This is a genomic window from Flectobacillus roseus, from assembly GCF_030056595.1.
Classification (GTDB): Bacteria; Bacteroidota; Bacteroidia; order Cytophagales; family Spirosomataceae; genus Flectobacillus; species Flectobacillus roseus.
The window spans coordinates 1-40,990 of the sequence record NZ_JASHIF010000031.1; the positions used below are offsets into that span (position 1 = coordinate 1).

Here is a 40,990-nt window from a genome sequence, read left to right on the forward strand (position 1 = left end):
TCTATTATATCTTTGCTGAGTACGTAGTACATAAAAGGTTGCTTGGTATGGTTCGCAAAACAAATATCAGCAACCTTTTTTATTTTTAAGCAATTCTACCAAAAGTCAAGATGACTTCATTATGAGTTTTGAGTGATGAATTGTGAAACTATTGTAGATTTGGGATTTCTGATTTCGGACATAAAGTGAAATAGACTGTGCTGGTGCTGGATTGAATCCAGCACCTTTTTTTTCTCTGGATTCTATCCAGAAGCTTTCTTTCCTAAACTTTATAAGGGAGTTGACTTTTATAATAGGATTAGAATCCTTAGATTGAATTAGTACTGGCTAGGAAGCCAGTACTAGCAGGGGGGCATCACTTTTTGAATACTTTTTTAGTTAACATCTTTCCATTATCCCATTTTTCTTGTTCCGTTAATACACCATTATCATCGTAATAAAACCAATCACCTATTTTTTTGTTATCAAAATATATCCCCTTGATGGTTTGAACCCCCTTGTCACTATAACACTCAAATTTACCCCTAAATTTACCTTGATGAACTTCTGCCTTTTGAACAATTATGCCGTGTTCATTATAAGTTACTGTCTCACCTTGCACTAAACCATCCACGTAAGTCTCAATATTTTGTAAAAAACCTATACTATTGTAATTAATCCATAATCCTTGTTTTAACCCATTTACTTCTATTCCTTGTGGAATGGTATATTTTTTTTCGAACGTTGTGTAATAAACTTTAACTTTTTGTGTTTTTGAGTCCGTACAAGAACCTAATATAAAACATGCTAAGTTAAATATTAGGATTATATTTATTATTACTTTCAAATTAACCATATCTATCACTATTTAAACTAAAAAATAGAACAATTTTTATTGTTGTCCATATATTATCCTGGCATTATCAATTATAGTTTTTTGAGCTTTCATATCTTCACACGCTGGTGCTGGCTTCCTAGCCAGTACCTATTTTTTCTCTGGATTCTATCCAGAAGCTTTATTTTAAAACTTTACTATTGAGTTGACTTTTATAATAGGATTGGAATCCTTAGATTGAGTTAGTACTGGCTTGGAAGCCAGCACTAGCAGGTTTATTCTACCTTTATGTCTTCATCTCGAATGTACTTTTGCCAAAAAGATAAATATTCACTTTTATTCAAATAACAGTAGACTTTACCATTTCTGACATCAATAACTGTATACTTTCTCTTCTCTATTGGGATGTCTTCCAACTTCAAACGACATGAAATTGAGTCAGTTGATACAGCGCAAATAAAATCGTCGTTAAATTTTAGATCCTTTATCGGCTCTATCCAACCACACGAAAGTCCCGGAGTTGCTACTGCTAAACGATTCGAGCAAGAACCTTCTATAATATAAGTACTACCTCCAGGCAAATCAATGACATCATCTGACATATTGCAGCTATTTAAGACAAAAAAGCAGGCAGTAAAAATTAGTTTTTCTCTCATAATAGGTTCACCTCGTGGATTGATAGCAGTGTGATAAATAGGGTTAAAGTTCTTAGAACGTGTTAGTACTGGCTTGGAGCTCGGTAATAGTTGGGGACAATATTGAACCAAAATATCTGGTTTTATAAACAGTCAAAAGCTTTCGAACTTCTACTGACATTTATCGTTGTACTCTATAATAAAACTTAGTGGTTTGACCTTTTTTATAATTGTTGTTTACAAAACTAAGGTTTTGAATGGACGGAACAAAGTTGAGTGAGTCCAGACTAAAAAAAACATTTTCCTTCGAAATGGGTAAGGAGTCTCCTTGAAATGCAATATTTACCTCTATCGTTTCTTTAGGGATAATGGCAGCCATTGCACAATTACCATTAGTATCAGTTTTAGAATGAACGGAAAAAGTCTCTTGAAAATTCAGTAGACCTTTTCGCTTATAACCACTAAAGTAAATCACTACATCTTTAATTGGTCTACCTTTGGTATCTGTAACGTTCAGTTTAACGGTTGTTGGAGTTGTAATTTCTTCTTCACAAGAGGATAGTGATAACAAAAGAAGAATGGCGAGTGATTTAAGAATTGTAGATTTCATGAGAAATATTTAGAATAAGTTTAAAACCCCTTGCTGGTGCTGACTTCCTAGCTAGTACCCATTTTTTCTCTGGATTCTATCCAGAAGCTTTCTTTTAAAAATTTTACTATTGAAATGAATTTCGTAATAGGATTGGAATCCTTAGAACGTGTTTGTACTGGCTTGGTACTCGGCAATAGTTGGAGACAATATTGAACCAAAATATTTGGTTTTATAAACAGTCAAAAGCTTTCGAACTTCTACTGACATTTATCGTTGTACTCTATAATAAAACTTAGTGGTTTGACCTTTTTTATAATTGGTATTTACAAATTGGGGATTATGAAAGTAAGAAACAAAATTGAGGGAGTCCAGACTTATAAATACATCATCATGGTAATTATATAAAGAGTCTCCCCCCACTTGAATACCAATTTCGATCGTTTCTTTTGGGATGATGATAGACATAGTACAATTACCATTTGTATCAGTTTTAGAGTGAATAGAGAAAGTTGGTATAAAATTCAGTAAGCTTACTCGTTTAGAACCCTCAAAGGAAAATCTAAAATCTTTTATAGGTCTACCTTTGGTATCTGTAACATTCAGTTTAACGGTTGTTGGAGTTGTAATTTCTTCTTCACAAGAGGATAGTGATAACAAAAGAAGAATGGCGAGTGATTTAAGAATTGTAGATTTCATTGGAGTTATTTATGGTAAGTTTAAAAATAATGTATAGAAATTTTATTACCCTTGCTGGTGCTGACTTCCTAGCCAGTACCCATTTTTTCTCTGGATTCGATCCAGAGGCAATCGTTTCAAAACTTTACGATTGAAATGACTTGCATTATGATATAAATAGCATACTAAAATCCTTAGACAGAGTCAGTATAGGCTTGGAAGCCATCAATAGCGGAAAAATAAAAACTTCGATATTTTTTTATTTTTTTCGTAGAAATCAAAGGCGGAAATTACTTTTTCTCTCTAATAATTATCTTATCTTCACCATCATGGATAAGATAAGAATAGTTTTTATCTTCATATTCTGCAATTACTTGATTCCTTCCCTCAACATTATGAAACGTCGAAATATCAATTGAGCTAACAAGAACATTTATTTTCTTAAGGTCACCATTTACCATTTCATTTTCTATGGTTGTTAGATATTGATTATCTCCCATTTTAATAAACAATTCTCCTAAGATACCTTCGTATATCGGATATTTTATTTCTTTCGAGAATTTAATATTCATTCGTCTGTATACGAACATTAGCCAAAAAATAAAAGCTGTACCTAAAACCAGTTTCTTAAACATAATTCTATTTGTAGTTTATTATTTTAAACAATTGTATATTAGCTGGTTGGCATTATTTTCTCATGCTCGTACTTGCTTCCTAGCAAGTACCCACTTTTTCTCTGGATTCTATACAGAAGCGTTCTTTTCAAAACCTTACTATTGAGTTGATTTTTATAGTAGGATTAGAATCCTTAGATTGAGTCAGTACTGGCTAGGAAGCCAGCACTAGCAGGTTTTTATTTACTATAATTAGTAAATAATGTGTCTGTCTCCATAAATATCCACTTTTCATTCGTTCTTCTCAGAATGCCTTTTAGAGTCATTTTTCGATTTTCTCCAAATAATGTTAATTCAAATTTTGTTGGTAAATCCTTGTGATAATTAGAGTCGTCAAAAGTATACTTGTAGTCATTAACTTTACCAATTTTACTCTCTATTGAGGAGTCTTCTTTCATTTTTTCAACAGACTCATTCAAGATCTCAGGGGAAAGTCTATTAAAGACTATATTATTCACTGTATCTAAAAATACATTTGCTATAATTAGGGTAATTATGATTTTAACTATTTTATTTTTCATGATTCTCAAGTGACAATTTGAATTTAACTCCCATATAAGTTTTGCACCAACTGAGAACTCTGCCCCTTATTTTTCTCACGCTGGTGATGACTTCCTAGCCAGTACCCATTTTTTCTCTAGATTCTATACAGAAACTATCTTTTAAAAACTTTACTCTTGAATTGATTTTTATAGTAGGATTGGAATCCTTAGATTGAGTTAGTACTGGCTTGAAAGCCAGCACTAGCGGGTGAGTCAGCATAGGCTAAGTAACCAACACTTGCGGGAAATCAAGGGAGCCATATATATTTGAAACATTACTTAATTGTCCTTTGAAAACGTACTATTTTCCAATCATAATCATTACTTTTCCCAGACCTTTTTAATTTTTTAGCAAATCCCTTAAAATAAAGAGTTTTTGAATTACCATCAATCGTACCTTCGAAATGTAATGAATCCGTTTCCTCAAATTCAATTGTATTGTAGTGATATTCAAAAGTACCAAAATCACCACCAATCGAATTCATTAAATCTTTATCTTTCTTCATTTGGTCTACAAGACCTTTAAGAACCTTTGGTGTAGTTGAGTCTATATATGAAGAGATTACCATTGAAAAAATAAATGATATTACAATTAATATAATAATTCCTTTGATAATTTTTCTTTCCATACTAGTTTGAAGAGTTTAATGTTGTTTTCCACACGCTGGTGCTGACTTCCTAGCCAGTACCCATTTTTTCTCTGGATTCGATCCAGAGGCGTTCTTTTCAAAACCTTACAATTGAGTTGATTTTTATTATAGGATTGTAATCCTTAGATTGAGTCAGTACTGGCTAGGAAGCCAGCACTAGCAACGAAATTATCAGCCTTCCAGGTCTACTTTAAGTAAAGAAACAGCCTTACTTACACATATTAACAGATTCTGGCGGTTGAATCCAGTCAATAAATATTTTTTTACCTTTTTCTATTAGCATATTATCCTTAGAGTAAAAAAAACAGCTATCTGCTCTTTCTTCATAAATCTCTCCTATGTTTAAGGTATTCATGCCTGTTGATTTAACTATTGCTCTTTTGTTATCAATTATACACAAGTAATCATCAAGACTATCTGATGGATTAAATCTTTCAATATCAGAACTAATCAAATCTAAGCAAATATATCCAGAGTTATGATCAATCTCTTTTTTTGCAATTATTCTACCTCGAAAATTAAATTTGTAAGTATTCAAATAGTAATCAGTATTTTTTTTCTCAGGAGCAATAATCAGAAGATATACGCAAACATAGAAAAAGCATATGGTAGATATTATCCATGTATATTTTTTTAAAAAAATTATCATGATTGTATTTTTTTATTATACTTTATCAGAGTTTATTATTTATTCTTCTGAAAGTAACTCTAAGATTATGTAATCCAACAGCAATATCCATATTCGATCTAGGATATGACTGGTTCTTAGGCGTATTTTTTCTTTGACGACTCTTAATCTTTTTACTCACGCTGGTGCTGGCTTCCTAGCCAGTACCCATTTTTTCTCTGGATTCTATCCAGAGGCTTTCTTTTAAAAATTTTACTATTGAATTGATTTTTATAGTAGGATTAGAATCCTTAGATTGAGTTAGTACTTGCTAGGAAGCCAGCACTAGCAAGGGCAATTGAAACACCTTGTGGATAATTTTGAGAAATACATAGAGCCCTCACTCAGTGTTTTTTTTTGATAAATCCATAATATATCACAGCACTTAAACCTACTAAACTTAAAGCGATTGTAGCTATTAATTGATCATAACTGTTTTCATGAGGTAATAAAATAATATTTGAACCTTCAAGATATTTAATATCCACGATGTCACCAATCCTATGACTCTCACAATAGTTCCCTCCAATTTGAGTATCGAAAACTTTACCCTGATATTCCACTTTCATGTGCCATTTTACCTTTGTACCAAGACATGAACTAGGCTTTTCAATAATTTTCATTTTGACAATTTCGCCTTTCTCATACACTTCGATTTCTTTGTGTACAGAATTCAAGAAAAAAAGTGGAGCAATGAATATGATGATACCTAAAACAATATTTGTCCTTTTCATTAGTTTGGCTGAATTAAAACGATAGGTCTTTGCACATTAGTTACATCTTTTTTTACAATACATACGCTGGTGCTGGCTTCCTAGCCAGTACCCACTTTTTCTCTGGATTCTATCCAGAGTTCTTCTCTGCAAAACTTCATTATTGAGATGACTTGAACTAGCATTGTAATTATTTAATCCGTTTGAAAAAGCTTGACATAAAGATGGCATTTATATGAACATAGTCTAGCTGCATTGTATCTCTGTAAAATACACATTTATAAGTAGTCCCTTCTGTATTCAGAAACCCATTATTTTCCCAATAATATTTTGTTTTAACTATCTGACCAGTGGAAGATTGATAGTGCAAGCGGAGGCTATCTTCAAAATATTCATAATACCATTTTACACCAGCAGGAGCTTGTATTCTTCCATTACCGATACCAACGAATTCCCATTTTCCTAAAATCGCTTTTTGTGGAGAAACCTCCTCGTCTTTACAGCTTATAGACAGCGTAAATAACAATAGTAAAATAAGTGCAGAGCGTGTTTTCATTTTTATGTAAGTAGAAACGATGAAAATCTAATTCTCGTTAAATTTTAAATATAATGATAAGATTAAACCAAAGATACTTCTTTAACAAAAAAGGTTGTAAGTAGCTTTCACTTTTATAGGGTTTACACACGCAACGCGGGTACTAGAAAAATAATTGTACTTTTTTTAATCCAACACAGCTAATATTTAGTTAATACTTTATGCGTCTGAAATGTTTTTCATTTCTAATAAATCTTTATTGCTTGATAGCAACAATATAATCCTTTGATAAACAATATATTAATCCTTATTCTGTTTATTTTCCCGCTGCTATCATTCTAATAAATAGCATATTTAATCATTAATAAATACATTATTCAAAAACTATTATGAATCACATCCTTACAAGCATTAGTTCAATGCTCTTATTTTTTTGTGCCTTAAATACTTCATTTGCTCAAAAAGATCTTACACACCCCCTACCTTCTAGTATTGTTTATGTGGACGCACTCAGTGACTTGCCCAGCCCTCAAAATGGCGTAATAACCCTCAATTCTGCCAAGGTATATATCATTTCGGGTTCTGTTGACATAGGACAGAATAGTATAAACTTAAATGGTGCAGGCTTGCGAGGCTTAGACCCAGGAAAAGACCGAATTATTTCAGCTACTAAAGGAGCTGTGCTCAGAAGTTTAGATGTCGATGTTTATTTGGAAAAGGTTTGTGTTATCCCATTAAGTGCTGCTACTACAGCATACGATTTTGAGGATAATACAGGTACTAAAGCCCTCAATTTATTAGCAGGGAATTCAGTAGTAGAAGCGCCTAGAGTTGCTAGCGGAGGTGTAGGAAGATTTAGTGGGTTCAACTCAATGTTTATTACGACCAACTTTTGGAGATGTAAAGATGGATTGAAGGTGACAGGAACAACAGGTAAGTTTTGTAGTGCCTACAATTATATTACGGGAATATCTTCAGGGGTTGGCATTGAGTTTTTAGCCGATTTTGAAGCAAACGACATTGATATGTCGAATAACTATTTCGTTTTTTCAGGAAGTACTGCTATTAAATTTCATGAGAAGGCAAAGGTCGATCAGGCAAGGATGAATGGTAATTTATTTAGAGGACCAGCCGTGCTTATTAGTGGATTTGATTCTCATACGCCTGGTTGGGAAATGAGACAAAATGGGGCTGGTTTACCTGATACAAAACCTTACGCCTTTCTGTACATGAATGAAAATACGGCTGTAACGAAACTAATTTCTCCTAATTTATTTACGAAAATAGCAGGCGAGACAACGACCATGAAAGCTGATGGTTTTGTTGCAACAGCAAATCGAGTTACCTATACGGGCAAAAGAACGCTGAATGCTCGTATTTATGCCAATGTAGGAGGAAAAACCCCAGAAGCCAATTCTGATTTATCAATAGCAATTTATAAGAATGGTTTACTCCAAATAGCGCCTAATTCATCTATAGCTGTAGGAGGAAAAGGGGAAGGATTTCAGTTAACCTTAGAAACCATCGCTGAAATTAACCAAGGAGACTATTTAGAAGTATTCATCAAAAACAATATCAATTCAACTCCTATCCTTGTAAAGGACTTGCAATTGAGAATTAGTGAGTAGTTTTTTTTGTTAGTATTAGAGAGCGTTTATCCCAAAAGATAAACGCTCTCTTTAAGTTAGATAATAGACATCATGCACTTCTAAGATAGAAATGATGGGAAAGTTTAAAATAGTAGTAACTGGTGCAGGCTTCCTATCCAGCACCCATTTTTTCTCTGGATTTTATTCAGAAGTAATCTTTCCTAACCTTCACAATTGAGCTGACTTTCACCGTAGACTTACAGCATTATAATAGAAAACCTATTTTTCAACAGGATTGAAATTCTTAGATTGAAGCAGTACTGGCTAGGAAGCCAACACTAGCGGAGATTATTCCTGTTTTTCATTGGTGTTTGGTAGTAAAACTGCATACACTTTCCAGGCTTTTTCCAAATCGTTAAAGAGCACTGCCTCTACAACACCATGATAAAATATATCTTTTCTCGAATCATGAATTGAGAGGTAATCTGTCTTGAAAAATCGTTGGTTAACATTTTTAGAAAACACAGGTCGTATGATTGATTTTGTCTTTTCGGGAGTATTAGGATCAAGCAATAATCCGATTGTATCCTTTTTCTTGAAAAAATATACTGTTGTTGGCATAGATTTTTATTTAAAGTAGTTTTATTCATCTAAAGCATCATGCCATAAAGCTTCTTAAAATTCATTGGGAATATTTTTGCCGAAAGCTCAATGACTGAATGTTATTTTGCCCACTAACTTATGCCATAAACTTTTAATTAACATAATGACAAGGGGTAATGTAAAGTTACAGCTTTGTAATCTTGATATATTACACTTTCTATCAAAATAGCATTATCATTACCCAAAATTCACTTAAACTTCGAAATGTTTAAAGCTCTTAAATTTCATTTTACTGAAGAGAAACCTTTATAACGTTAATTATCATTAGAGGTATATTGTAGAGAACTGTTTAAAATATCCAACTTGAACCAGTCAAGTAAAAAATTCGTAGAAAGGGTTGGATTCCTTAGATTGAGCTAGTACTGGTGTAAACAGCATATTGAAAGCAATTGCCTAGTTTTTAAATATTTTGACAATAAGGATGTCTACTTTATAAATCCTAACAATAAACAAGTGGTATTATTTTGGGGAAAGTTTACAATTTGCATGATTTACTCCTTTCGTTATACTATGGCATTATTAGCAGTACATTCAAAAAAAAATATCGATGTTGATGATTTAATAACATGTGTAATCAATAGCGCTATCAAAAAAAAAATTAACTTTAATATACATTATTATGGAAATACGAATGAAAATGAATTTGAATACGAAGTTTTTTTTCAAAAAGATAGCATCCCATACGAACATGAAATGAACGTGGATGGACATTCCCTTTCTTTTAGCCATGTGCAACTAGCAAAATATAAACTAAACGGGGAGTTATTGGATAGTAATTACAAATATTTTATGATAGATTATTGGAGTAACGGATTAGGGACAGTTGATTTGCTGTTACATGAAATTTTATTAGTGTTGGCCAATACATCTAATGACATGTATTTTGAATTTTATAATTTTTCAGAATCTACGATATATTCCAGTGAAGATTTGAAAAAAAAGCTTAATGAGTTTGTGAATATATTCAGTTTATGAGATTTGGCAAAAAGTGAACGAAATCATCCCCCTGTAAGCTTCCCTACAAAATAAGGTAGGCATAATTCATGTTCAAAGGGAGGTAAAATCATTTCTCAGTCAATAAATGATGTTGTTAAAAAGGTTTTTTCTAATCCCAATAAACTTCATCATCTTATTGAAGCTAGTTCAAACTCAATGCACCAATGGTAATCGATTGTTCTTAATAAGAACTCTGCTAATATACTAGATATAGTAAAATAAGTTCTTGAATATGAGGTAGATGAAATTTATAGAGGCGGAACAAAAATATACAATAAAAGTTGCATGTATTACTGGATATGGAATTACAAAAGTTGTTCAAATTCCTAATTTTAGGATTAACGGAGCCTTGACTCTTCCAAAAGGATGGGGTAATTTTTAGAAATATGAAAAAACTGATTGAAAGTTTGAATCAAATGGATATAAATAGTCTTTGCGATTATTGTTTAATTAATTTTGAAGACAAAGGTTTATTTCTTTTAAACTACCTAATTCAACGATTTGATAGAGAAGGAGATGAAGAAATAGCATCAATAGTTGACGCATTATTGAATACCGTAGCATGTTATTGGGAAGGTGCAGATTTATATAAATTATATTTCTATGAATCTGTATTATCTAAAAATCCTGAATCAAAAAATTACTTGGCAAACATTTTAAATTTTGGACTTCCGCCTTATTATGGAAGTATGAACGACTTATTTGATTTTCAAAAATATAAAGAAACCTTATTTAACCTAGACCCGCAAAATTCAATTTTTAAAGAATTGGAAAAATATAGTTCTTATGATAGAAATGGAAATCCTATCTAAAACAGAGCAGCTATCAACATTATTATGACGAAATGTAACATGTTTGGTAACATACTAGCAGATTGATTTGAGGTATTGAACTATCTCTATTAGAACTGTACGAAAGATTCTAAAACTGTCTATTTCGGATATCGGATGTTGGATTTCGGAAGTGTAAGCTTTTATGTTTTGTGTAAAATAGAGGTATTTTACTCTATTTACGAAATCCCAAATCCGTAATTATTGGAAATCCTTTGTACAACCCTATATCTCCATTAGCGATTTCTGCACAAGGGAATGGAATTCTTATCATCTGCTCAACTAATAAATCCTAACAAACATCAATGGGCTGTCGCTTTTTGATGTAATCTAAAATTTGAGGTAACTTCAGTTTTGTGTTTTGCAGCACTACAAATATAAAATATATCTCATGACTTCATATTGGCAGATAAGTGCTTTAAAAAAAATAGAATTTCCTAAAAATCATTCACTAAAAAGTAGTATCTTCAACCATTAATCCACTATTTATCAGTTTGAGACATTATACTTTTCTACAAAAAGTAAGTACTATTAAAATCATGAGAAATCTTTTGACTTAAGATTCTTAACTCTCAACTCATACTTTATAGTGGCTATTTTAGGTTCGAGATTCATTTAAAGAAAAGTAAAAGCCACAAGGCATAAACTTATCTGACACTATTCATATTTGATTCAGGCATCGAAGTTTTCGATGCCTTTTTTTGTACCTATACTACTCAATAAATTTACTCCGATAACAACAAAGCTGTGAAATAAAAAAGGCGATATCCATTACTGAATATCGCCTATCATTAATAAATCAAGTTTTTATTATAAAGTTTTATACAGAGTTAGACCCAACTTATTGTGAATGTAAAACATTGACAATAAAAATTTTACATTCACAATTCATCATTCACAACTCTGCATTAATCATTAATAACCAGGGTTTTGCATAGCAGTTTTTTGTTCAGATGTCAAAGGTTTTCCTCCGCTGTACACGCCATCCAAGAAAGTCTGAGGAATTGGTCTCAACAAGTGGTAATCTTTGATATTGTTTGCTGCACCAGGGTTGTAGGCTTTTGCTCTTGCCACCAATGTTTTGGTTCTGCTCAAATCTTCCCAACGGTGGAATTCACCACAAAGCTCTCTTGTTCTTTCGTTCAATACCAAGCACAACATTTTATCATAAGTAGACGTATAACCTAGTTTGTTGATTACGGCTACATCTTGTGCTGGCAAGCTGTTGATACTTGAAATTTCAAGAGCAGTTGCTGTAGTCGACACTGGAATGTTATTCGACTCATAGTATGAGTTTTCAGTCATAAATGAGTTGATGTTTACATTTTGTCCAGATTGAGATACAACATAAGCTGCAGCACCGTCTGTATAAGCAGCTCTATCTTCTCCAGCTTTGTAAGCAGCTCTTTTTCTTACAGCATTTATATAAGGAAGTGCTGCGTCATAAGAACCTTGTCCAAGATTTGCCAAGCGAATTTTTGCTTCAGCAGCCATCAAATACGTCTCTGCGGATCTAGCCAATACCATATCTCTATAACCTCTTACTTCGTTGATAGCCAAACGTGCACCGTCAAAATGCTTACTCAATGATGGGAAACGAACGTCTTGCACTAAACTTTTGCCATCCGAAGCATGGGCTACATATACTGTAGGGACTGTTTTGTTAGTTTTTGAGTAAACAATCTCATCCACATATTTCGTTTTTGTAAAACGTGTATCTGATGGACTATTGATAATAAACATCAAACCAAGGTCGCCGTTAACGTATTTACCACTACCGTTATTAAGTCTACTTTTTGTTCTAAAACTTTTCCAGAATCTTGAGTCATTTACTTGATCGAAAGCATCATACGTAAAATAAGTAGGTGCCAAACGGCTAAATGGACGCATACCCGTTAAGTCACGTTGCATATACGGAAGGTCATCATAACGTGCCGTAAAGTACAAGTGCTGGTTATTGAAGTTTGTCGCCAACAAATTGTCACTAAATTGTGCCGAAAGAATCAACTCAGACAATGATTCATTGGTACCATTAGGCTTGTTATAAGCCCAAAGATCGCCAAAATTGTTTGCCAAAGGGTGTCTAGCGATTACTTCGTCCGAAAGAGACACAACTTTTGCTAAATCAGCCGCCTTAGTAGAAGAGTTCCATGCATCATTGATTTCACTAGCTCTTGATAAATAAGCTTTTGCCAAGTAGTGAGCTACTGCATCTTTTGTGATTTTAGCAGGACCTCCTGTATTATCTAATAAATCGTATGCTTTTGACAAATCATCAATGATTTGAGCATATACTTTATCTGGACTTTCACGTGTAAACTCCAACTCTACCGTTGTACTAACACTCAATTTCAATGGTACTGCACCATATTGACGAACCAATCTTAGGTAGTTGAATGCACGCAAGAAATACCCTTCACCTAAAGCAGTCTTTTTGATGGCATTGCTTGTCGACTTACTTTCAGTAGCTGATTTAACAATTTGATTGGCCAAACCAATAGCAACATAATAAGTATCCCAAGCTCTTTCTGCTGCGATTGTATTACTGGTCACTACGGTTACGATAGGCTTAAAACCACCATCATAGTTGTTCCAAGGGCTGTTTGAGCCATCACCTCCTACATGAAACTCATCAGTTCCGTAGTTGGTCGTTGCAAACTGAACCTCCCCACTCAATGGTACATTGAATGTTTGGTTGTAAGCACCCGTTACAGCTGCTTGAATACCTTCGTCGGTTGAGTAATAGGCATTACTTCTTTGAGTTGTTAACTCTTCTTTTAGGAAGTCTGACTGACAAGACATCGTTGCTAAAAGAGCGAATGCACAAATACCTGTTTTTATATATCTAAACTGTACTTTATTCATCGTAAAAATCATTAAAAGTTAAAAATCTACATTAATACCCATCGTAAAGCCTCTGTTCCAAGCCGAGCTCTGTAAGTCCATATCAATCCACTTGATATTATTGTAAACCATTCCTAAGTTTTGAGCTTGGAAATAAACTCTTGCGTGACTTAAGCCTAGACTTTGAGAGAATTTGTCTGGCAAGTTGTAACCTAATGAGACATTTCTAATTTTAATAAATGAGCCATCTTTGTAGCCTAATGCATTGTAGTAAGGGTCACCTGCTGCCGCTGTATAATATGGGTGCTGGTAATCAGCATTCGTATTATTTGGCGTATAGTAGCTTACATCACGTTGGTTTGAACGACCTGTCAATGCTTCACCACCTGTATTATACAAGTAATTCAAACGACCATACAACATTACAGACAATGAGAATCCTTTGTAATCGAATGTGTTTGTCATACCTACAATAAATCTTGGAATAGTACTTCCCAAGACCTTACGATCGTTAGTTGCATCGATTTTGTAATCGCCATTCTGATCTACTGGTCTTACTGAACCAATCGTAAATGACTGTCCGTTAGCATTGAATTTTGCCATTTCAGCAGCATCTGCTTCTTTCCACAAGCCAGCAGATTGGTAATCATAAATTACACCTTGACTTTGACCAATGAACCATTTGTTGTTGATATCGTCCACTTTACCATTTGCCAATGATACAATCTTATTGTCTTGCCATGAACCATTAAATGTAGTACTCCATTCAAAACCACCTCTGTTTAAGTTTACCGTTGTAACAGTCAAATCTATACCTTGGCTTGATGTTTCACCAATGTTTGCATAAGTGTTCACAAAACCTGTAACAGACGGAATCGTTTTCAACATCAACAAATCTGTTGTACGAGAGGTATAATAATCTAAAGTACCAGTAACTTTTCTTTTGAAGAATGAGAAGTCAACACCATAGTTAATTTGTGTTGTTTTTTCCCAAGTTAAATCTTGGTTTGCCAAAGTTGAGTTATTCACTTGACCTGTCGCCAAAGTACCACCATATGGGTAGTAAATTTGAGAAAGACCACCTTGAGTTGCATAAGGATCGATTGCAGAGTTACCTGTAACCCCTACCCCTGCTCTTACTTTCAAGTCATCAATCCAACGTTGATTTGCTAAGAATGGCTCGTTGGTCAATCTCCAACCTAAAGCAGTACTTGGGAAGAATGCCCATTTGTTGCCTTCTGCCAACTGAGATGCTCCATCATAACGACCTGATACAGTAATTAAGAATTTGTTGTTGTAGTCATAGTTGATACGACCTAAATATGAACGAAGTTGTCTTTGAGACAATGAAGAGCCCCATGCAGACAATGGAATATTTAAGGCATTCCATTTTTGACTTGTCATTGGTACGTTATCAGCAGCCATGTTGTTTTTGTCGTAAGTCCATTCAGTTTGTGTCGTAAGTGCCATTACGCTCAACTGATGCTTATCGATTGTCTTGTTATACGTTAGCATGTTATCTAAAGTATAAGACAAGGCTTGATCTTTTGTCAAAGAAGCATAGCTTGAACCTGTTCTGATTACCGAGTTGGCATCAAGGAATACACCATTTCTATTGATTGAAACGTCTGGTCCAAAGTTCATTCTGAATTTCAAACCTTCCAATGCTTTTGAGAAACCTGCAAAGTTTACTTCAGAGTACAAACTACCGAAGATACGTAGGTTAGTACGTTGATCTTGAGAGTAGTTTTCTTCATTTACAACAGTCTTGAATGCATCATCGCCACCAGGGTACAATACTCTAGTGCCAGTAGCATCGTAAGGCACTGCATAAGAGAATAGGTTTCTAGCACTTTCGTATAATCCAGAAGCTCCTACGTTGGTATTTTTACCTGCGCCTGACTGACCATATTCGTTGATCGAGTAAGCTGCATTTAAAACACCACCCATCGAAAACCAAGCACTTGTTTTAACATCAACGCTCAATTTTGCTGAATAACGTTTGTAGCTTTGTCCCTTTACCGTTCCTTGGTTATCGATAAAACCAAAAGAGGCATAAGACTTCATTTTGTCAGTACCACCACTTACACTAATAGTATGTTGTCCTGTCAAAGACGGACGAGTTACCATACCTATCCAGTCTGTATTTTGTACCTTAGAACCATCCCATGTTCCACCTTCCCAACCTTTTAGGATATTATTCCAAGAAGCTAAGTCACCCGAACCTTTAAAAATCAAAAAGTCGTTAGCTTGAGTTGGTTTGTCACCACGTGGATACAAATTCTGATTCAAATAATAATATGACCATCTTCTATAATCGATATATTGCGCAGCATCCATCAAAGGAGAACTGTTTTGCAATGTTTCAGAAGTAAAGTTAGAGTTCAAACTCAAGGTATATTTACCATTTTTACCTCTTTTAGTAGTGATAATCACCACACCATTGGCACCACGTGAACCATAAATGGCTGTTGCAGAGGCATCTTTCAAGATGTCTACCGACTCGATATCATTTGGGTTGATGTTATCGATACCACCCGATGTCAATGGGATGTTATCTACTACATACAAAGGTGAGTTTGAAGCCGTCAATGAACGAACCCCACGAATTGTGATATTTCCTACTTGGCCCGGTCTTTCATTAGAAGTAATGTCAACCCCAGCCGCTTTACCTTGCATACCTTGTAACGCATTGGCAACAGGTCTTTGTGTAAGGTCTTTAGCACTTACGCTTACTACTGCACCTGTAACGTCTGATTTTTTACGCTCGCCATAACCAATTACGACAACCTCCTCTAAGGCCTTCGTATCTGTTTGTAATACTACATTAATTACCGTCTGATTTCCAACTGCTACTTCTTTTGTTTCGTAGCCCGTCGAAGAAATTACTAACACCGCATTGCCATCTGGTACATTGAGTTTGAACGAACCATCTACACCAGTTGTGGTTCCTTGATTTGTACCTTTGATTTTAATACTTGCTCCTGGAAGAATTTCTCCATCGCTTCCAGTAACCTTTCCAGTTACAGGCAAAGCCAAACTTGATTTGTTTGTTACTCTTACCGAATGTAGCAAACTAGCCTCTTTTGCAAGTACCAAATTGCCTTTACCTTCAACTTGAGTATAACTTCCAGCTAAGGCCACAAGCACACCCACATTTAGTAATTTTTTGAGCATTGAGATTAGGTTTTATATGAAATAATTGACAGAAAAAAGACCTTTATACAATATGATTTATTTTATATTATTTTGTCTTTTTTGTCAAAGATATTACCATCCCAGACCCAAACCATCATGCTCCGTCCTGACCGTATAGGCTACATTTAATTAAATTTATTCTTTAATTGATTCAATTTTCATTTTAGCAAAATATGATTTTTTTTATATATACTTTGTTTAGTTCTATTTTATCCTATTTGTCAATAAATGGAGCTAGAAGTATCAAAAACCTATTAAAATACAGTCCGATATCGTTTACGGAAATTCAACTATCCTATATATACGCAGCACAAAAAACAGGTATTCTTCCCTAATTAGTACATTTTCAAATAGTACAATTGCAATAGTTTATAGGCTGATAACATGGTGAATTTTTCATCTTTTGGATAGAAAATTCACCAGTATTTTTTTACTGATTGTATACCTATTTTTAAAGAAACAGCTATAAAAATGATTCCTATCACCTTTTCTATCCTGCTGTTTGGTCAAAAAACAGTACAGATACAGGACAATAAGAATAGTACTATTTCTGAAAATGATTTTATGAAATGGAACAAAAAAGTTGTTATTTTCCATTGTCAATGTAGTAAAAGACAACCTACTAAACACAGCAAAACAATCCATATGAAATATATTTTTGAAGAAAACTCTTTCCACAGTTATTTCTCATTATTAATCGAAGAAAACAAATTTGAACATATTTTTTATGACAATCGAGAAGAACGCTTGTTAACAATCGTATGGAATAGAGGTGAATCTCAACAAATCTCAATCGATGGGAATCCTTACAATTTTCCCGAAAATACGATTCTTCCACTGATGGTCAATCAGTCGTTTTGGTTCGAAAAGCCCCAAAATTTAGTTATCTGGCGTTTCAATAGAGAGTTTTATTGTATTGTCGATCACGATAAGGAGGTGTCTTGTGTGGGCTTTTTGTTTTATGGCATGAGAGAGATTACTTTCTTCCAACTATCAGCAGAAAACCTTCAACGTTTTGAATCTTTGCGTACAGTTTTTATTGATGAATTTAGTACCATTGATACCATCCAAGGCGAAATGCTGAGAATGTTACTCAAGCGTTTGATTATTTTAGTAACCAGAATCGCCAAAGAACAAAGTATTCAACCACCTATGGAGGAGCAAGATTTTGACATCGTCCGCCGATACAATATTGCTGTAGAAAATCATTACAAATCCAAACATCAAGTGCAGGATTATGCCGATATGTTGAGCAAATCACCTAAAACTCTATCTAATTTATTTGCACTGTACAATCACAAATCACCGCTTCAAATCATTCATGAACGTATTACACTAGAAGCCAAGCGTTTATTGATTTTTACCGAAAAACCCACCAAAGAAATTGCCTTTGACCTAGGTTTTGAGGAAGTAGCCCATTTTAGTCGCTTATTTAAGAAAGTGGTTGGCGACTCTCCTACTGATTTTAAAGAAAAACATTTTAAAAATTAAGTTAGTAGGCAAAATAAAATGTAAGATTATGCTTAGGGCTTTCAGGTATCGGCTTTCGGCGGTTGGTTTTGAAAAAAAGCATGGCTGTGGGCAATAAAAAACATTTGAACACTCTTTGCCTAGTGCCTGTTGCCTGACAACTCAAGTACTTACTAAAGCCCAAAGCCGATTACCGATGGCTTAGGAAATATTGGTAACAAGTCGGGAAAAAGTGGTTCGTTGTGAGCGAGTCTATTGTATCAACTTTGCATCAACAAAATGATTCAATAATACTTAAACAAAATCGAACATGAAAACTTTTGAAGTCCCAACTCGCGAACAAGTATCTGAAACAAACCAACATATTTTTGATAACCTCAAAAAAGGAATAGGCATGGTTCCTAACCTATACGCCACTTTCGCTCATTCAGACAATGCCTTGTCAAGCTATGTAACACTACAAAGTATGAAATCTGCTTTGAGCAATAAAGAAAAAGAGGTCGTAAACTTGGTGGTGAGTCAAACCAACGACTGTATTTACTGTCTTTCGGCTCACACAGCTATTGGCAAAATGAACGGTTTCTCAGACGAACAAATCATCAAGATTCGTAAAGTAGCCATTGACTTCGATGCCAAATTACAAGCTTTAGCACAATTTGTAAAAGAAACGACTATCGAACGTGGTCACCCTAGTCAAGCATCTGTAGAAGCATTTTTGGAAGCGGGTTATACCAAAGCTCAATTAGTAGATACCATCGTTTTGATTGGTGACAAAATTATTACTAACTACTTGCATGGCGTAACGCAAGTACCAGTTGACTTTCCTGTTGCAGTAGCTATTTAGTGATTGGTGGTTGAGTGAATGAGTGATTATTTTCAAAAAACTCATTCACTCAACTTAAATTAAAGCCCATGCGGCGATGAAAGCTGCATTTTTACAGGCTCAGCCATTTGAATACTGAGCATTGAAACCAACTGAAATACCGTCGCAAACATCCCAATGATTGCAAAAGCCTGCACCAAATAGCCTATCATAACTAGGAGTTTCTCGACGTATGCTAGTCTGCTAGGAACCTCCTCTTCTTCATCGACAAGACTTCCAAATAAACTTCTACAGTATAGAATAACGTCTTGATGATTTATAATTATTTTCCCCAAAAAGAAAACGCAGATATTAAATGCAAATGCTGGTAAAGTTGTGAGTAAAGAACCGATGATGAGCATGATTAAATAGGTTAAATTGAGTTTATTATAAATAGGTATTTTAAAAGTGTTTAAGTATTCTCTTCTTCTTTTATACTCATTTTGACAATTATTTTTTACAAAGCATTGAAACTTCAGCTTTTGATGAACATCGTTTCACTGGGTATATCCTCAAAAAGACCATCCTTTTCCTCCTCCACAAAATCTCAGTATCCAAAAATGTCTATTCAGATGGATTTTCTGTAGCTTAAGTTAAATTATTAGGTTTATTTCTCAACTTGTACGCAACTTTGTAGACTCATAAATGGCTTTAGGTAGTCTTGAAAAAGCATAAAGTTAGATTAATGAATTAGAAAAAGAATGTCCAAAACTAGAGATACCTTCCTGAGCATCCGCAGAAAACGAATTATCATTATCGTTTTTGCCTTTGTGCTCTACAACTTAGTTTCATATATCATCGACCCGTTTTCGGCTTATTGGAAAATCTATTTCCAACGAGATGCCTTTGATATTTTCTTGGACTTATTTCTCAATTTTAGTTTTTGTTGCTTCATTTCTGAATCAAGTATTTATTTAGGAATGCAACTCAACCACTATATCCCTTGGACCAAAAGCCCCTACCGTAGACTATTGATTGAAACAGGGCTCAATTTCATCTTGGTCATGCTTGCTATTGGCTTTTTTGATTTTTTGTATCGATTCCTCGAAATGTGTGAGGCTTGTCAGAATATGACAAGCTCAATGAGCATCGAAATGCAACGTGGTTATATTCAGTGGATTGTAGTGAGTGTTATTATTTCATTTATGATTATTGGCATCAATACCTGTGTGTATTTGATCGATAATTGGAAAAACTCTGAAATACGTGCCGCAGCACTCGACCAAATGGCTGTAGAAGCTGAATTGTATTCGCTCAAGCTCCAAATAGACCCGCATTTTGTCTTCAACAACCTCAGTGTTTTATCAGAAATGATTCTGAAAGACCAGCAATTGGGCTATGAATATGCCGAAAATTTTTCGAGAATATACCGTTATATGCTTGTCAATACCAAGAAGGATATTATATCGCTCGACGAAGAATTAAGGTTTTTAAAATCGTATATTTTCCTAATTAAACAACGCATTGGTGATGGCGTAACGTTTGAAGTAGATATCGAAAAAGAGTGTTTAGGCGCTTATTTGCCTCCTTTAACCTTACAGTTATTGGTAGAAAACGCACTGAAGCATAATAAAACCTCTCGCAGGAATCCACTCCAAATTTGTATTTACAATACCGATCAAAATGAACTTATTGTAGAGAATAATCTTCTCCCGATTGAAAACCCTATGAGTTCATCAGGTTTAGGACTGCAAAACATTCAAAGACGCTATAAGTTATTATGGCAAAAGGGATTAGAAATTGACAAAAGCACCAATATTTTCAAAGTAATTATACCACTGATAAAAGCATGATCCAGAAAGTACTCATCATAGAAGACGAAAAACCAAATGCCGATAGACTCGAACGTTTGATAAAATCTATTCGACCTAATGCACAGATTGTGGAGGTATTAGACTGTATTTGTGAAAGTGTAGAATGGTTTGAGACTCATGAAATGCCTGATGTTGTCATGATGGATATTCGTTTGTCGGATGGATTGAGCTTTGAGATTTTTGAAAAAACTAGTATTTCTTGCCCTATCATATTCACGACGGCCTATGATGAATATGCCGTTAAGGCTTTCAAATATAATAGCATCGACTACCTCCTCAAACCTGTAGAATTGGATGAGTTGGAGCGTGCTTTTCAGAAATTAGAAAGTACCTCCTCTTTGCCAGAACCAGCTTCCTTGGCGAATTTATTGAATTACTTTCAGCCCAAAAATTTCAGAACTCGGTTTTTATTGCCATACAGAGATGGGTACAAGAGCTTGCAAATCAGCGATATATCCTATTTTTATTCTAAGCTAAAAATCACTCGTGCCAAGCTACACAATGGTACAGAGGAGATTATTCCGTTGACCATGGAAGAGCTAGAAGAGCAACTAAATCCTAAAGATTTCTTCCGTGCCAATCGTCAGTTTATCATCCATGTAGATGCCATCGAACAAATTCACAATTACTTTAATGGAAAACTAAAAATTGACTTGAAAAAAAGTCCAGAAGACATGGAGCTAATCGTAAGTCGTGAAAAAGCCAGTTTACTCAAAGCTTGGTTGGATTTTTAACGTATTGACTCTTCTTTGATTTCTTATTTCGGTCAGACACGTTTTCTTTTCAGAATCCAATTTTGTCGTTTCGGTCAAATTTGACTTACCTTCTCGCTTTTCTCTTTATTTCTTTGTATCAAAAATTTTCTATCTATACGAAATCATGATACAAACCGCATTCAGAACAAGATTGTCTAGTAAGGCACTATTGTTTTTTGCTTTTACACTCTTGTTATTTTCATGTAAAGAACAAGCACAGCAAACCCAGCAACCACCTCTAGTTGTTGATTTTATCCAATTAGGTGCTACCAACGCCGAAGTCGAAAAAAAATATCCAGGCACAATTGAAGGGACAGTCAATGTAGATATCAAAGCTCAAGTAACAGGTTATTTGGAGCAGATTTATGTCAAAGAAGGAGACTACGTCAAAAAAGGTCAACCACTTTTCAAAATCAAAGGTGATGTTTACAACGAACAAGTCAATAATAGTAAAGCACTGTTAGAAGCTGCCTTGGCGGCACAAGCTACTGCCAAATTAGAGGTTGAAAAGTTAAAACCTTTGGTAGAAGGCAAAGTAGTTTCAGAAATGCAACTCAAAACAGCTCAATCCAATTACGAAGCCGCAACAGCCCAAGTCCAACAAGCACGCGCCGCCCTTGGCTCATCAAAAATCAACCTAGATTTTAGTGTTCTCAAAGCTCCAGTAAGTGGATATATCGGTCGTATTCCCAACCGTGTTGGCAACTTGGTGATGCCAAATGATGCAACGCCCTTAACCACTCTTTCAGAAATCGATGAGGTTTTAGTCTATTTCTCCTTAAGTGAAGCCGATTATATCTCGTTTGCCAAAGAAGGAGGATTTCAGAAAAATGCTAATTCGGTCGAACTCATCATGGCTGATGGCTCGGTGTATAACCACAAAGGTCGCCTGACTGTGGCAAGTGGTAACATCGACAAAACGACTGGGAGTATGTCATTCAAAGCAATTTTCCCCAATCCACAAAAGCTTCTTCGATCGGGTGGTACAGCTAGAGTAATTCTTAAGAAAGACTTTGATGGCGTTTTGAAAATTCCAATGGGATGTGTCAAAGATATTCAAGATAAATTTTTCGTCTTTACCCTCGGCGACAGCAGCAAGGTATCTATGAAACCTTTTGAAGTCGCAGGAAAAGTAGACGGTCAATATATCGTAAAATTGGGACTAAAGGCAGGCGAAAAAATCGCCACCAACAACATCGACATGCTCAACGAAGGCGTAGTAGTGAAGGCGGTGATTAAATAATCAAGTGACAAAGGCGCAGAGGCAACAGGCACAAAGTGAATCTTTTTACAACAACACTCTGTGCCTTTGTGTCTTATCCCTTTTGGCTAAATCAAGTGACAAAGGCAAAGAGGCAACGGGCAAAAAGTGAATGTTTTTAAAATAACCCTCAGTGCCTTTGCGCCTTATCCCTTTAGAATAAAATCAAGTGTCAGATGCACAAAGCCAATAGGCACAAAGTGAATCTTTCTAAAATAACACTTTGTGCCTATGTGCCTTATCCCTTTGTGCCTTTACAAAAAAACCAACCATGCTAACAAAAATAATAGACAGACCTGTGCTGGCTACGGTGATTTCGATTGTCATTGTGGTACTAGGATTTGTGGGTCTCGACAGACTATCTGTCACTCGTTTTCCAGATATTTCGCCCCCAACTGTAATGGTATCTGGCTCGTACCCAGGGGGTAATAGCGAAACTGTGATTCGTTCGGTAGTAACACCGCTCGAAGAACAAATCAACGGGGTAGAAAACATGCAATACATCAAGTCTACGGCTAGTAATGATGGTACATTTTCTATTTCGGTTATTTTCAAACAGGGTGTAAATCCTGATCAAGCGGCTGTAAACGTTCAAAACCGTGTACAACAAGCCACGCCTATTTTGCCACAGGAAGTAATCCGTATGGGTCTTACCACTTCCAAGCAACAAAATAGTATGATTCTGATTTTCAACTTGTTTACTGAAGATAATAGCAAATATGACGAAACCTTTTTGCAAAACTATGCTAATATCAACTTGATTCCACAAATCAAGCGTGTACCAGGCGTAGGGCAAGCGATGGTTTTTGGGGTAAAAGATTATTCGATGCGTATTTGGTTGAATCCTCGAAAAATGGCAAGTTATGGTCTTACACCAGCCGAAATTACTGCTGCTATAGCAGACCAAAGCTTGGAGGCATCTCCCGGCCGATTAGGAGAAGAATCGGATGCACCACTCGAATATGTAATACGATATAAAGGAAAGAAAAACTTGCCCGAAGACTACGATAATATTGTCGTAAAAAATCAAGGCAATAATATGATTCGTCTGAAAGATGTGGCACGTGTAGAATTTGGGGCTATTTCTTACAGTGGTTCAAACTCCTCGAATATGCGCAATGCCGTGACCATTGCGATTTTGCAAACCACTGGCTCAAACGCCAATGCCATCGAGATAGGAATCGATAAAGAAATTGAACGATTGTCAAAATCCTTTCCTCCAAGTATCAAATGTTCCAAACTCATCAGCACAAAAGAACGTTTGGACGAAGCAACCAATCAGGTAAAATCTACCCTGTTCGAAGCCTTTATTTTGGTATTTATAGTAGTGTTTGTGTTTTTGCAGGATTTCCGTTCAACGCTTATTCCTGCCATTGCAGTGCCTGTGGCTATTATTGGTACCTTCTTTTTCTTATTAGTTTTAGGTTTTACTATCAATATCCTAACGCTTTTTGCCTTGGTATTGGCAATCGGGATTGTGGTCGATGACGCCATTGTGGTTGTGGAGGCCGTGCATAGTAAAATGGAAGGTAGCGATATGAGTGCCAAAGAAGCGACGCATTCGGCCATGAGCGAAATTACGGGAGCGGTAGTATCCATTACCTTGGTAATGTCGGCGGTATTTATTCCGATTGGTTTTATGACTGGTTCAGCAGGGATTTTCTATAAACAATTTGCTTATACACTTGCCATTTCAATCATTATTTCGGCAGTCAACGCCTTGACTTTGACACCTGCTTTATGTGCACTTTTATTGAAAAATAATCATGCAACTGAGCATCATGGAGAAAAGAAAAAGCTAGGTTTTGGACAAAGATTCTATGTCGCATTCAACTACGGTTTCAATAATTTCACAAATCGCTATGTCAAAATCATTCGCTTTCTGGCAGTGCGCAAGTGGCTGGCTACAGCTTTAGTGGCAATTGTAATAGCAGCCTCGGCTTGGGTCATGAACTCTACGCCAAGAAGTTTTGTGCCAATGGAAGACGACAATATGTTCACTTACGTATTGAGTATGCCTCCAGGGACAGCCCTTACGCCTACGACGCAGGTGGCCAATAAAATCAATAAACTTCTGTCTGAACTCGAAGCCGTTGAAGATAATACTGCAATCACTGGCTTTAACCTTTTGAATAACAGTACCAGCCCTGCCTATGCGGTAGGTTTTGTAAAACTAAAGCCTAAAAAGCTTCGTGGAAAAGTACAGGATATAGACGAGTTGATGGGTGTAGTCAATCAAAAGCTTTCTGTGATTAAAGAAGGTATGGTTATGACAATGCGCCTTCCCCCTGTTGATGGTTATGGTATGACCAATGGCGCTGAGATTGTTTTACAAGATCGTAAAGGTAGAAGTCCAAATGTGCTTAAAGCTAAATCGGACGAGGTTATTGCTGAACTCATGAAAGTCTCTGGCGTAGCATCGGCCTACACGGTATTCCGTACTGATTATCCTCAGTTAGAGCTCGAAGTAGACGAAGACAAAGCCAAACAAATGGGACTTAGTGTTAGTCAGGTTTTGGGTACTGTCCAGAGTTATTTTGCTGGTGACCAAAGTTTGAATTTTTCAAGATTCGGAAAATTCTATCGTGTCAATATCAAAGCTGATGGGGTGTTTAGAATGGACGAACAGGCTTTTGATGAAATTTATGTCAAAAATCTACAAGGACAAATGGTGCCTGTGAAGTCGATTGTGAAACTTAACAAGGTGTACGGACCAGAAGCAGTAAGTCGCTATAATTTGTACAATGCCTTGACGATTTATGTAAATGCAATGCCAGGGACAAGTAACGGTGCATTGATGGATAATTTGGAAAAAGTGCTAGACAAACTTCCAGCCGATTATAGTTATGAATGGACAGGTTTGAGTTTGGAAGAAAAAGCTTCTGGCAACCAAACCTTGGGTATTTTAGGACTCTGCTTACTGTTTGTATATCTCTTGTTATCAGCTCAGTACGAAAGTTACTTATTACCAATGGCAGTACTATTGTCTATCCCTACAGGTTTATTGGGTGCATTTTTAGGTATTAGAAGTATTGGTTTGGATAACAACATTTATGTACAAATCGGGATGATTATGTTGATTGGTTTGCTAGCCAAAAATGCCATTTTGATTGTCGAATTTGCCGTGCAACGCCGTCGTGCAGGACTCAGTATTTTGGAATCTGCAATAGATGCTGCAAGAGCCCGTTTGCGCCCCATTATCATGACTTCTTTTGCCTTTATTGTCGGTATGATTCCATTGATGATTTCCGAAGGAGGAACTGCCACAGGTAACCACTCGATTAGTACTAGTGCAGCGATGGGGATGTTGAGCGGGGTAATCCTTGGGATTGTGATTATTCCAATTCTGTATATGTTTTTCCAGTTTTTACAAGAAAAAGTAACAAGGAAAAAAGCGTAAGAAAATGCTGAAAAAGCACATTTTCTAATTTTAGAAAAGAATATAAACATGAAACTAACAAAATATATCAGTATAGGATTGATCGCCTTGCTTTCGGCCTGTACTGTTGGCAAAAAATACAGTCGCCCCGATGTGAGTATGCCTGAGCATTTCAGAAACTCCATTTCGACTACTGCGGACTCTGTTCAGTTGCCTTGGAGAACTTTTTTTAAAGAACCTCAATTGGTAGGTTTGATAGAAAAAGCCCTTGCCAAAAACAACGATGTATCTGTAGCGGTGTTGACTATACGCCAACTAGATTTGAATTACCAGCAAGCAAAGCTAGGCTTATATCCGAACCTTGATTTTAGTCTGGGAGCCAACAGAACTTGGCTTTCCAAAAACTCCTTAAACGGCTCTTTGAGTGAGCAATTTCTAGGAACGGCATATATGGACGATTACAGCGCTACGGTGCGTTTGTCATGGGAGGCTGATATTTGGGGAAAAGCCAAAAACCATAAGGAGTCGGCATTGGCGGAGTATTTTATGCAAAAAGAAAATCTTTCAGCGCTCAAAACTCGCCTGATTGCCCAAGTAGCACAAGCTTATTTCAACCTTTTGACACTGGACGAACAACTTTTGGTTGCCCAAAAGAATATTGCATTCGCCGACACAGCCTTGACAATGATTCGTTTGCAATACAAATCTGGACAAACCTCCTCATTGGCGGTAGAACAAGCAGAGGCACAGAAAAAGACCGCAGAATCATTGATTCCTGTAGCAAAACAAGCGATTGCAGCACAAGAAAATGCCCTTAGCATTTTATGTGGAGAATATCCCAATAGCATCGAACGAACTAAAAGTATGCAAGAAGCTTTGCCAACTACCCTATTCAGTGAGGGAGTTCCAGCCAATTTGCTCAGTCGTAGACCCGATGTAAAAGCCAGCGAATACGCAGTAGTATCTGCCAACGCAAAAATGAATTTGGCAAATATCGCGATGTACCCAAGCATTAGTCTGACACCTTCCATTGGAGCAAACTCCTTCAAACTAAATACATGGTTTGATTTGCCAGGTTCTTTAATCAAAACTGTGGGGGTAAATCTCACACAACCGATTTTTAATAAAAAAGCCTTAAAAACAGCTTATGAAGTTTCTGTAATAGAAAGAGAAAAATGGGTCTTAAATTTCAAACAGAGCCTACTCAATGCCGTTGGAGAAGTTTCAACGGCGTTGAGTAGAGGAACAGCGGCAAAGGAACGTTTGGAACTGATTCAGTCAAAAAATAACTCTCTTTCCAAAGCAACCAAAGATGCCTTATTGCTTTATAGAAACGGTATGGCAAGCTATCTGGAAGTAATTACAACGCTCAACAATTCACTACAAAATGAATTAGATGCCATCAGTGTTCGCAAAGAGCAGTTCGATGCCACTACAGAATTATACCGTTCATTAGGTGGAGGCGTAGAATAGCTTTTCGTTGAGTGAACAGGTGCAAAGTGGCAAAGGCACAAAGTGATTTTCTAAAATACCTAACCCTATTGTAGAGACGTTGCATGCAACGTCTACAAATTAGTGTTTTGTGGTGTAGCCGCAATTCTTGCGGTTGCCATTTTGGATGTGACAACCGCAAGAATTGCAGCTACGCAAAGAATCAATCTTCTCACTGCACTCATTAGCAAGCAATTATCAAAAGAGGAAATAATCCCTTAAAATACTACTTCTTACCACAAACCTATTGGGAGCCGTTGCGTGCAACGGCTCTACTTATATTTTTGTAAAAATTACTCAATTTTACTATTTTGGATTTTTATTTAAAATAATAATGTTATGCTTCCTAAATCTTCTATTTACTACACACTAGTTCTCATATTTTCAGCTTGTATCTCTCCCGTTTTGGGGCAACAAAATACCCCTAAACTTTTCTTTTCAAGTACTGATGCATTAGATTTTAAAACTGTAGAACGTCCCTTCACCTCCCAAGAAAAAGAGAATTTCCTATCCAAATTTGATTCAGGATACGATACATTACGCTATAATAAGCAGGAATCTAAAGAAGAATTTCTGATGGGTATTCATTTTCTAGAACTCAATGGAGATAATAGTATTGATGCTATTTATTATGGATATGGAGGTTATGAACCCAATATTACCATTTTCTTCTTACAAGAAAATGGTAAATTTATTGAGCAATCAAGACATTTGGAAAGTATTGCTTCTTTAGAGTTTGATGCAAAACATCAACTTCAAAAAGTTACCTTCTTAAACTTAGGGTGTTGCGGAGCCTATATGGAGTTTAAAACTGAGTATATAGTAGACGCTAAGTTTAAGTTTAAACCTACCAAATCCAGTGCAAAAATGTCTGAAACGACGTTTCCAACGCAATATATGGCTCAACCAATCAAATTTGAAGTGATCAATGATGGTTATAGTCTGAGATATAAACCACGAATTTATGATACCCCAACCGAATTCCGTTCAAGTCCTTTGAAGGGAAATATATTAGGAACTTACGAAAGTAAAGCACAAGGAATAGCATGGGCAGCATATACCGACCCGAGCGGCAGAACTTGGTGGTTTGTGGAAATGCAACCCACCAAAAAACTTAAAACGGAGTTTATGTACGACAATGATGGAGCTTATGTATCAACTCCCCACACTCATCTTGGTTGGATGAGTAGTCGATTTCTAAAAATATTAGACTAATTCTATATGCCAAACTTAACCCACATCAGTAAACTACTCAGCAAAATACTTCGCCATCAGCCTGATTTGATAGGTATTCAATTGGATGAAAATGGCTGGGTAGAGGTATCTACGCTATTACAAAATCTGGAAAAGTACCAAACCCAGATTTCGTTTGAACAACTAAAAGAGGTAGTAGATACTAATAGTAAAAGGAGATTTTCCTTCAATGACGACTTCTCAAAAATCAGAGCTAATCAAGGACATTCTATAGAGGTAGATTTGGCTTTACAGACACAAATTCCTCCTGATATTTTATATCATGGCACAGTAGAAAAAAATCTTGATTCTATCTTTGAAAAGGGTCTTTCAAAAATGAATAGACATCACGTTCATCTAAGTGCAGATACTGAAACCGCGCAAAAAGTAGGAATGCGTCATGGAAAGCCCATAATTTTAACAATTGAAAGCAAAAAAATGTATGGCCAAGGCTATGTTTTCTATCTTTCGGAAAATCAGGTTTGGCTAACCGATAACGTGCCCAGTGAGTTTATTCAGTTATAAATAGACGATAAATATTTAATGATAGGCTTTCCGCAGTCAGCTACGGGCATTCCTCAAAATATTTTGAAACTTTTAGCCTACTGTATATTGCTTAATGCCTACGGCTTACAACCTAAAGCGTATTATGAAAACACAAAATTCAGTTTACATTGCTCAGAGCCTCGATGGTTATATCGCAGATAAAAATGGAGGCATTGCTTGGCTCGACTCTGTTCCTAACCCTGAGGGCGACGATATGGGTTATTTTGATTTCGCTAACCGTATGGATGCACTAGTAATGGGGCGCATAACCTTCGAAACAGTCTGTGGCTTTGACTGCTATTGGCCCTACACCAAACCTGTATTTGTATTGAGTAATACCCTTTTTGAAATTCCAGAAGCATATCATGGCAAAGCATTTTTGGTTAAAGGTACGCTTACCGAGATATTGACTCAAATTAATGAGAAGGGCTTCTCTCGACTTTATATTGATGGAGGAAAAACTATTCAACATTTTTTGAAAGAAGACCTTATCGATGAAATGATTATTACGACCTTTCCCTTATTACTCGGAGGTGGATACTCTCTTTTTGGTGATCTTCATGAAACTTTGACCTTTGAATTGACTTCTTCTTGCATCTGTTTGGGGAGTTTGGTTCAATCTCATTTTATTAGAAAAAGATAAATCATATAAAGGGATATTTTCGCTGTTTAGGTCAACACTTAAACATATTCAAAAAATAATTTCTCAATTTTTTACACCTATTTTACCCATTTTCTTCGGTAAATCCCTCTCTATTCACTCAGAACAACGTTATAGCAAAAATCTATATCTTAATAAGAATAATCAATTTGACTTATAATTATTATTATCGTAATTTTAACATCGAATCAAGGAAAAATCCTTTTTTTATTACTAATATTATGGTAGTAAAACTTAGCATTCAAAGTGAAAAACCTTACCAATGACATATTACCAAATGTCAATGCGGAATTTTACTTTTGACAATATTTTACCGTAAAAAACTAAACAATTTATAAAATGGAACATCACTCATCAAATCACGGTTCTCAAGAGGGAGGTAAATGCCCATTCCATCACGGTGCTTCTGCTCCTGCGCCAGCAAGACATGCCGCAGGCGGTGGTACAAGAAACCAAGACTGGTGGCCAAATCAATTACGTTTGAATATCCTTCGCCAACACTCTACTTTGTCTAATCCTATGGGTGAGGATTTCAACTACGCCGAAGAGTTTAAATCATTGGATTTGAGCGAAGTTAAAAAGGAAATTGTTGAGTTAATGACAACTTCACAAGATTGGTGGCCTGCCGATTACGGTCATTATGGCCCATTCTTTATCCGTATGGCATGGCATAGTGCTGGTACTTATCGTACTGCCGACGGTCGTGGCGGTGCAGGTTCGGGCTCTCAGCGTTTTGCTCCTTTGAATAGCTGGCCAGATAACGTAAACTTAGATAAAGCTCGTTTGTTGCTATGGCCAATCAAACAAAAATATGGACGTAAACTTTCATGGGCTGACTTGATGATTTTGGCAGGTAACTGCGCTCTTGAATCAATGGGCTTCAAAACTTTTGGATTCGGTGGTGGTCGTGAAGACATCTGGGAACCAGAAGAAGATATTTATTGGGGTGCTGAAGACAAATGGCTAGAGTTGAGCGGTGGTCCGAAAAGCCGTTATTCGGGTGAGCGTGACTTAGAAAACCCTCTTGCTGCTGTACAAATGGGTTTGATTTATGTAAACCCAGAGGGTCCAGATGGCAACCCTGATCCATTGGCTGCTGCACACGATATTCGTGATACATTTGGTCGTATGGCGATGAACGACGAAGAAACTGTTGCCTTGATTGCAGGTGGACATACCTTCGGTAAAGCACACGGTGCAGCTGACCCAGGCAAATATGTAAGCGCGGAACCAGCAGCAGCTTCTATCGAAGAACAAGGCTTAGGTTGGAGAAACTCTTATGGCTCTGGTAATGGTGAAAATACGATTACTAGTGGTTTGGAGGGTGCATGGACAACTACCCCAACTAAATGGAGTAACAATTATTTCTGGAACTTATTCGGTTATGAGTGGGAATTGACCAAAAGCCCTGCTGGCGCACATCAGTGGATTCCAAAACACGGTATGGGAGCCGACACAGTGCCAGACGCGCACAATCCATCGAAACGCCACACGCCAATCATGTTTACAACTGACTTGGCTTTGAGATTTGATCCTGCTTATGAAAAAGTTTCAAGACGTTTCTTCGAAAACCCAGATGAATTTGCTGATGCTTTTGCTCGTGCATGGTTCAAATTAACACACCGCGACATGGGACCTAAAGCATTGTACTTAGGTTCAGAAGTTCCTGCTGAAGACTTGGTATGGCAAGATCCAATCCCTGCGGTTGATCATGAATTAGTTGACGAAAATGATATCGCTGCGTTGAAAGCAAATATCGCTGCTTCTGGCTTATCAGTTTCAGAATTAGTATCTACTGCTTGGGCTTCGGCATCTACTTTCCGTGGTTCTGACAAACGTGGTGGTGCAAATGGTGCTCGTGTGCGTTTGGCTCCACAAAAAGACTGGGAAGCAAACAATCCTGAGCAATTAGCGAAAGTATTGTCAACATTGACTTCTATTCAAGAGGAATTCAATGCAACACAATCAGGTGGTAAAAAAGTATCATTGGCAGACGTAATTGTGTTGGCTGGTAACGTAGGTGTTGAAATCGCTGCTAAAAATGCTGGTGTTGAGGTGTCAGTACCGTTTACGCCAGGACGTACAGATGCTACTGCTGAGCAAACAGATGTAGAATCGTTTGCAGTACTTGAGCCATTAGCTGACGGTTTCCGTAACTACAAAAAGAAAAAATATACAACTTCTTCAGAAGAAATGTTGGTCGACAAAGCACAATTATTGACTTTGACAGCTCCAGAAATGACTGTTTTAGTGGGTGGTTTGCGTGTATTGAATACCAACTGGGATAAATCATCTCATGGTGTATTTACTCACCGTCCTGAAGCGTTGACAAACGATTTCTTTGTAAACTTATTAGATTTCTCAACTACTTGGAATGCTACGTCTGACGACCAAGAAGTATTTGAAGGTCGCAACCGTATCACGGGTGAAGTGAAATGGACAGCTTCAAGAGTTGACTTAATCTTTGGTTCAAACTCAGAACTTCGTGCTATTGCCGAAGTATATGGTTTCCAAGATTCACATGCGAAATTCGTAAAAGACTTCGTAGCTGCTTGGACAAAAGTAACCAACCTAGATCGTTTTGATTTAAAATAATGATTGACTAGATTATTAAGTTGGTGAATAAAACCCGACGGTCGCTTGACTGTCGGGTTTTTGTTTTTTAGAAAATATTCCCTCCCATTTTTCCCCAGTTTATCCTGCCAAATCCCTCATCTGTCGGAAAGGTTTTCTAAAAATTTAGTGTTTTGATTTGTTTTGAATCAGAAATCAAACAAAATCTTGTTCAACAATTCACTAAATTTAACATAACATTCTTTGCCTTCGCAAAGCTTGTTTATCCCAATAGCCATGAATAATAAACCGACTTTTGAAAAAACTTTTGAAGCTGAATCTATTAATACCTTAGACCTTCAAAATTTTACTGGTAATCTCGAACTAATTGCGCACGACGATAATACCATTAAAGTAGAAATTTATGCCAGCGTCAGAAGCATTTTTACCTTTTTTATCTACAGCGATCCTCTGCTTGAGTTTGACCATGATACACATGATTTAAGATTCGAGCAATCTGGAGATACTTTTAGTATTTATGCTAAACCACGATACTTTAATGTATTCAACTGGTTTAATTTTCAAAGCACTTCTTTTCGTATCTATATTCCGCATCGTTTGAACTCGCAAACCAAAACTTTTGGGGGCGATGTCTCACTGAAAGGTATTGGAGGCAATCACTTTTTTGAAACTTGGGGTGGCAAAATTTTGGCACAAAGCACCAAGGGTAACCTCAAAGGAAAAACCATGGGAGGCAAAATCGAACTGATTTCTTGTCAAGGAGATATCGATGTGTCGACGATGGGTGGAAATATATATGTGGCCAATAACCAAGCTAATATTCGGTTGGACACCAAAGGTGGTAATCTGCTTGTTCAAAATCATAAAGGTTCTATTAATGGCTCGAGCTGGGGCGGTAAAATAGAAGCTTTTGGCGTAGAAGGCTCTTTCGAATGCCATACTTTGGGTGGTAATATTCGCCTGAATGATATTCATGGGAATATTGGGGTAAGCACCAAAGGAGGAAATATTTCCGCTGATATTCAGTCTCCAAGCCAATATGCTTGGTTTGATACTTCAGGAGGAAATATTAAAATCTCGATGCCTCTCAATCAACCTATGAATTTGGATGTTTCGGGAAGCCGCATTCAAGTACCACCGCTTGCTGATTTTAAGGGTTTGATGACCAATGACATCATTCATGGTACTATCCTTGGAGGCGGACCAACGGTAAGCGTCAAAACCTTGGGAGGTAAAATCAAGATTCGCGAAAACAATCAACCATTCGAGCCAATCCGACCAACGGACTCTTCTTTCAAAGATGGTAGTACTAAACCCAACATTAATCTTGAGAAAAAGCCCGTAGAAAATACCCAGTCCACTTTTTCAACACCAAGTAATCATTTTGAAATGGTGGATAGTCCAAAACCTTTTAGTCTAAAACCTCCGTATGACTTAGGTTTTAGTATCATTTTTTGCTTGCTTGTCGGTTACGGAATTACGAGTATTGCTTATTTTACTTTAGAAATACTGGGTAAATGGCAAATTGATTTTTCAGCTATTCAGCCAGATATGGTGCTATTGACCACTGCTGCTGGATTTTCGGCGACCTTGGCTTGTTACATTTTTTTGACATTCATCGAGCCAAAAATTCCGCTCGATGAAGTAAAGTTTTTACCCTTAATGGGCTGTGCATTCGCTTCTTCCGAAATTTTACAATGGAGCATTCTTCGTACCAATGTTTGGGCATACAGTGTGCCAATGGCAATTTATTTTTATATGGCATTACCTGCTTTTATCAGTTGGGCATTTTTATATTATTGGTTTCAGCACAGGAATATCAACCGTAAAATTTCTGAAAAAGAATATCAATTACTTAACTTAGAAAAGCTCAAATCAAAAGCTCAATTGGATGCTTTGGAGGCAAAAATCAATCCTCATTTTTTATACAATGCCTTAAACAGTATTGCAGGGTTGATTCATGAACAACCGAATCAAGCCGAAGAAATGACTATACAATTATCCAAGCTTTTTAGATATACAACAGGTCGAACAGAAGAAAGCTTTCATTCACTTTTTGATGAACTCGAAATTATCAGGGCGTATTTGAGTATCGAGGAGGTTCGTTTTGGTCACCGACTATCTTATGCTATTAATTGTGACGAAAGTTTATTTTCTCAGCAAATTCCCCGATTTTTACTTCAGCCCTTGGTCGAAAATGCCATCAAACATGGTATTTCAAAAATAGCGGAGAATGGTGTTATTGAAATAAACATCAAACAAGCCAATGATTTATTGACGATTCAGATTCACGACAACGGGCCATCTTTTTCGGAAACATTGGGTGGTGGTTTTGGATTGAGAAGTGTTAAAGAAAAACTTAAATTGCTCTACGGCAACAAGGCTTCTTTGGAACTCAAAAATAATCCCAAAATCATCGAAATTGTTATCATGAATCGGTAGTAATATCTTGCTTTAAGCGCTAATAAATTCATGAGAAATATTTTACTGAGAGCCCAAAGCTGAAAGCCGAACGCCAAATTCATAATTCACAACTTACCATTCATACTCATGCCATACAAAACTATCCTAATCGACGATGAACCTATTTCAATCAATCGAATCAAAAGATTATTGAAAGAATATGACGATACCTTTGAAATCATTGGCGAAGCACTCAACGGGCAAGAAGGTTTAGCGTTGATTGAAGACCTCAGACCAGATTTGATATTTTTAGATATCGAAATGCCCATTTTGACAGGCTTTGAGATGCTCGAAAAGCTTACGTTTATGCCTATTGTTATTTTCGTAACCGCTTACGACCAATTTGCGATTAAGGCATTTGAAGAAAATTCGATTGATTATTTATTAAAACCTATCGAAAAAGCTCGCTTGGATAAAGCCGTACAAAAGCTCCAGAAATTTACCGAAAATCAAGCCCTAAAAATCTCAGCTGATAGCTTACAAAGTTTGACAGAACTCCTAAAACCTAAGAAAGAAATACATTCTATTTCAGTAAAACAAGGCGATAAAATCTTAATAATAGCCTTACAGGATATAGCTTTTTTTCAAGCAGATGATAAATATGTATTTTTACATACCCTAGACAACAAGCAATTTATCACCAATTATACGATTAGTAATTTATCCGAAAAACTACCAAGTAATTTTATTCGTATCAGTCGTTCGAGTATTGTCAACGGTAGCCAAATCAGGGAATTGGAAAAACATTTTAGTGGAAAATATCTCGTAGCCCTCAATGACAGCAAGCGTACCAAAATCGAAACGGGTATCTCCTATCACGATAATCTCAAAAGGTTTTCTTTGTAGAGACGTTGCACGCAACGTCTCCAGCAAAATATCTTAGTACCATACAAAGACTGCCATACAGGTTTATTAAAATTGCATAAATAATTACACGCAACATACCCTACAGCGACATCCACTGTTCGTGCGAAGACGTTGCGTGCAACGTCTCTACGGTTTTTGTGTGGCAAAATATTCTTTTTTGACCACCGATGCTGTTTTATGATCTCCCGAATGATGCCATCCTGGAGGCATAAAGATATAAAGCACCTTATCTTTTATGGTCGGTGCATGATATACGTCTTTGGCTAAAAGGATAATTTCACCAAAATAGGCATCCCAAAAATCCCCAGCTTTCATCGGTCTGGTAATTCCATATTCTATTTCCTCCTCATATTTTTCGTCTTGCAAAGTTCCGAATACCTTGTCCCAAATATTAAGCAGATTACAAAAGTTGGTATCCATATATAAAGGATTGCGCGCATGATGTACACGATGATGCGAGGGGGTCAGAATGATTTTATTCAAGAAACCCAAACGAGCATCTTTCATTAGATTTTCACCAATATGAATAAATGCACCCCAAGTGCCATCGATAAACATAATTAGGAACAACAAAGGAGGATTTACTCCCATCAATATACAAATCGTAGTACGGATAATATCAGCATAAGGGCCTTCCAAGAAAAAGTGAGCGTAAGTAATAGATAGGTTCATAGACTCGGAAGCATGATGCGTTGAGTGCAAACACCAGAATAGGCGCACCTTATGACCCAGATAATGGTACACAAAATGGGCAAATTCCCAAACCACGTAGCCATAAATAAACCAATACCAAGTAAACTCCGATTTGAAAATGGCATAAGGCTCAAACAGACCTATGCAAATACCCACCATCCCAATCGAAATAAATCGAGATATAACACGATTGAAGATATAGGTAAAAAAAGCGATTTTATATTGGGTAAAACTCAAGCGTTGGAAGAAAAACGCTCTGATAAGTTCGGTGACAAGCAATACAGGAATAAGCGGAGCTAATGCTTTTCCGATGCCATCTTGGGTTAAAAGGGCTTTATAATTATCCGTCTGAATAATTTCGATTAGACCACTAAAGCTAAAAAAGCCTACAATTTCACGATACAAGGTTTCTAAGATTTCCATAATGTTAAGTTTGAGAAAATTGGTTCTCAAAATTTAGCAAAATCATTTTAGAAAACTCTCGGGTTCTGTATGTTTTAGAAATATCTCCAATAATTTGCAATTCGCGAATTGCAAATTATTCAAAAAAAATAGAGACGCAGGCTTTGCGCCTCTACCATCAATATGATTTCTTAATTGCTTTTGATGACAACATTATCTACAAAAAATGCCGTTGGAGAACAAGGCTCATCTGCACCTTTGAGTGGTGGATCATTAGTTTCGTTTGGTGTTTGGCGATTTGGAAGGTTACGATAAGCACCTGTGCGTAGCGATAACCTTTCGACAGACTTCACAGCCTCCGCCAATTGTGCCTTTTCTAATACTTTCTTACCATTTATCAATAACGTATAGTGACCATGGGTATTTGCATCTGTCAAAATATCGACTTTATACCATTGTCCTTTTTGATAAGCTGAAACTACCTTTTCGGTACTTCCATCAATAGCAACGATTTGTCCATTTTCATCAAAACGTACTCTTACAGGACGATTGCCATATTGATCGGTCAAATCTATTTCGAGTCTTCCAGTATTGGTAGCATCTGCAAATATATCTAAACTAGTCTGTGCTTTGGTTCCTTCTTGGAATACTCGAATAGCACGAGCATAATCATACAAATCGGTATCGGATAATTGTAGTGCTTTTCCTGTTCTGCTAGGCGCTTTCACTACCTCTATCGGTGCCCATTTTGGTGCATAAATATTCCAGTTGGGTACAGCGCCTTCTATAGTCAAAGCATCAAAGTTATCCGAAACGATACCTTTTACTGCATATTGGATTGGTACAGGAGTACGACTCACCCATACATCCTCTTTATTGACGGTATAGGTCATCCACATATCATTGCCCGGAGGATTGCCATTTCCTTCTTCGATGCCACGCATATAACAAGGACCAAAATCTTTCCAGCGCCCCGTAAATCTACGCACGGGCACTTCGCCTTGAATCAATAACATATTATCAAACAAAACTCCATCCTCGCCCGTCACCACGACCAATGGAAAACGATACTGCGTTTGTTCAATAGGGTTGTAGCTAATTGCATAACGACCATCGTCTGTTTTTTGCCCCCATTGTTTTCCGCCCGACATCAAGAAAGTAGGTACTTTTACAGGTTCAGAAAAAGTTTTTCCTTCATCATCCGAAAGCGCTACTAAAGATTTTTTCCAAAGAGCTACTACTTTTCCATCTTTACGATGATAAAATGACAAGGCTTGTCCAGATTTGTTGCCATTGTAAAACCCATCCACGCCATGATCCTCATCATACCACTGAAAAGTCATCAATTTATCTTTTAGCAACGCATCACAGGCGGCGACAAAACCAGCATCCATTGATTTTTTGTAGAAAGGATACGAGGTATTACTCTCATTCCAGTTAGCTTCACTTTCATAACGTATAAAGTATATCGGTCCGTAAGAACCATCCTTGTATGCTTCGCGCACCACGCGACCGATTCCCCCTTTTCCAAAAGGGTCATCAGTATGTCCATAAAAGGCAATTACTAACAAACGACCATCTGGAGCCACATAAAATCCCATACGTTGGTGCATCATATAACCATGATAACCCGCAGGAATCTTCACGCCTTCGGGCGCTTTGTAAGGAGGAAACACCACCTCTGGTTTTTCCCAATGACGACCATCTTTTGATTTTACGATTAAGGTCTGCCCAGGTGCAACATGCTCATCTGCTGGATTACTCAAATACTGTTGATAAAACGTATTATTCCAATAACAAAGATTAGAAGCATGGTTGTAGGTCCAGCCATAGCCATCGGCATATTCGGGATGGGTACGGTTAGCGCGCATCGTCTGGCGGTTTTCGGTACCGATAGCATAACGCAAACGACCTTCGTGTACACTTGGATCAACGGTCTGACCGCCGATATAACGTACTGGTTCTGTGACACTTCCTGTTTGTGCCACGCCAGAACTGGCTAAACTAAACAGAATACAGGGAATAGAAATTATTTTTTTCAAAGTTTTAGAAACGATTTTAAGAGTGAAAATTGGGTAATGGGCTGCTTATTCTTTCTAAATTTAAGGAAAAAACCTATTTTTATACTCCAAGTCTATGGGGTAGTGTTAGGACAAAAAGCCTTTCTTTAAGTCGAATTAGTTCGTTTTTTACGAAAAGCTGTCGGCGTTTTTCCTGTATATTTTCTGAATTGTTTACAAAAATGACTCTCATCTGTAAAGCCAAATTCGTCGGCTATTTCGGTCAAAGAATGTTGACTATATTGCAAACGGGCTTCTATCAAACTCATTTTGAGCTTGGTGATATATTGCTTCAATGGCTCGCCAGTATGTCTTTTGAAGAAAATACTGATATAGGCAGGTGAATAGTGAAAAACCTCAGCCAAATGCTCGATGGTAAGCAATGAAGGTTCATAAATATGTTGTTTGATATAGCGTAAAATCGCCTCTACAGAGTCATTGGTGGCTATTGGGGAGGCACTTTGTCCTAATAGATTCCTTGCCAAAATCACCATGATACTACGCATAAGATTATCACGAATAATTTCAAAATATTGAGATTCTGGACGCTGATATTCACTTTCAAGCACATAAAGTAAATGATGAAGCTTTTGCTTTTCTGACAACTCATGTACAATTGAACCTCTGCTTTGTGAGGAAGTATAAAGTAAAGAATCTACTATTTTTTGCCAAGTATTGCCCTCCTGCGTTGAGTGCTTCAAAAACGATTCATTAAACCTGATAAAACAAAACTCCGTCAGCGTGGCTATCTCGAAATCATGGAAATCTTCAGGTCCCACCAAAAACACATCTCCTTCTGAGTAGTCATACGAATTGCCGTTGAGGTTATGTTGACCTTGTCCTTTTAGGATAAAAATAATCTCAAAATAGGTATGCTTGTGCACTGAATGCTCCCATTGAGTCGCCTCAAAATGATAAATATTGAATGCAGTATGTAAAATATAGCGTTTCATCAATCGTCAGGATATTTACTAATTATCTACCAAGATATAATGGATTTTTACCATTATCTAGAAAAAAACATTTGTAGTTTTGTATCTTCATTGACGTAATACAGTACAAAAAATATGATAAACCACTTATAATCAACATACAATATAATACAGAAAATATAATCTATCCATAAAGAGCATAATGGAAATATACATATTATTAGCTCATCACTTCAAAACATTGATACAATCATGAAAAAATTAGAAAGACGTTCATTCTTAACCAAAGCAGCAGCAGCGTCGGCATTGACGGCCGTTGCGCTACCTTCGGAAGCAAAGCCAAAGAAAAAAATCTTTATCCACCATGTTTATTTTTGGTTGAAAAACCCATCGAGCGAGGCTGACAAAAACAAACTTATCGAAGGACTAACAGGATTATCGAAAGTGCCAACCATTCGTTTTCATCACATTGGCACACCTGCAAGTACCAACCGTAGTGTTATCGAGCGAGGGTATTCGGTTTCGTGGATGTTATTTTTTGATAACTTGGAAGAAGAAGAAATCTATCAAAAACACCCCATTCACCTCAAATTTGTGGAAGACTACTCACACCTTTGGGAAAAGGTAATTGTGTATGACTCTGAGCAGATTTAGGAAAAAGGATTGAGGGGTGAGGCATTAGGGGATTTGTGATATAGCCACAAGCTTTCATAGGATGAACAATCTATAAAAGCTTGTGGCTAATTTTATGGATATGTTTTGAAATAATTAGTAAATCTATATCTTTGAAACTACTCTACCCAGCTTTTTTTAAGTAGATATATTTTTTTGATAATGAGACATTTGCATTTTTATCCATCTTAAAAAGCTGAATATTCTATTCTCAATAGCTGTATCTGTCAGTATTATT

34 protein-coding genes are annotated in these 40,990 nt (G+C 36.5%); 17 read left to right on the plus strand and 17 right to left on the minus strand.

The annotated features are described in order from the left end of the window. Positions 1-355 precede the first annotated feature (355 nt). The 10 genes from QM524_RS24950 to QM524_RS24995 form a co-directional block, all read right to left on the minus strand. Complete coding sequence (locus QM524_RS24950; protein ID WP_283346740.1) at positions 356-835, minus strand: toxin-antitoxin system YwqK family antitoxin; 480 nt, start codon at positions 833-835, stop codon at positions 356-358. Positions 836-1,089: 254 nt separating this feature from the next. Next, complete coding sequence (locus QM524_RS24955; protein WP_283346741.1) at positions 1,090-1,470, minus strand: hypothetical protein; 381 nt, start codon at positions 1,468-1,470, stop codon at positions 1,090-1,092. 160 nt (positions 1,471-1,630) lie between these two features. After that, positions 1,631-2,059, minus strand: coding sequence for a hypothetical protein (locus QM524_RS24960; RefSeq protein ID WP_283346742.1), 429 nt, complete (start codon positions 2,057-2,059; stop codon positions 1,631-1,633). A gap of 249 nt (positions 2,060-2,308) precedes the next feature. Next, positions 2,309-2,737, minus strand: a complete 429-nt coding sequence (locus QM524_RS24965; protein WP_283346743.1) for a hypothetical protein — start codon at positions 2,735-2,737, stop codon at positions 2,309-2,311. A gap of 269 nt (positions 2,738-3,006) precedes the next feature. Then, positions 3,007-3,351: a hypothetical protein gene (locus QM524_RS24970; RefSeq protein ID WP_283346744.1), complete on the minus strand. Its 345-nt coding sequence runs from the start codon at positions 3,349-3,351 to the stop codon at positions 3,007-3,009. Positions 3,352-3,569: 218 nt separating this feature from the next. Then, positions 3,570-3,911 carry a hypothetical protein gene (locus tag QM524_RS24975; protein WP_283346745.1) on the minus strand — a complete coding sequence of 114 codons (342 nt, stop codon included), beginning with the start codon at positions 3,909-3,911 and terminating at the stop codon, positions 3,570-3,572. Positions 3,912-4,207: 296 nt separating this feature from the next. Further along, the gene (locus tag QM524_RS24980; RefSeq protein ID WP_283346746.1) at positions 4,208-4,561 is read right to left on the minus strand and encodes a hypothetical protein; all 354 of its coding nucleotides are present in this window, start codon (positions 4,559-4,561) and stop codon (positions 4,208-4,210) included. Between the two features lie 229 nt (positions 4,562-4,790). Beyond that, positions 4,791-5,231: a hypothetical protein gene (locus tag QM524_RS24985; RefSeq protein WP_283346747.1), complete on the minus strand. Its 441-nt coding sequence runs from the start codon at positions 5,229-5,231 to the stop codon at positions 4,791-4,793. A gap of 362 nt (positions 5,232-5,593) precedes the next feature. Beyond that, positions 5,594-5,983 (minus strand): hypothetical protein, encoded by a 390-nt coding sequence (locus QM524_RS24990; protein WP_283346748.1) that lies wholly within the window; start codon positions 5,981-5,983, stop codon positions 5,594-5,596. Positions 5,984-6,152: 169 nt separating this feature from the next. After that, positions 6,153-6,518, minus strand: coding sequence for a hypothetical protein (locus QM524_RS24995; RefSeq protein WP_283346749.1), 366 nt, complete (start codon positions 6,516-6,518; stop codon positions 6,153-6,155). A 368-nt stretch (positions 6,519-6,886) separates the two neighbouring features. Here QM524_RS24995 and QM524_RS25000 point away from each other — a divergent pair, with 368 nt between their 5' ends. Then, a complete protein-coding gene (locus tag QM524_RS25000; protein WP_283346750.1) occupies positions 6,887-8,125 on the plus strand; it encodes a hypothetical protein in 1,239 nt (412 codons plus the stop codon). Between the two features lie 309 nt (positions 8,126-8,434). Here QM524_RS25000 and QM524_RS25005 read toward each other — a convergent pair whose 3' ends face one another. Next, positions 8,435-8,707: a hypothetical protein gene (locus QM524_RS25005; RefSeq protein WP_283346751.1), complete on the minus strand. Its 273-nt coding sequence runs from the start codon at positions 8,705-8,707 to the stop codon at positions 8,435-8,437. A 552-nt stretch (positions 8,708-9,259) separates the two neighbouring features. Between QM524_RS25005 and QM524_RS25010 the strand changes: the two genes are divergently transcribed. Beyond that, a complete protein-coding gene (locus QM524_RS25010) occupies positions 9,260-9,724 on the plus strand; it encodes a hypothetical protein (protein WP_283346752.1) in 465 nt (154 codons plus the stop codon). Between the two features lie 407 nt (positions 9,725-10,131). Further along, positions 10,132-10,557, plus strand: a complete 426-nt coding sequence (locus QM524_RS25015; protein ID WP_283346753.1) for a hypothetical protein — start codon at positions 10,132-10,134, stop codon at positions 10,555-10,557. A 933-nt stretch (positions 10,558-11,490) separates the two neighbouring features. On the opposite strand, the gene QM524_RS25020 is transcribed toward QM524_RS25015, so the two are convergent. Both QM524_RS25020 and QM524_RS25025 read right to left on the minus strand, forming a co-directional pair. After that, entirely contained in the window at positions 11,491-13,440 is a 1,950-nt protein-coding gene (locus QM524_RS25020) for a RagB/SusD family nutrient uptake outer membrane protein (protein WP_283346754.1), read from the minus strand. Positions 13,441-13,458: 18 nt separating this feature from the next. Continuing rightward, a complete protein-coding gene (locus QM524_RS25025; RefSeq protein ID WP_283346755.1) occupies positions 13,459-16,596 on the minus strand; it encodes a SusC/RagA family TonB-linked outer membrane protein in 3,138 nt (1,045 codons plus the stop codon). 666 nt (positions 16,597-17,262) lie between these two features. On the opposite strand from QM524_RS25025, the gene QM524_RS25030 reads away from it, so the two are divergent. After that, positions 17,263-18,108, plus strand: a complete 846-nt coding sequence (locus QM524_RS25030; RefSeq protein ID WP_283346756.1) for a helix-turn-helix domain-containing protein — start codon at positions 17,263-17,265, stop codon at positions 18,106-18,108. A gap of 289 nt (positions 18,109-18,397) precedes the next feature. After that, on the plus strand, positions 18,398-18,931 hold the full coding sequence (locus tag QM524_RS25035; protein WP_283346757.1) for a carboxymuconolactone decarboxylase family protein: 534 nt from the start codon (positions 18,398-18,400) through the stop codon (positions 18,929-18,931). A gap of 59 nt (positions 18,932-18,990) precedes the next feature. Here QM524_RS25035 and QM524_RS25040 read toward each other — a convergent pair whose 3' ends face one another. After that, complete coding sequence (locus tag QM524_RS25040) at positions 18,991-19,311, minus strand: hypothetical protein (RefSeq protein ID WP_141234822.1); 321 nt, start codon at positions 19,309-19,311, stop codon at positions 18,991-18,993. A 339-nt stretch (positions 19,312-19,650) separates the two neighbouring features. Here QM524_RS25040 and QM524_RS25045 point away from each other — a divergent pair, with 339 nt between their 5' ends. The 11 genes from QM524_RS25045 to QM524_RS25095 all read left to right on the plus strand — a co-directional run bounded on the left by QM524_RS25045 (position 19,651) and on the right by QM524_RS25095 (position 35,972). Beyond that, entirely contained in the window at positions 19,651-20,742 is a 1,092-nt protein-coding gene (locus QM524_RS25045) for a sensor histidine kinase (protein WP_283346758.1), read from the plus strand. After that, positions 20,739-21,497 carry a LytR/AlgR family response regulator transcription factor gene (locus tag QM524_RS25050; RefSeq protein WP_283346759.1) on the plus strand — a complete coding sequence of 253 codons (759 nt, stop codon included), beginning with the start codon at positions 20,739-20,741 and terminating at the stop codon, positions 21,495-21,497. The genes QM524_RS25045 and QM524_RS25050 overlap by 4 nt, the downstream gene beginning before the upstream one ends. 145 nt (positions 21,498-21,642) lie before the next feature. Next, a complete protein-coding gene (locus QM524_RS25055) occupies positions 21,643-22,761 on the plus strand; it encodes an efflux RND transporter periplasmic adaptor subunit (protein WP_283346760.1) in 1,119 nt (372 codons plus the stop codon). A gap of 289 nt (positions 22,762-23,050) precedes the next feature. After that, the gene (locus QM524_RS25060; protein ID WP_283346761.1) at positions 23,051-26,179 is read left to right on the plus strand and encodes an efflux RND transporter permease subunit; all 3,129 of its coding nucleotides are present in this window, start codon (positions 23,051-23,053) and stop codon (positions 26,177-26,179) included. 48 nt (positions 26,180-26,227) lie between these two features. Next, positions 26,228-27,631 (plus strand): TolC family protein, encoded by a 1,404-nt coding sequence (locus tag QM524_RS25065; protein ID WP_283346762.1) that lies wholly within the window; start codon positions 26,228-26,230, stop codon positions 27,629-27,631. A 357-nt stretch (positions 27,632-27,988) separates the two neighbouring features. After that, on the plus strand, positions 27,989-28,864 hold the full coding sequence (locus tag QM524_RS25070; RefSeq protein WP_283346763.1) for a hypothetical protein: 876 nt from the start codon (positions 27,989-27,991) through the stop codon (positions 28,862-28,864). Between the two features lie 6 nt (positions 28,865-28,870). Continuing rightward, positions 28,871-29,407 (plus strand): RNA 2'-phosphotransferase, encoded by a 537-nt coding sequence (locus tag QM524_RS25075; RefSeq protein ID WP_283346764.1) that lies wholly within the window; start codon positions 28,871-28,873, stop codon positions 29,405-29,407. A gap of 124 nt (positions 29,408-29,531) precedes the next feature. Then, the gene (locus tag QM524_RS25080) at positions 29,532-30,071 is read left to right on the plus strand and encodes a dihydrofolate reductase family protein (RefSeq protein ID WP_283346765.1); all 540 of its coding nucleotides are present in this window, start codon (positions 29,532-29,534) and stop codon (positions 30,069-30,071) included. Positions 30,072-30,428: 357 nt separating this feature from the next. Then, positions 30,429-32,684 carry a catalase/peroxidase HPI gene (gene katG, locus QM524_RS25085; protein WP_283346766.1) on the plus strand — a complete coding sequence of 752 codons (2,256 nt, stop codon included), beginning with the start codon at positions 30,429-30,431 and terminating at the stop codon, positions 32,682-32,684. 255 nt (positions 32,685-32,939) lie between these two features. After that, the gene (locus QM524_RS25090; RefSeq protein ID WP_283346767.1) at positions 32,940-35,105 is read left to right on the plus strand and encodes a histidine kinase; all 2,166 of its coding nucleotides are present in this window, start codon (positions 32,940-32,942) and stop codon (positions 35,103-35,105) included. A gap of 108 nt (positions 35,106-35,213) precedes the next feature. Then, entirely contained in the window at positions 35,214-35,972 is a 759-nt protein-coding gene (locus QM524_RS25095; protein ID WP_310586465.1) for a LytR/AlgR family response regulator transcription factor, read from the plus strand. 147 nt (positions 35,973-36,119) lie between these two features. On the opposite strand, the gene QM524_RS25100 is transcribed toward QM524_RS25095, so the two are convergent. From QM524_RS25100 to QM524_RS25110, 3 genes are all read right to left on the minus strand, one after another. Then, positions 36,120-37,109, minus strand: coding sequence for a sterol desaturase family protein (locus QM524_RS25100; RefSeq protein WP_283346768.1), 990 nt, complete (start codon positions 37,107-37,109; stop codon positions 36,120-36,122). Positions 37,110-37,279: 170 nt separating this feature from the next. After that, positions 37,280-39,130, minus strand: a complete 1,851-nt coding sequence (locus QM524_RS25105) for a sialidase/neuraminidase family protein (RefSeq protein WP_283346769.1) — start codon at positions 39,128-39,130, stop codon at positions 37,280-37,282. A gap of 125 nt (positions 39,131-39,255) precedes the next feature. Continuing rightward, the gene (locus tag QM524_RS25110; RefSeq protein ID WP_283346770.1) at positions 39,256-40,101 is read right to left on the minus strand and encodes a helix-turn-helix domain-containing protein; all 846 of its coding nucleotides are present in this window, start codon (positions 40,099-40,101) and stop codon (positions 39,256-39,258) included. A gap of 231 nt (positions 40,102-40,332) precedes the next feature. Between QM524_RS25110 and QM524_RS25115 the strand changes: the two genes are divergently transcribed. After that, positions 40,333-40,734, plus strand: a complete 402-nt coding sequence (locus QM524_RS25115; RefSeq protein ID WP_095164867.1) for a Dabb family protein — start codon at positions 40,333-40,335, stop codon at positions 40,732-40,734. Positions 40,735-40,990: the final 256 nt, after the last annotated feature.

Bases quoted from the DNA above. Each gene is read 5' to 3' on its own strand.
- QM524_RS24950 (WP_283346740.1), bottom strand. From the start codon at position 835: ATGGTTAATTTGAAAGTAATAATAAATATAATCCTAATATTTAACTTA.
- QM524_RS24955 (WP_283346741.1), bottom strand. From the start codon at position 1,470: ATGAGAGAAAAACTAATTTTTACTGCCTGCTTTTTTGTCTTAAATAGC.
- QM524_RS24960 (WP_283346742.1), bottom strand. From the start codon at position 2,059: ATGAAATCTACAATTCTTAAATCACTCGCCATTCTTCTTTTGTTATCA.
- QM524_RS24965 (WP_283346743.1), bottom strand. From the start codon at position 2,737: ATGAAATCTACAATTCTTAAATCACTCGCCATTCTTCTTTTGTTATCA.
- QM524_RS24970 (WP_283346744.1), bottom strand. From the start codon at position 3,351: ATGTTTAAGAAACTGGTTTTAGGTACAGCTTTTATTTTTTGGCTAATG.
- QM524_RS24975 (WP_283346745.1), bottom strand. From the start codon at position 3,911: ATGAAAAATAAAATAGTTAAAATCATAATTACCCTAATTATAGCAAAT.
- QM524_RS24980 (WP_283346746.1), bottom strand. From the start codon at position 4,561: ATGGAAAGAAAAATTATCAAAGGAATTATTATATTAATTGTAATATCA.
- QM524_RS24985 (WP_283346747.1), bottom strand. From the start codon at position 5,231: ATGATAATTTTTTTAAAAAAATATACATGGATAATATCTACCATATGC.
- QM524_RS24990 (WP_283346748.1), bottom strand. From the start codon at position 5,983: ATGAAAAGGACAAATATTGTTTTAGGTATCATCATATTCATTGCTCCA.
- QM524_RS24995 (WP_283346749.1), bottom strand. From the start codon at position 6,518: ATGAAAACACGCTCTGCACTTATTTTACTATTGTTATTTACGCTGTCT.
- QM524_RS25000 (WP_283346750.1), top strand. From the start codon at position 6,887: ATGAATCACATCCTTACAAGCATTAGTTCAATGCTCTTATTTTTTTGT.
- QM524_RS25005 (WP_283346751.1), bottom strand. From the start codon at position 8,707: ATGCCAACAACAGTATATTTTTTCAAGAAAAAGGATACAATCGGATTA.
- QM524_RS25010 (WP_283346752.1), top strand. From the start codon at position 9,260: ATGGCATTATTAGCAGTACATTCAAAAAAAAATATCGATGTTGATGAT.
- QM524_RS25015 (WP_283346753.1), top strand. From the start codon at position 10,132: ATGAAAAAACTGATTGAAAGTTTGAATCAAATGGATATAAATAGTCTT.
- QM524_RS25020 (WP_283346754.1), bottom strand. From the start codon at position 13,440: ATGAATAAAGTACAGTTTAGATATATAAAAACAGGTATTTGTGCATTC.
- QM524_RS25025 (WP_283346755.1), bottom strand. From the start codon at position 16,596: ATGCTCAAAAAATTACTAAATGTGGGTGTGCTTGTGGCCTTAGCTGGA.
- QM524_RS25030 (WP_283346756.1), top strand. From the start codon at position 17,263: ATGAAATATATTTTTGAAGAAAACTCTTTCCACAGTTATTTCTCATTA.
- QM524_RS25035 (WP_283346757.1), top strand. From the start codon at position 18,398: ATGAAAACTTTTGAAGTCCCAACTCGCGAACAAGTATCTGAAACAAAC.
- QM524_RS25040 (WP_141234822.1), bottom strand. From the start codon at position 19,311: ATGCTCATCATCGGTTCTTTACTCACAACTTTACCAGCATTTGCATTT.
- QM524_RS25045 (WP_283346758.1), top strand. From the start codon at position 19,651: ATGTCCAAAACTAGAGATACCTTCCTGAGCATCCGCAGAAAACGAATT.
- QM524_RS25050 (WP_283346759.1), top strand. From the start codon at position 20,739: ATGATCCAGAAAGTACTCATCATAGAAGACGAAAAACCAAATGCCGAT.
- QM524_RS25055 (WP_283346760.1), top strand. From the start codon at position 21,643: ATGATACAAACCGCATTCAGAACAAGATTGTCTAGTAAGGCACTATTG.
- QM524_RS25060 (WP_283346761.1), top strand. From the start codon at position 23,051: ATGCTAACAAAAATAATAGACAGACCTGTGCTGGCTACGGTGATTTCG.
- QM524_RS25065 (WP_283346762.1), top strand. From the start codon at position 26,228: ATGAAACTAACAAAATATATCAGTATAGGATTGATCGCCTTGCTTTCG.
- QM524_RS25070 (WP_283346763.1), top strand. From the start codon at position 27,989: ATGCTTCCTAAATCTTCTATTTACTACACACTAGTTCTCATATTTTCA.
- QM524_RS25075 (WP_283346764.1), top strand. From the start codon at position 28,871: ATGCCAAACTTAACCCACATCAGTAAACTACTCAGCAAAATACTTCGC.
- QM524_RS25080 (WP_283346765.1), top strand. From the start codon at position 29,532: ATGAAAACACAAAATTCAGTTTACATTGCTCAGAGCCTCGATGGTTAT.
- katG (WP_283346766.1), top strand. From the start codon at position 30,429: ATGGAACATCACTCATCAAATCACGGTTCTCAAGAGGGAGGTAAATGC.
- QM524_RS25090 (WP_283346767.1), top strand. From the start codon at position 32,940: ATGAATAATAAACCGACTTTTGAAAAAACTTTTGAAGCTGAATCTATT.
- QM524_RS25095 (WP_310586465.1), top strand. From the start codon at position 35,214: ATGCCATACAAAACTATCCTAATCGACGATGAACCTATTTCAATCAAT.
- QM524_RS25100 (WP_283346768.1), bottom strand. From the start codon at position 37,109: ATGGAAATCTTAGAAACCTTGTATCGTGAAATTGTAGGCTTTTTTAGC.
- QM524_RS25110 (WP_283346770.1), bottom strand. From the start codon at position 40,101: ATGAAACGCTATATTTTACATACTGCATTCAATATTTATCATTTTGAG.
- QM524_RS25115 (WP_095164867.1), top strand. From the start codon at position 40,333: ATGAAAAAATTAGAAAGACGTTCATTCTTAACCAAAGCAGCAGCAGCG.